The sequence below is a fragment of the Actinospica sp. genome (assembly GCF_035552695.1).
Classification (GTDB): Bacteria; Actinomycetota; Actinomycetes; order Streptomycetales; family Catenulisporaceae; genus Actinospica.
The window spans coordinates 1-56930 of the sequence record NZ_DASZKT010000044.1 but is presented as its reverse complement, the minus strand read 5'-3'; the positions used below and the strand labels follow the sequence as shown (position 1 = coordinate 56930).

The 56930-nt window shown below is 69.2% G+C and carries 49 protein-coding genes and 1 pseudogene; 24 read left to right on the top strand and 26 right to left on the bottom strand.

Annotated elements, in window-relative coordinates:
* Positions 1 to 44 precede the first annotated feature (44 nt).
* Positions 45 to 713, top strand: a complete 669-nt coding sequence (locus VG296_RS07420) for a DUF4232 domain-containing protein (RefSeq protein ID WP_325564465.1) — start codon at positions 45 to 47, stop codon at positions 711 to 713.
* A gap of 16 nt (positions 714 to 729) precedes the next feature.
* Here the strand turns inward: VG296_RS07420 and VG296_RS07415 are convergent, their stop codons facing one another.
* Entirely contained in the window at positions 730 to 1218 is a 489-nt protein-coding gene (locus tag VG296_RS07415) for a MarR family winged helix-turn-helix transcriptional regulator (RefSeq protein WP_325564463.1), read from the bottom strand.
* Between the two features lie 146 nt (positions 1219 to 1364).
* Between VG296_RS07415 and VG296_RS07410 the strand changes: the two genes are divergently transcribed.
* Both VG296_RS07410 and VG296_RS07405 read left to right on the top strand, forming a co-directional pair.
* A complete protein-coding gene (locus VG296_RS07410; protein ID WP_325564461.1) occupies positions 1365 to 2633 on the top strand; it encodes a multidrug effflux MFS transporter in 1269 nt (422 codons plus the stop codon).
* A 14-nt stretch (positions 2634 to 2647) separates the two neighbouring features.
* Positions 2648 to 4258, top strand: a complete 1611-nt coding sequence (locus tag VG296_RS07405; RefSeq protein WP_325564459.1) for a PucR family transcriptional regulator — start codon at positions 2648 to 2650, stop codon at positions 4256 to 4258.
* A 4-nt stretch (positions 4259 to 4262) separates the two neighbouring features.
* Here the strand turns inward: VG296_RS07405 and VG296_RS07400 are convergent, their stop codons facing one another.
* The 4 genes from VG296_RS07400 to VG296_RS07385 are packed head-to-tail and all read right to left on the bottom strand — an operon-like array spanning position 4263 to position 9139.
* Positions 4263 to 5804: an NCS1 family nucleobase:cation symporter-1 gene (locus VG296_RS07400; protein WP_325564457.1), complete on the bottom strand. Its 1542-nt coding sequence runs from the start codon at positions 5802 to 5804 to the stop codon at positions 4263 to 4265.
* A gap of 33 nt (positions 5805 to 5837) precedes the next feature.
* A complete protein-coding gene (locus VG296_RS07395) occupies positions 5838 to 6848 on the bottom strand; it encodes a TIGR03842 family LLM class F420-dependent oxidoreductase (RefSeq protein WP_325564455.1) in 1011 nt (336 codons plus the stop codon).
* Between the two features lie 43 nt (positions 6849 to 6891).
* Positions 6892 to 8289 carry a dihydropyrimidinase gene (hydA, locus tag VG296_RS07390; RefSeq protein ID WP_325564454.1) on the bottom strand — a complete coding sequence of 466 codons (1398 nt, stop codon included), beginning with the start codon at positions 8287 to 8289 and terminating at the stop codon, positions 6892 to 6894.
* Between the two features lie 7 nt (positions 8290 to 8296).
* Complete coding sequence (locus VG296_RS07385) at positions 8297 to 9139, bottom strand: nitrilase-related carbon-nitrogen hydrolase (protein ID WP_325564452.1); 843 nt, start codon at positions 9137 to 9139, stop codon at positions 8297 to 8299.
* Between the two features lie 1117 nt (positions 9140 to 10256).
* Here VG296_RS07385 and VG296_RS07380 point away from each other — a divergent pair.
* Positions 10257 to 10775, top strand: a complete 519-nt coding sequence (locus VG296_RS07380; RefSeq protein WP_325564450.1) for an HIT family protein — start codon at positions 10257 to 10259, stop codon at positions 10773 to 10775.
* Between the two features lie 42 nt (positions 10776 to 10817).
* Here VG296_RS07380 and VG296_RS07375 read toward each other — a convergent pair whose 3' ends face one another.
* Complete coding sequence (locus VG296_RS07375) at positions 10818 to 11399, bottom strand: IS30 family transposase (RefSeq protein WP_325564448.1); 582 nt, start codon at positions 11397 to 11399, stop codon at positions 10818 to 10820.
* A 1117-nt stretch (positions 11400 to 12516) separates the two neighbouring features.
* Between VG296_RS07375 and VG296_RS07370 the strand changes: the two genes are divergently transcribed.
* Together VG296_RS07370 and VG296_RS07365 are read left to right on the top strand one after the other, a co-directional pair.
* On the top strand, positions 12517 to 13314 hold the full coding sequence (locus tag VG296_RS07370; protein WP_325564446.1) for a gamma-glutamylcyclotransferase family protein: 798 nt from the start codon (positions 12517 to 12519) through the stop codon (positions 13312 to 13314).
* Positions 13315 to 13792: 478 nt separating this feature from the next.
* Complete coding sequence (locus VG296_RS07365) at positions 13793 to 14077, top strand: hypothetical protein (protein WP_325564444.1); 285 nt, start codon at positions 13793 to 13795, stop codon at positions 14075 to 14077.
* A gap of 61 nt (positions 14078 to 14138) precedes the next feature.
* On the opposite strand, the gene VG296_RS07360 is transcribed toward VG296_RS07365, so the two are convergent.
* Entirely contained in the window at positions 14139 to 14495 is a 357-nt protein-coding gene (locus VG296_RS07360; RefSeq protein WP_325564442.1) for a VOC family protein, read from the bottom strand.
* Between the two features lie 113 nt (positions 14496 to 14608).
* On the opposite strand from VG296_RS07360, the gene VG296_RS07355 reads away from it, so the two are divergent.
* Complete coding sequence (locus tag VG296_RS07355; protein WP_325564440.1) at positions 14609 to 15082, top strand: MarR family transcriptional regulator; 474 nt, start codon at positions 14609 to 14611, stop codon at positions 15080 to 15082.
* A 167-nt stretch (positions 15083 to 15249) separates the two neighbouring features.
* Here the strand turns inward: VG296_RS07355 and VG296_RS07350 are convergent, their stop codons facing one another.
* Together VG296_RS07350 and VG296_RS07345 are read right to left on the bottom strand one after the other, a co-directional pair.
* Positions 15250 to 16332 (bottom strand): enoyl-CoA hydratase/isomerase family protein, encoded by a 1083-nt coding sequence (locus VG296_RS07350; RefSeq protein WP_325564438.1) that lies wholly within the window; start codon positions 16330 to 16332, stop codon positions 15250 to 15252.
* Positions 16333 to 16422: 90 nt separating this feature from the next.
* Positions 16423 to 20118, bottom strand: coding sequence for a choice-of-anchor D domain-containing protein (locus VG296_RS07345; protein ID WP_325564436.1), 3696 nt, complete (start codon positions 20116 to 20118; stop codon positions 16423 to 16425).
* Positions 20119 to 20614: 496 nt separating this feature from the next.
* Between VG296_RS07345 and VG296_RS07340 the strand changes: the two genes are divergently transcribed.
* Genes VG296_RS07340 through VG296_RS07330 form a run of 3 tightly spaced genes read left to right on the top strand, consistent with a single transcriptional unit; the run spans position 20615 to position 24815 of the window.
* Positions 20615 to 22213 (top strand): ArnT family glycosyltransferase, encoded by a 1599-nt coding sequence (locus VG296_RS07340; protein WP_325564434.1) that lies wholly within the window; start codon positions 20615 to 20617, stop codon positions 22211 to 22213.
* Positions 22213 to 23850 (top strand): glycosyltransferase family 2 protein, encoded by a 1638-nt coding sequence (locus tag VG296_RS07335; RefSeq protein ID WP_325564432.1) that lies wholly within the window; start codon positions 22213 to 22215, stop codon positions 23848 to 23850. Before VG296_RS07340 ends, VG296_RS07335 begins: the two co-directional genes overlap by 1 nt.
* Positions 23851 to 23897: 47 nt before the next feature.
* Entirely contained in the window at positions 23898 to 24815 is a 918-nt protein-coding gene (locus tag VG296_RS07330) for a glycoside hydrolase family 26 protein (protein ID WP_325564430.1), read from the top strand.
* Here the strand turns inward: VG296_RS07330 and VG296_RS07325 are convergent.
* Both VG296_RS07325 and VG296_RS07320 read right to left on the bottom strand, forming a co-directional pair.
* Positions 24812 to 25843: an SIS domain-containing protein gene (locus VG296_RS07325; RefSeq protein ID WP_325564428.1), complete on the bottom strand. Its 1032-nt coding sequence runs from the start codon at positions 25841 to 25843 to the stop codon at positions 24812 to 24814. The two genes, VG296_RS07330 and VG296_RS07325, sit on opposite strands and share 4 nt — an antisense overlap.
* On the bottom strand, positions 25840 to 26793 hold the full coding sequence (locus tag VG296_RS07320; RefSeq protein WP_325564426.1) for an ROK family protein: 954 nt from the start codon (positions 26791 to 26793) through the stop codon (positions 25840 to 25842). The genes VG296_RS07325 and VG296_RS07320 overlap by 4 nt, the downstream gene beginning before the upstream one ends.
* A gap of 73 nt (positions 26794 to 26866) precedes the next feature.
* On the opposite strand from VG296_RS07320, the gene VG296_RS07315 reads away from it, so the two are divergent.
* Together VG296_RS07315 and VG296_RS07310 are read left to right on the top strand one after the other, a co-directional pair.
* Positions 26867 to 28042 carry an ROK family transcriptional regulator gene (locus tag VG296_RS07315; RefSeq protein WP_325564424.1) on the top strand — a complete coding sequence of 392 codons (1176 nt, stop codon included), beginning with the start codon at positions 26867 to 26869 and terminating at the stop codon, positions 28040 to 28042.
* Positions 28043 to 28152: 110 nt separating this feature from the next.
* Entirely contained in the window at positions 28153 to 29184 is a 1032-nt protein-coding gene (locus VG296_RS07310; RefSeq protein WP_325564422.1) for a GGDEF domain-containing protein, read from the top strand.
* 16 nt (positions 29185 to 29200) lie between these two features.
* On the opposite strand, the gene VG296_RS07305 is transcribed toward VG296_RS07310, so the two are convergent.
* Genes VG296_RS07305 through VG296_RS07290 form a run of 4 tightly spaced genes read right to left on the bottom strand, consistent with a single transcriptional unit; the run spans position 29201 to position 32309 of the window.
* On the bottom strand, positions 29201 to 30445 hold the full coding sequence (locus VG296_RS07305; RefSeq protein WP_325564420.1) for a Dyp-type peroxidase: 1245 nt from the start codon (positions 30443 to 30445) through the stop codon (positions 29201 to 29203).
* The gene (locus VG296_RS07300; protein ID WP_325564418.1) at positions 30438 to 31091 is read right to left on the bottom strand and encodes an SCO family protein; all 654 of its coding nucleotides are present in this window, start codon (positions 31089 to 31091) and stop codon (positions 30438 to 30440) included. Before VG296_RS07300 ends, VG296_RS07305 begins: the two co-directional genes overlap by 8 nt.
* 8 nt (positions 31092 to 31099) lie before the next feature.
* Positions 31100 to 31642 carry a copper chaperone PCu(A)C gene (locus tag VG296_RS07295; protein ID WP_325564416.1) on the bottom strand — a complete coding sequence of 181 codons (543 nt, stop codon included), beginning with the start codon at positions 31640 to 31642 and terminating at the stop codon, positions 31100 to 31102.
* A gap of 40 nt (positions 31643 to 31682) precedes the next feature.
* Positions 31683 to 32309 (bottom strand): hypothetical protein, encoded by a 627-nt coding sequence (locus tag VG296_RS07290; RefSeq protein WP_325564412.1) that lies wholly within the window; start codon positions 32307 to 32309, stop codon positions 31683 to 31685.
* Between the two features lie 161 nt (positions 32310 to 32470).
* On the opposite strand from VG296_RS07290, the gene VG296_RS07285 reads away from it, so the two are divergent.
* Positions 32471 to 32887, top strand: a complete 417-nt coding sequence (locus VG296_RS07285; RefSeq protein WP_325564411.1) for an MmcQ/YjbR family DNA-binding protein — start codon at positions 32471 to 32473, stop codon at positions 32885 to 32887.
* A gap of 286 nt (positions 32888 to 33173) precedes the next feature.
* Here VG296_RS07285 and VG296_RS07280 read toward each other — a convergent pair whose 3' ends face one another.
* The 4 genes from VG296_RS07280 to VG296_RS07265 are packed head-to-tail and all read right to left on the bottom strand — an operon-like array spanning position 33174 to position 37640.
* Complete coding sequence (locus VG296_RS07280; RefSeq protein WP_325564409.1) at positions 33174 to 34064, bottom strand: endonuclease/exonuclease/phosphatase family protein; 891 nt, start codon at positions 34062 to 34064, stop codon at positions 33174 to 33176.
* A gap of 18 nt (positions 34065 to 34082) precedes the next feature.
* Positions 34083 to 34712, bottom strand: a complete 630-nt coding sequence (locus tag VG296_RS07275; RefSeq protein WP_325564407.1) for a bifunctional 4-hydroxy-2-oxoglutarate aldolase/2-dehydro-3-deoxy-phosphogluconate aldolase — start codon at positions 34710 to 34712, stop codon at positions 34083 to 34085.
* A 1-nt stretch (position 34713) separates the two neighbouring features.
* A complete protein-coding gene (locus VG296_RS07270; protein WP_325564405.1) occupies positions 34714 to 36342 on the bottom strand; it encodes a D-aminoacylase in 1629 nt (542 codons plus the stop codon).
* Positions 36342 to 37640, bottom strand: coding sequence for an alanine racemase (locus VG296_RS07265; protein WP_325564403.1), 1299 nt, complete (start codon positions 37638 to 37640; stop codon positions 36342 to 36344). The genes VG296_RS07270 and VG296_RS07265 overlap by 1 nt, the downstream gene beginning before the upstream one ends.
* 113 nt (positions 37641 to 37753) lie before the next feature.
* Here VG296_RS07265 and VG296_RS07260 point away from each other — a divergent pair, with 113 nt between their 5' ends.
* The 7 genes and pseudogenes from VG296_RS07260 to VG296_RS07225 all read left to right on the top strand — a co-directional run bounded on the left by VG296_RS07260 (position 37754) and on the right by VG296_RS07225 (position 43497).
* Positions 37754 to 38818, top strand: a complete 1065-nt coding sequence (locus VG296_RS07260) for a sugar kinase (RefSeq protein WP_325564401.1) — start codon at positions 37754 to 37756, stop codon at positions 38816 to 38818.
* Positions 38815 to 39588, top strand: coding sequence for an IclR family transcriptional regulator (locus VG296_RS07255; RefSeq protein WP_325564399.1), 774 nt, complete (start codon positions 38815 to 38817; stop codon positions 39586 to 39588). The genes VG296_RS07260 and VG296_RS07255 overlap by 4 nt, the downstream gene beginning before the upstream one ends.
* Positions 39588 to 40004, top strand: a complete 417-nt coding sequence (locus VG296_RS07250) for a RidA family protein (RefSeq protein WP_325564397.1) — start codon at positions 39588 to 39590, stop codon at positions 40002 to 40004. Before VG296_RS07255 ends, VG296_RS07250 begins: the two co-directional genes overlap by 1 nt.
* Before the next feature lie 2 nt (positions 40005 to 40006).
* The gene (locus VG296_RS07245; protein ID WP_325564395.1) at positions 40007 to 41062 is read left to right on the top strand and encodes a lactonase family protein; all 1056 of its coding nucleotides are present in this window, start codon (positions 40007 to 40009) and stop codon (positions 41060 to 41062) included.
* Positions 41063 to 41147: 85 nt separating this feature from the next.
* On the top strand, positions 41148 to 41639 hold the full coding sequence (locus VG296_RS07240) for a DUF1877 family protein (RefSeq protein WP_325564394.1): 492 nt from the start codon (positions 41148 to 41150) through the stop codon (positions 41637 to 41639).
* Between the two features lie 182 nt (positions 41640 to 41821).
* Positions 41822 to 42531: pseudogene (locus VG296_RS32745) on the top strand (polyphosphate kinase 2).
* A 168-nt stretch (positions 42532 to 42699) separates the two neighbouring features.
* Positions 42700 to 43497, top strand: a complete 798-nt coding sequence (locus tag VG296_RS07225; RefSeq protein WP_325564388.1) for a hypothetical protein — start codon at positions 42700 to 42702, stop codon at positions 43495 to 43497.
* 49 nt (positions 43498 to 43546) lie between these two features.
* Here VG296_RS07225 and VG296_RS07220 read toward each other — a convergent pair whose 3' ends face one another.
* From VG296_RS07220 to VG296_RS07210, 3 genes are all read right to left on the bottom strand, one after another.
* Complete coding sequence (locus tag VG296_RS07220) at positions 43547 to 44650, bottom strand: patatin-like phospholipase family protein (protein ID WP_325564386.1); 1104 nt, start codon at positions 44648 to 44650, stop codon at positions 43547 to 43549.
* Between the two features lie 286 nt (positions 44651 to 44936).
* On the bottom strand, positions 44937 to 46454 hold the full coding sequence (glpK, locus tag VG296_RS07215; protein ID WP_325564384.1) for a glycerol kinase GlpK: 1518 nt from the start codon (positions 46452 to 46454) through the stop codon (positions 44937 to 44939).
* Positions 46455 to 46530: 76 nt separating this feature from the next.
* Positions 46531 to 47298: an IclR family transcriptional regulator gene (locus VG296_RS07210; protein ID WP_325564382.1), complete on the bottom strand. Its 768-nt coding sequence runs from the start codon at positions 47296 to 47298 to the stop codon at positions 46531 to 46533.
* Positions 47299 to 47577: 279 nt separating this feature from the next.
* On the opposite strand from VG296_RS07210, the gene VG296_RS07205 reads away from it, so the two are divergent.
* From VG296_RS07205 to VG296_RS07190, 4 genes are all read left to right on the top strand, one after another.
* Positions 47578 to 48420, top strand: coding sequence for an MIP/aquaporin family protein (locus tag VG296_RS07205; protein WP_325564380.1), 843 nt, complete (start codon positions 47578 to 47580; stop codon positions 48418 to 48420).
* A gap of 58 nt (positions 48421 to 48478) precedes the next feature.
* Positions 48479 to 49999 carry a glycerol kinase GlpK gene (gene glpK / locus VG296_RS07200; RefSeq protein WP_325564378.1) on the top strand — a complete coding sequence of 507 codons (1521 nt, stop codon included), beginning with the start codon at positions 48479 to 48481 and terminating at the stop codon, positions 49997 to 49999.
* Positions 50000 to 50093: 94 nt separating this feature from the next.
* Positions 50094 to 51806 carry a glycerol-3-phosphate dehydrogenase/oxidase gene (locus VG296_RS07195; RefSeq protein ID WP_325564376.1) on the top strand — a complete coding sequence of 571 codons (1713 nt, stop codon included), beginning with the start codon at positions 50094 to 50096 and terminating at the stop codon, positions 51804 to 51806.
* A gap of 59 nt (positions 51807 to 51865) precedes the next feature.
* A complete protein-coding gene (locus VG296_RS07190) occupies positions 51866 to 51997 on the top strand; it encodes a hypothetical protein (protein ID WP_325564374.1) in 132 nt (43 codons plus the stop codon).
* On the opposite strand, the gene VG296_RS07185 is transcribed toward VG296_RS07190, so the two are convergent.
* The 4 genes from VG296_RS07185 to VG296_RS07170 all read right to left on the bottom strand — a co-directional run.
* Positions 51981 to 53183 carry a glycosyltransferase gene (locus VG296_RS07185; RefSeq protein ID WP_325564372.1) on the bottom strand — a complete coding sequence of 401 codons (1203 nt, stop codon included), beginning with the start codon at positions 53181 to 53183 and terminating at the stop codon, positions 51981 to 51983. The genes VG296_RS07190 and VG296_RS07185 overlap by 17 nt on opposite strands.
* Positions 53184 to 53228: 45 nt before the next feature.
* Positions 53229 to 54032 carry an alpha/beta hydrolase gene (locus VG296_RS07180; RefSeq protein WP_325564371.1) on the bottom strand — a complete coding sequence of 268 codons (804 nt, stop codon included), beginning with the start codon at positions 54030 to 54032 and terminating at the stop codon, positions 53229 to 53231.
* Between the two features lie 5 nt (positions 54033 to 54037).
* Positions 54038 to 54352, bottom strand: coding sequence for an acyl carrier protein (locus VG296_RS07175; RefSeq protein ID WP_325564369.1), 315 nt, complete (start codon positions 54350 to 54352; stop codon positions 54038 to 54040).
* Between the two features lie 3 nt (positions 54353 to 54355).
* Positions 54356 to 56930, bottom strand: a 2575-nt coding sequence (locus tag VG296_RS07170; protein WP_325564367.1) for a 4'-phosphopantetheinyl transferase superfamily protein, incomplete at its 5' end; no start/stop codon positions are given.

Genomic DNA, 56930 nt, shown 5'->3' with positions numbered 1-56930 from the left:
CGGCAGAAGGAGTCGTTTCGATCGAGCCGGGGGAGACTTTGACCATGGTGAGAAAGCTGGCGGCCGCCTGCGTCCTGTCGACGGTGGCACTGGGCGTGGCGGCATGCGGCGGAAAGTCCGAGGTCGCGCCCGCCACGGTCGACGGCGCGACGCACAGCGGCGGCAGCACGAGCGGCGCCGCCTCCGCGGCGGCGGCGACCGGGACTGCCTCCGCGTCCCAAACGGCGGCGGGAGGCACGGGCGCGGCTTCGGCGAGCTCCGTCCCCGCGTGCGGCAATGACGATCTTGAGATCAGCTGGGGATACGGCACCCAGAGCCAGCCCCTTCAGGCGAACGCCGTCGTCTTCAAGAACATCAGCAGCCACCCGTGCACGCTTCGCGGTTACCCGGGAGCGACGATCAAGGACGCGGGTACGACGATCGACGCGGCCCGCGTGCTCAACGGATTCCGCGGAGATCTCCCGCCGCTGAGCAGCCCGCCGCTGGTCACGCTGAGCCCGGGCGGCAGCTCGTACGCCGTCCTCCAATGGCTCCTGCACACCGATCAGCCCTGCTACCCGACCGGCACCGGGACGATCGAGATCACCGCACCCAACACCACGAAGACCGTCGCCATCAGCACGGCCGCGCACATGGGCGCACAGGGCATCTGCTCGGCCTTCGAGACCAACCCCGTCGTGCCCGGCACGTTCGGCGCCTCGGCCGGCGGCTGACCGCGCCGAGATCGGCTCAGCCCGCCCGCGCCTCCATCGCTTCGACCAATCGGCCCAACGCCTTGATCACCCATTCGCGGTCATCGCCGAGTTCTGTGAACAGGTCCACCTCGGCGGCCAACTGACGGGGGAACAGTTCGTCCACCGCCTTGGCGCCGGCCTCGGTGATGGTCACGAACGCGATGCGACGGTCGGCGGGACTGGGTGTCCTTGCGATGAGGCCGCGGCGTTCGAGTTTGGCGAGCGTTTTGCTGACGCCGGCGCGGGACATGCCGTGCCGCTCGGCGATGCGGCGGGCGATGAGCGGCTCGGTGGCGTGGCGCAGCGGGATGAGCATGTCGACTTCGGGGGCGGTGAGCACCGCCCCCTCGTACAGCGGCTCGACGGCGCCGCCCAGCAGGCCGGTGGCGCGCTTGAGCAGACCCACGAGCTCCATCGGCGAGGTGTCGAGTCCGGGATTGTGCGCGGCCCACTGATTGCGGACGTCCTCGGGAGACGGATGCATGCGGCTCGCCTTTTCGTTCTCGGGGGCGTGGTTCTCAGCGCGTTGTCGTCACAGCGTTCCCGGCCGGATCGCCGGCGACCGAGCTCGGTCAGAGCGTACCGCCCGGCCAATTGTTAACTAGTAAACCATAGGCTATCGTTCAGCCCATGGCAGCCGCACCCTCGCACCAGAACGCCCCCACGTCGGCCCCCGCCCCGCCGACCGGGCACACGCCCTCCCCCGCCTCCGCACGCGCCCTGGTCCTCGTGCTCAGTGCTCTGACCGCCGTCGCGCCGCTTGCGACGGACATGTACGTGCCCGGATTCCCCGCGCTCGGTCGCACGCTGCACGCCGGCAGCTCGGCCGTACAGCTCACCATGACCGCCTTCCTCGCCGGGCTCGTCATCGGCCAGCTCGTCTTCGGACCGATCAGCGACGGAATCGGCCGACGACGCCTGCTGATCGGCGGCACGGCGGGATTCACCGTGTTCTCCCTCGCATCCGCGATAGCACCCAACATCGCCGCCCTCACCGCCACCCGCTTCCTCCAGGGCGTCGCGGGAGCGGCCGGGATGGTGCTCGCGCGCGCCGTGCTCACCGACCGCTTCCACGGCGCCGAACTACCGCGTTATTTCGCCGCGCTCGCGCAGATCATGGGCATCGCGCCGATCGCAGCACCCGTACTCGGCGGCCTCGTGCTGTCCATCTCCACGTGGCGCGCGGTGTTCGTCGTGCTCGCCGCGCTGGGCATCGTGCTGCTCCTCGGCGTGCTGCGCGCGGTGCCGGAGTCACTTCCGCCGGAGCGCCGACACGGCGGCGGCATCGGCAGCACCTTCCGCGCGATGGGCTCGCTGGTCCGCTTCCGCGCGTTCATGGGGTACGTGCTGACCCTCGGCTTCGCGGCCGCCGCGCTCTTCTCGTACATCGCCGGGTCCAGCTTCGTCTTCGAGGACATCCACGGGGTTTCAGCGAGTGTCTACTCATTGATCTTCGCGACGAACGCGGTCGGCATGCTCGTCGGCGGGTTCTGCTTCTCTCGCCTGGCGCACCGCGTCCGGCTGAACAAGCTGCTGACGGCGGGCGTCGTGATCGCCACGATCGGGACGTCGGCTCAGGTCGCGCTGCGGCTGCTGGTCGGCGAGACGCTGGCCTGGACGTGGATCACGCTGTTCGTCTCGATCGGCGCCATCGGCCTGATCTTCCCGTCCACGATGAGCATCGGCCAGGGCCTCGGCCGGCGGGCTCCGGGCGCCGCCTCCGCGCTGCTCGGCGGGTTCCAGTTCCTGCTCGGCGCGCTCGCCTCGCCGCTCGTCGGCGTGTTCGGCACGACGAGTTCGTTGCCGATGGCGGCGATCATGCTGATCTCGATGGCCTGCGCCTGCCTCGCGCTGTTCGGACTCGCTCGTCCTTGGGAGGGCAACGGCGAGCCCGAGTAGGCTACTCTCCAGCCATGTTGACGGTGCGTGACGTGCTCGGGCTCGACCTCGTCGCGTCCTTCGGCCCCGAGGTGGTCGCCGGAGCGGCGGGCCTGGACCGGCCGGTGCGCTGGGTACACGTGGCCGAGGCGCTGGACGTCGGCGTGATGCTCTCCGGGGGCGAGATCGTGCTGACCACGGGCCTGCTGCTGGCGGACGACCCGAAGGCGCAGACCGCCTACATGGAGGCGATGCACGCGGCCGACGTCGCCGCCGTGGTCGTCGGCCTCGGCCGGGCCTTCTCCACCACGCCGCCCGCGATGCGCCGGGCCGCCGAGCAGCGCGGCGTGCCGCTGATCGTGCTGCACCGGCCCGCGCCCTTCGCGAAGTTCACCGAGGAGGTGCACGCGCGGCTGCTCAACGAGCGCTTCGCCGCCGTGGACCTGTCCGACCGGCTGCGTTCCGCGCTGGCCGCGCTGAACCTCTCCGGCGCCTCGCTGCAGCGGCTGCTCGACGAGGTCGCGGCGTTCGCGGGCTGCCCGGTGATGCTGGTGAACCTCGCGCAGCGGGTGCTGGCCACGGCCGGGGACCGCGGCGCGCTCGGCGAACTGATGCGCGACTGGGGACGGGTCTCCCGGCAGGTCGCGGCCCTCGCCACGCCGTCGAAGGCCGCCGGGTCGACCACGGCCGGCCCGGACGGCTGGATCATCGCGCCGCTGCAGGCGCGCGGCACGCAGTGGGCCAGGCTCCTGCTGTTCGGATATCAGGGCACGGAGGCCGAGGGCCGGATGATCGCGGACCGGGCGGCCGAGGCGCTGGCCGTGCACCGGCTCGTCGGCGGCGGCGTGCAGTTCGCGCACGACGGACTGGAGGGCGAGGCCGCGCAGGCGATGCTCGCCGACCTGGCATCCGGCTCCGTACGCCCGGACCAGCTGCTGCCCCGCGTCCGCGCGCTGGGCCTGCCGGTCAGCCGGCGCACGTTCGTTCCGCTGATCATCAGGCCGCTGACCGGCAGCGGCGAGGGCCTGGACCTGCTCTTCCGCCGCGCGCTCAACGAGGAAGGCCTCGCCGGACTCGCCGGTGAGACCGGCGCCACGGGGATCGCCGTGCTGGTCAGCCTGCCTCGGGATCAGGACACTGCCACGGCCGTCAACCGCCTGGTGCTCAAGGCCTGTGAGCATGCCACGGAACGCGTCCGGAAGATCGTGGTCGGCGCCGGCTCCGACTGCGCCACGCTCGACGAACTGCCGCGTTCGTTCGCCGAGGCGGTGCACGTGGCCGACGCGGCAATGGCCGATCCGCCGGAAGGGCCGGTCGCCCGGCTCCGCGACGTACGCCTGCGCGGCCTCGTCCGGCTGCTGCGCGACGAGCCCGAACTCCAGGCCTTCATCGAACGCGAACTCGGCCCGCTCTTCGCCGAGCAGGACCTGATGGACGTGCTGCGCTCGTACCTGCGCACCGGCCGCAACAAGTCCCTCGCCGCGCAGGAGCACCACTTCTCGCGCCCCGCGCTCTACCGCAGGCTTCACAGCATCGAGACGCTGCTCGACGTGGACCTGGACGACTGGGACCAGCTCGTGTCGCTGTACGTCGCGCTACTCGCCTACGACGCGCAGCAGACGTCCGGAGCCGGTCCCAGCGACTAGATCGTCAGGCGACCGACTCGTCCGTCTTGACGGGAAACAGCTTCATCAGCGCGATGTAGAGCACGAATGCAGAGCCGAGGCCGACCGCCCAGCCGTAGTCGGCCAGCGGCTGCAGGAACGGGATCAGGCCCTTGGCCGGGAACGGGCCCTGCTTCACCCCGCCGACCACCGACGAGTACGAGCCGCCGATCGCCAGCAGGCCGCCTACCAGGAATGACAGGACCGCGCGCCAGTTCCAGCCGCCGTTGTACCAGTAGCGTCCTTCCGGCTTGTACAGCTCGTCGAGCGCCAACTTCGTGCGCCGCAGCACCCAGTAGTCCGCGATCAGGATGCCCGCGACCGTCCCCAGCAGTCCGCCCACCGTGTCGAGCCAAGTGAAGATGTAGACGTTCGGGTTCGAATACAGTTTCCACGGCAGGATCGCCACGCCGATCACGCCGGTGATCAGCGCGCCGGTGCGGAAGTTGACCAGCTTCGGCAGCAGGTTGGAGAAGTCGTACGCCGGGCTGACGACGTTCGCCGCGATGTTCACCGAGAGCGTGGCGATCAGCACGACGAACAGGCCGACGAGCGTGCCCGCGACGTTGTTCAGCTTGGTCAGCAGCTCGACCGGGTCCCAGATCGGCGCGCCGAACAGAGCCTGCGAACCGGAGGTGACCAGCACGGCGATCAGCGCGAAAGCAGTCATCGTAGTCGGCAGCCCGAGCGCCTGACCACGCGCCTGCGCCTTCTGGCTGCCACCGAAGCGGGTGAAGTCCGGGATGTTCAGCGACAGCGTGGACCAGAACCCGATCATGCCCATCAGCGAGGGGAAGAAGAGCTTCCAGAAATGCGAGCCCCAGCCGAGCTTGGAGGGTTGGCTGACCAGCGGCCCGAGGCCGCCGGCCTCGACCGAGACCCAGATCAGCAGGCCGATCGCGCCGACTAGCACGAGTGGGGCGGCCCAGTTCTCGAAGCGCCGCAGCGTGTCCATGCCGCGTACGATCACGACGACCTGGATGACCCAGAACACCGCGAACGAGAGCCACTCGGTCCACGGCTCGCCGCCCACCGCGCTCGCGTTGGCCCACCAGGAACCGAAGGCCTTGCCGCCCAGCGCGAAGATGGCGCCGCCGCCGATCCAGGTCTGGATGCCGAACCACACGCACGCGACCAGCGCGCGGATCACGGCCGGCAGGTTGGCTCCGCGCAGGCCGAACGAGGCGCGTGCGAAGACCGGGAAGGGAATGCCGTAACGGGTGCCCGCGTGTCCGTTCAGGATGACGGGCGCGAGCACGATGAGGTTGGCGAGGGCGATGGTGAGCACGGACTGCTTCCAGTCCATGCCGAGCGCGACCAGCCCGGAGGCGAGGGTCCAGGTGGCGATGTTGTGCGACATGCCGACCCAGAGCGCGAGGAAGTTGTACGTGTTCCAGCGGCGCTTGGCGACGGGTACCGGGATCAGGTCAGGATTGGCGAAGCGGGCGTCGTCGAGTACGACTCCCTCGGCCAGTTCTATTCGGCCGTCTTCACTTGTCGTAACGGAGGGCGGGGCGGTTGTGGACATCGGGGTAGGCCACCTCGTCAATAAGAGCTCTTACTAGCTCACCGTTGGGATCACTTCGGTTGCGTAGCGTTCGATAACCTCATCGATCGCGTCGTGCATGGCGTAGATCGCGAACTGGTCCACACCGAGCGCCTTGAGCTGCTCGAGCTTCGCGACGTGCGCCTCGACCGGCCCGACGAGACAGAACCGCTCGACGATCTCATCGGGCACGAATTCAGTATCCGGATTCCCCGCACGACCGTGGTGACTGTAGTCGTACTTCTCCCGCGCCTTGATATACGTCGTCAGATCCCCCGGAACCATCCCGGAAGACTCTCCATAGCGCGAGACGAGATCGGCCACGTGGTTGCCGACCATCCCACCGAACCAGCGACACTGATCAAGCGCATGCGCATTCCGCGCAGCACTGCCATCGGTCACATACGCCGGCGCCGCGACACAGATCTTCACACTCCCCGGATCACGACCCGCGTCCGCAGCGGCCTGACGCACCGCCTTGATCATCCATTCGGTCAGGAAGGGATCGGCCAACTGCAGGATGTACCCGTCAGCCTGGCGACCCGTCAGTTCGAGTGCCTTCGGACCGTAGGCGGCCATCCAGATCGGAAGACTGCCGTCCTTGACCCACGGAATCCGCATACTGGTACCGCCGAACTCCGCCTCACGGCCCTCGGCGAGGTCCTTGATCACACCCATCGCCTCACCGAGCACCCCCAACGTGGCCGGCTTGCGACCGGCGACGCGCATCGCCGAGTCGCCGCGCCCGATCCCGCAGATCGTCCGATTGCCGTACATGTCGTTCAGCGTCGCGAACGTCGACGCGGTGACCTCCCACGTCCGCGTACCCGGGTTGGTGACCATCGGCCCGACGATCAGCCGCTCGGTGTGCTCGAGAATGCGGCTGTAGATGACGAACGGCTCCTGCCAGAGCACGGCCGAATCGAAGGTCCAGCCGTGCGTGAACCCCAACCGCTCGGCCCGCACCATCCGGTCCACGAGCACCTTCGCCGGCGGGTCGTTCTGCAACACCAGACCGAAATCCATAGTCGTTCCCTTCGTTCCCTTAGTTCCCTTGGGTGACGCGGGGTCAGGTCAGGTACTGGCAGGTCGAGCGCGGCGTGAAGCGGCCGTGGCCGGTCTGCCCGAGGTACTGGCCGCCGTCGATGATCACCCGGCCGCGGGACAGGACGGTCTTCGAGTGCCCGGCGACGGTCTTCCCCTCGTACGCGGAGTAGTCCACGTTCATGTGGTGCGTGGCGGCGGACATCGTGTACGAACCCTGCGGGTCGTACAGCACGATGTCGGCGTCCGCTCCGGGCGCGATGGTGCCCTTCTTCGGGTAGAGCCCGAACATCCGGGCCGGCGTCGCGCAGGCCAGCTCGATCCAGCGGCGACGGCTGATGTGCCCGTCGACGACCGCCTGATGCAGCAGGTCCATCCGGTTCTCGACGCCGGGCATCCCGTTGGGGATCTTGGAGAAGTCGCCGCGGCCGAGCTCCTTCTGGCCGACGAAGCAGAACGGGCAGTGATCGGTGGAGATGACGGACAGGTCGTCACCTCGTAGCGCCCGCCACAGCGCCTCCTGGTGTTCGACCGGTCGCAGCGGCGTGGAACAGACGTACTTCGCGCCCTCGAAGTCGGGCTTGGCCAAATCGTCCGTCGAACAGAACAGGTACTGCGGACACGTCTCCCCGAACACGTTCAGCCCCAGGTCACGGGCCCGAGTCAGCTCCGCGACCGCCTCGGCCGCCGACACGTGCACCACGTAGAGCGGCGCCTCGGCGACCCGCGCCAACTGAATCGCCCGATAGGTCGCCTCCGACTCGAGCAGGGCCTTGCGCACCTCGCCGTGATAGCGCGGATCCGTCTTGCCCTGCGCGAGCGCCTGCTCGACGAGCACGTCGATCGCGATGCCGTTCTCCGCGTGCATCATGATCAGCCCGCCGTTCTCGGCGCCGCGCTGCATCGCCCGGAGGATCTTGCCGTCGTCGCTGTAGAAGACGCCGGGGTACGCCATGAACAGCTTGAAGCTAGTCACCCCCTCGTCGACGAGGCCGTCCATCTCCTTCAACGACTCGTCGGTCACATCCGCGAGGATCATGTGGAAGGCGTAGTCGATCGCGCACTGGCCCTCGGCCTTCGCATGCCAGGTGTCGAGCCCTTCGCGCAGCGACTTGCCGACCGACTGGACCGCGAAGTCCACGATCGTGGTGGTGCCGCCCCACGCAGCCGCACGCGATCCGGTCTCGAACGTGTCGGACGCGGCCGTGCCGCCGAACGGCAGCTCCATGTGCGTGTGCGCGTCGACCCCGCCCGGAATGACGTAGAGGCCGGCGGCATCGAGCACGGTGTCCGCGGACCAGCCCTCCGCCACCGAACTCCCCGTCGCCGCCACCGCCGCGACCGTCTCGCCCTCAATCAGCACGTCCGCGTTCAGCTCGTCCGACGCGGTGATGACCAGGCCGTTCTTAATCAGCGTCCTCATGGTTGAATCACGCCTCCGTCAGCGGACCGTAGGCCTCCGGGCGGCGGTCGCGGTAGAACGCCCACTGCTGGCGCACCTCTTCGAGCCGGCCCATGTCCAGGTCGCGCACGACGAGTTCCTCGGCCTTGTCCGACGCCACGTCGCCGACGAACTGCCCGCGCGGGTCCACGAAGTAGCTCGTGCCGTAGAAGTCGTTGTCGCCGTACTCCTCGACGCCCACGCGGTTGATCGCGGCAATGAAGTACTCGTTGGCGACCGCCGCCGCGGGCTGCTCCAGCTGCCACAGATACGCCGACAGCCCCCGGCTCGTCGCGGACGGGTTGTAGACGATCTCCGCGCCGTGCAGCCCGAGCGCGCGCCAGCCCTCGGGGAAGTGCCGGTCGTAGCAGATGTACACGCCGACCCGGCCGACCGCCGTGTCGAACACCGGGAACCCGATGTTCCCCGGCTTGAAGTAGTACTTCTCCCAGAAGCCCTTGACCTGCGGAATGTGGTGCTTGCGGTACTTGCCGAGGTAGCTGCCGTCCGCGTCGATCACCGCGGCCGTGTTGTAGTAGAACCCCGCCGACTCGAGCTCGTACAGCGGCAGCACGATCACGATACCGAGCTCCTTCGCCAGCGCCTGGAAGCGCCTGGTCGTCGGCCCGTCCGGGATCGCCTCGGCCCACTTGTAGTGCTCCGGCTCCTGCACCTGGCAGAAGTAGGGGGCGTTGAACACCTCCTGGAAGCCGATGATCTGCGCCCCCTGCGCCGCGGCCTCCCGCGCCGCCTTCTCGTGCGCCGAGATCATCGTCTCGACGTCTCCGGTCCACGCCGTCTGGAACAGGGCTGCTCGAACCACTCGGCTCATCGCGTCGTCACTCCTTGGAACTCGGGGAGCGGGCTTTGGAATGCTTGAACAGTAGGAGACCGCCGAGGCCGCATCGAGTGCCGCGCTGTAACGCCCTGCCCTCTCCGCCGTTCCACCATGTCACGCCCGGTACTCACATGATTACACGTGTCACCGCCACGAGAACCGCCCGTGAATTCATTGTTTCGTTCCCTCGCCGAAATGCTGGGAGGACACGCCCTGACAAGCGCGGGCACGCTGGACTTGAGCTTTGGAAAATCGCCGCTTCGCGACTGTGGTGATGAGGCGCGCCTCGGTTTCGCTCGGTTCGAGGCGTTGGCGTTCGTGCGGTCCGTGTTCGGCCGCTACCTACGGCCTGATGCTCCGCTGCGCTCCGCATCGGGCCTACGGCCGGGCCGATTACCACTACTTATCCCGCCCACCCACCCTGGCCTCCGGCCCTACGCTACGCGGCCGCCCACGTCGCTCCGCGCCTCCGGGCGGCCACTACGCTCCGGGCCTACGGCGATACAAGCCGCCCGCACCCACCGACGTGATAACGCCTGGTCCAGATGCCGCGGTCGATGGCGTAACACCTGCCGAAGTGCGAGGGCGTCTCCTCACACGAGACGGCCGGAGTGTCGGGTCGGGCGTTGTATGCGGCACGGGCCGCATCGACGTGTGCGAGGTGCGTGGCACTCCACTCCAGGAGGGGCAAGCTCGATCACCCGGTGTCCGCCGACGTCCGTGGTCGCCCACTCATACAGGTCAGCCTTATCAATGTACGTCGGCGCACACTGGTGCGTCTTGGCGTGTCAAGGTCCGTGATGAGACCACAATTGAGACCACGACGACTCTCCGTGCGCCGCGGCGCACGCGGGCTAGAACTCTACAAGGATCAAGGCGCACCGTTCCGGCGCGCAGCGCCAGAACGGCCCCGCGCCTTTGCGCCAGACTTCGCCGCGCGTGTCTCGGGCCACGCCGCGCTGCCGACGAACGCGCGAAGTGATCCAGTAGAAGAGCAACGGGCGGATTCAAGCGGTCGTTGCAACGACGGCTATTGATTCGCGTCGAGGAGTCTAGCGCGGTCTGCGGGCGGTGGGCGCCTAGAGTTTCGATCACGGCTACGGTGGCCGGCATGGATACCGGGATGATCGACACTGACGCGTACGCAGCGAAGCTCCTGGCGGACAACGCCGTCGGCCGGTGCTTCATCTGTGGTCTGGCCGACGAGGCAACCACGCCCGATCATGAGATCGTGGCCTACCGGGACGAGTCCTGCGTGGTCTTCTTCCCGCCCTGGCAGCGTCTCTACGGCTACTGCCTGCTCGCGCCCAGGCAGCACGTGACCGAGGTGGTCTCAAGCTTCACCGAAGACGACTATCTGGCACTGCAGCGGCGCGTGCATCGCCTCGGTCGGGTTCTGGCGGAGATCACGCCCACGGAACGGCTCTACGTGTTCAGCTTCGGCAGTATGCAGGGGGTCGCCCACGTTCACTGGCATCTCGCGCCGCTGCCTCCGGGCGTGCCGTTTCGCGAGCAGCAGTTCGCCGCCGTCGACAAGACCGAATATCTCGAGGTCCCCAGGCCCGAACTCCAAGCCATGGCGCGCAGGATCGGTGATGGAATGGCTGCTCTGGCCGCGGCCGAGGCGTGATGCGCGTGCAACCCGCCAAAAGGCGGGGGATGCAGTCAAAACTCATCGAGACGAGGGGACATCAACCGCCATGGCATTCGCGAGTCGTTCGGCGGGTGTGTCCCAGCCGAGCGTCTTGCGGGGGCGGCGGTTGAGCTGGTTGGCGACGGCGTCGAGGTCGTCAGGGGTGTGGACGGACAGGTCTGTGCCCTTGGGGAAGTACTGGCGCAGTAGGCCGTTGGTGTTCTCGTTCGACCCGCGCTGCCATGGCGCGTGCGGGTCGCAGAAGTAGACCTGCACGGCGGTGGCCAGGGTGAACTCACGGTGTTTGGCCATCTCGGTGCCCTGGTCCCAGGTCAGCGAGCGGCGCAGGTGCGCCGGGAGGGTCGAGATCGTGCGGATCAAGCCGTAGCACACTGCCTCTGCACCGTGGTCGCCGGGCAGGTACACCAGCTCACGTAGCGGGTGGCGCGCTCGACCAGTGTGCCGATCGCGGAGCGCGCGTAGGCACCGAGGATCAGGTCCCCTTCCCTGCCCGGGCACCGCCCGATCCTCGACCTCGGCGGGACGCTCGCTGATCATCATCAATGGTTTGGGTAGCCCCGAGCGCCTTGTCGGATGCGGCCGAATCCTGGGCCGGCGCACAGCGCACCCGGTACGCAGTGCCCGGCCAGTTCCCGGCCCAGTTCACCTCGGTCCTGGTAGAGCGCCCGGTAGATCGTCTCGTGAGACACGCTGTACTCCGGATTGAGGTGACCCCCGGGGCATAGACACCGGGTTTCATGCGGCTATGGATATGAGTGTAGCAGGACCGTCAGAGCGCTGAGCGTCACGGAGCTGCTGCTCGTAGTCGGCGGGCGAGAGCAGCCCGGCGCAGAACGTTCTTAACTGCCGCCGCACGATAAGCATCTTCAGCTTCTGAAAGCGATGCTGGCGAATGTGGCACCCGAGCAGCATGCCTGACGCGTTGTTGCGGCAGCTGTCTATCCCCCCACGCACTCAGATGGGAGCGCCGCATGTGATGGGCACTTGAAGCAGACATCACAACGCCGCGGCACAGGAGAGGCCGATGACGACCGCCGGACCCGCGGTGCGGTTGATCCAGGCAGCGATGAGCAAGGCTGCTGCGAGTACGCCCCACCACTTGCCAGCCCACCGAGCAGCCTGTTCTTGGACTTCGGCACAAATTCGTATTCTGCTTTGCGCTCTTGGCATTGGCTAGCGATTCCGTGGGGCGCGCAGGGGTGCACTGAAGTACATGGAGCGCTCGTAGCGCCGCGCGTGGGCGGGACCGGCTGCCGCTTCGTCAGCATCTCGAAAGTCAGCGAAAAGTCGGCGAAACGCCGGGCAGCAGCCGACAACATACGATAACGCGTGACAGCCGACCTGCACGGGAACGAACAGCCGGGAGCCGGCGACAGCGCCAGGGATGCCCGTACGGCTCTTACAAGGAAGTGCCCGGGTTCGGCGACTTCCGGTTGTCTTGAGAAGCGGGACCATTGAGCAGAATGAATCGTGGGCCTTTGGGCGCCCCGGTGTTCCATATCTCGTATCCGTACCGCTGTGGGCCATTGCTAGCGAAGACGGCAGTCCCAATCACATCGGCGTTGCTGCCGATAATGACTTTGCATCGTACGATAGACTGATCGACTCTGAAGATATTTACATACCGCCGTATGGTGAGCCTACTGCTAAGGCCAATGTCTCATTCATGGTGCTTGCGTCCGGTGTTAGCCTTGACACGGGCCAGCCATTTGTGAGCATGACCGAGTACCTCGCTAGCGATTCGCTTTTATTTGGCCACTACCAGGAGATAGGGGTAAACTATGAAGAAGCTCCTCGCGAATGGTCAGGCTGGATTAATTTTGATGGGAATGGCACAATGTACGTTTTCGGGTATGGCTCGCTGACCAAGCCGGGGTCAGTTGCCGCGGAACTCAACCGCGCAGTCAATCGTGACGAAATGATCCCGGCCGAACTACGAGGCTGGCGACGGGCCTGGAATGTCGGTTCTGACAAGTATTCGCATCCAGAGCGGACTATTTACAAGCCCGATGGTTCCGTCTTCGACGGTGTTGTGGCTGTTCTGGGCCTTGTTCAGGGAGCCGCGAATGCGCATTGCAACGGAGCGGTGTTTTCGGTGTCTAGTGAGGACCTGGCCAAGCTTGATGCGCGCGAGCGTAACTACCGTCGAATCGATGTCACCCAGGCCGTAACATTTAGGGGTAAGCCGGACGACTGCGTTGTGTTCGTCTACGTGCCTCGCGTCGAGGCGATGGAGCGGCTTGAGCGTGCGCTCAGAGGGCCCAACCGCCGACCGACCGCAATCCGCAAGGCTTACGTGGATCAGACCCGGGCGGGATTCTCGCTGATGGGTGAACGAGAGCTTCGCCAATTTGATGCTGACCCCATCCCGAATATCGACATTCACGACCTTAGATTCGAGTACAAGGCCAGCGGCATCCGCGATGTAGATGACCGGACAGATGGACCAGAGCCGCAGGCGGCAGTCGCAGTGACAGCGCCGCATCCGGGTCCAGGTCGTAATGGAGCCACCTGACGGGCTTGGCCTAACCGATTGGCGAGGGCTGGAACGCGCCGCTTTGGGCGTAGTTGGCCGCAGCAAGTACAGCAACGCCAGTACGTGCACTGATCCGGCCCGATGCTTGGAGCTTGGTGATGTGGGGCGTCGGCGGGTGCGGGCGGCTTGTATCGCCGTAGGCCCGGAGCGTAGTGGCCGCCCGGAGGCGCGAAGCGACGTGGGCGGCCGCGTAGCGTAGGGCCGGAGGCCAGGGTGGATGCTCTCCTGGATGTCAAGCGGGGGTGTGTCGTGGTTCGGGGTGGTCGTGGTCGTGTTTGATCAGGTAGTAGGCCCGGTGCGGAGCGCAGCGGAGCATCGGGCCGTAGGTAGCGGCCGAATACGGACCGCACGAACGCCAACGCGCCTTACACCGAGCGGTACCGAGGCGCGCCTCATCATCACAGTCGCGAAGCGGCGACATTCCGAGCCCCGGGCAGGTGGCGCTCCGCCGAAGGCGATGGCCACGAAGAAGGAGCAGCAGTCGCCGCTGGGCGAGCGATACGCGCGGCGTGAGGCCCGGCGCCGCCGGGCCTCCTCGCGGATACGCGTCGAGCACTCCAACGCCGAATACAAGCAGTGGCGGCCGCTGATGCGCTGGACCGGACGGCGCGAAGACTTCGCCGATACTCAGGCCGCGATCGCCGGGCTGGTTTCCGACCGCTCAGCCCGCCGTGCCACTCGCCGTGCCACGCACCGCGCGACCGGTGCCGAACCGGCCCTCGCCCGCACCGCAGCCTGCTGATCGCGCCAGAGGCCCAAACCATTGGGCTGACAATTGCCGACCGCGATCGCTGCCTGATACGTCAGCCGTGCAGGGTGACGACGTACCCGTCGGGGTCGGCGAACGCGAAGGTGCGGCCGAACGGGCCGTCGAACGGTGCGGTCACGATGCGCACGCCGTGGTCAGCCAGGTCGTCGTGGATCTTCTCGACGTCCTCGGCCTTGAGCCACAGTGCCACGCCCCAGCCGAGCTTGTCGACGGCGTCCAGGTCGACCGCGGGATCGCGCACCGCGAACGGGACGGGCTGAGTATCGAAAACCACGGCGTGGGGCGGGGAGACGGCGGCGCGGGTGAGCCCGAGCCTTTCTTCGTAGAAGCGTGCGGAGGCCTCCAGGTCGTGTACCTGAAGCGCGATGAACGACGGTCCGACGACAGCCATGGTGAGAACACCTTCCAGTATCAGGAAACCTGATACTAAGCGTAGGCTCGCACCCCGAACAATGCAAGGTAACCTGATACACGTCGAGTAGCACCAAGGGCGAAGGAGGGGCCATGAGCGGTCCACGCCGAGCGCAGAGCACCGCTGACCGGCCCGGATACCTGATCAAACTGGCCCAGGCCGCGCTCCACGCCCAGATGGCCCGGGCCCTGCACGAGCACGGCGTCACACTCGCCCAGTTCGCCGTGCTCACGGCGCTGGCCGAGGAGCCGGGCCTGTCCAACGCCGAGCTGGCACGACGCGCGTTCATCACCCCGCAGAGCATGAACGAGAACCTGCGCGAGCTCGAACAGCGCGCCTGGATTAGCCGCAGCCACCACCCCACGCACGGACGGATCCGGCAGACCGCGCTCACCGACCAGGGGCGCGCAATCCTGCAGGCCTGCGACGCCGCAGTCACGGCCATCGAACAGCGCATGCTCGCCGAACTCGACCCCGACCAGCGCCACCAGCTCGCCGCGGCGCTGCGCACCTGCATCGCCGCCCTGGCCCTGAACCCCACACAGCCAGAAGCAGGTCGTAAGTAACGTAAGTAATCGGCCCGGACGTAGGCCCGACGGAGCGCAGCGGAGCATCGGGCCGCAGGTAGGGCCGACTACGGACCGCACGATCGCCAACGCGCCTCAAACCGAGCGGAACCGAGGCGCGCCTCATCATCACAGTCGCGAAGCGGCGATTTCGAGAACCTCAGGCCCTACGAGAAAAGTCGTCCCAGGTAGGCGTGGTCGTCGCCGACTCGCGGCGGGGTGAAGTAGCGGGCGACTACGGTATCGGGGACCTCGGCGAGGGTGGCGGGGCGCCAGTGGGGGTTGCGGTCCTTGTCGACGACTTGGGCGCGGATGCCTTCGGCTAGGTCGGGCTCGGCGAGGCCGGAGCAGGAGACGAGGAATTCCTGTTCGAGCACGTGCTGGAGGTCGGGGAGGTCTCGGGCGCGGCGGACGGCGGCGAGGGTGACCTTGAGGGCGGTCGGGGACTTGGTGAGGATCGTGGCGGCGGCCTGGTTGGCCGCGGGGCTGGCGTGGCGCTGGAGGCGGTCGACGATCTCTTCGACGGTGTCGGCGGCGTAGCACTCGTCGATCCAGGTGCGGTGTACCGCGAATTCCGCGTCGGGGACGGGGGCGGCGAAGGTCTTGAGGGCGGCGCTCGCGTCTTCGGTGGCGAGGGCGGCGGTGAAGGTGAAGTCCCGGAGCGCGGCGGAGGGGACGAAGTGATCAGCCAGGCCGCACAGCACGGCGTCGCCCGCGCCGACCGCGGTGCCGGTGAGGGCGAGGTGGGTGCCGAGTTCGCCGGGGGCTCGGGAGAGCAGGTAGGTGCCGCCGACGTCGGGGATGAAGCCGATGCCGGTCTCGGGCATGGCTACGCGGGAGCGCTCGGTGACGATGCGGACGGAGCCGTGGGCGGAGATGCCGACGCCGCCGCCCATCACGATGCCGTCCATGATCGCGACGTACGGCTTGGGGTAGCGCGCGATGGCGAGGTTGAGCCGGTACTCGTCGCGCCAGAACTCGGCCGCCTCGCGCGGGCGACCGGTGATCACCGACTCGCGCACGGCACGGATGTCCCCGCCGGCACACAGGCCGCGCTCCCCCGCGCCTGTGATGACCACGGACTCGATCGACGGGTCCGCCTGCCACCCATCGAGCGCCGCGGCGATCCGCTGCACCATGCCGCGGGTGAGGGCGTTGATGGCCTTGGGTCGGTTCAGCGTCAGGAAAGCCGCGCGGCCCTCGGTGCGCAGCAGGACGTCGTCGGCGGAGGGGTCTTCGATGATCGGCACGGTTTCGAGCGTACCGGTGCCCACCCCTGAGCCGAGGCGGGCACCGGTTCACTCGCGAGCGATCAGTACTGCGCGGGCAGTTTTCCGCGATCAGTACTGCATCGTGACTCCGCTCACCGTCTGCGTGTCCGTCGTCGCGCCGGTGCCGGCGGTGAACGCCGGGAGCACGGAGCTGGGCAGCGTGACCGCGCCTTGCAGCACCTGTGTCCCGTCGACCGCTACCGTGAGCACGCCGTTGTAGACGGTCACCCACACCTGGTGTGAGCCGAGCAGGCTGGGCACGCTCGTCGTGGTGTAGAGCAGTTTCGGTGCCGTGCCCGAGGTGGGATTGGTCCCGATGGACACGCTGGAGGCCACCTTGCCGCCGGTGTAGGTGTTGAGGATCACGTAGATCCCGGCGAGCCCGGTCGCGCCGACGCCGTTGCCGTGGTTGCCCACCGAGCTCGGACTCACCGACGAGGCGTCGAACAGGCTCACGGTGAGTCCGTCTCCGCCGGTGCCGCCGGTGATGACCGAGGTGAATCCGGCCTCGAAGTTCGCCGCGGAGATCGCCGTCGGATCGACCGCCGCTCCGGCCTGGTTGGCGGTCGCGGGCGTCAGCAGACTGCCACTGCCGCTCATCGTGGCGACGCCGTTGTACGACCAGCTGCCGCCGGGCGCCGGGAGCGCTGCGCCGTTCGCCGAGATCGACACGCCGCTGACGATGTGGTTGTCCGTGGTGCCGCCGGTCGCCCCGGTGAAGGCCGGGAGCACGTTGGCCGGCAGGGTCACGGTCGGTGAGAGGACCAGCGTGCCGTCCACCGAGACGTCGAGCTGTCCGCCCATGGTGACCTGGACAGTGACCGTGTGCGTTCCGGTGCGCAGGGCGCCGATGTTCGTCGAGGTGGCCAGATAGGTCAAGGTGCCGCCGCTGCCGCCGGTCGCGATGCCGACGAAGTTGTTCGACGGGGCCCCGGACTGTTGATAGGTGCTCAGCACGACGGCCACCCCGCTCAACCCGGAGAAGCCCATTCCGCCGCCGTTGCCGCCGACCGACGTCGCGGTCGACTTCGTCGCGTCGAGCAGGCTGAAGGTCAGGCCCGTGCCGCCGGTGCCTCCGTTCAGCTGCGCGGTGAAGCTCGCGGTCAGACCGGCGCTCGGCACGGGCGTGCCGTAGACCGCGGAGGCCGCCTTATTCGTGTTCAGCTTGGTCAGCACCAGATTCTTGCCCGAGGTCGTGGCCGCGCCGTTGACCGTCCAGCCGCCACCCGGCGCGGTGATCGCGGTGCCGCCGGTCGCGGGCGTGCCGCCGCCGGTCACGGAGATGTCCATCGCGCCCTGGCCGGTATCGGTGGTGACCTCGTAGGTTCCCGAGTAACTCGCCACCGCGGTCGGTGTGAACGTCACCGACACCGTGTAGCTCTCGCCGGGAGCGAGTTGCTGGCCCTCAGGGATCGGGTTGACGGCGCCGAACGGGGCGGTCGGTGGAGCGGCCTTGGTCACCGTCAGGTTGATATTGCCGGTGTTCGACACGGTGAAGGTCTGCGTCGCGCTCGCGCCGACGGCGACATTGCCGAAGGACAGGCTCGTCGGACTGATCGTCACCTGCGGATCGGAGTTGATCGCGATACCCGTCAGCGGGATCGTCACCGAACCCTGATCACTGGTGAGCACGATCGACGAGCTGTCACTCTCGGCGAGAGTCGGCGTGTATGTGACGCTGATGGTGTCGGAGACTCCGGCGGCCAACGTGTCGCCGACGTTGGGTAGCCCGCTCGTGGAGAACGGTGAGCCGGGCCCGGTCACCCCGGTGAAGGTCTCACTGCTCGTGCCGGTGTTCGTCACGCCCACGGTCAGTGTTTCAGAGCTGCCCACGGCCATGGTCCCCCAGTCGAGGGCCGTCGGCGCCGCGCCCAAGCCCGGTTGGGTCCCGGTGCCGCTCAGCCCGACGTTGATGGTGCCCGCGTCCGTGGTCAGCGACAGCGCGCCGGTATCCGCGCCCCAGGTGGTCGGCGAGTAGCCCACGGGCACGCTGATCGTCTGACCGGCCGTCAGCGTCACCGGCAGCGACGGGGTGGTCGCGCCTGCCGAGAACGGCGAAGCCGCGCTCACTGCCGAGACCGTGACCGTCTTGGCCGCCGTCAGTGTGGCCGTGGCCGTGCCGCTGGAGCCGACGGCCACCTGCCCGAGGCCGACCGAGGTGCCCTGCAGCGCCTGCGTCGTCGGGGCGCCGAACGCGATCAGGTTGCCGTCGCGGGTGCCGACGTACACGCGGCCGTTGTTGGTCGCGGGCACCGAGAACTTGGAGACCTTGCCGAGCGGCCAGGAGCGCAGCAGGGTCATCACGCCGCTTGAGGGCACGGCGTTGTACACCATCAGCTGGCCGCTCGCGCCGGTGGCGTCGGCGGACTGGATGATCCACACCAGCGCGGAACCCGACGTCGTTCCGCTCGAGGTCACCACGGGCGAGCCGGAGGTGTAGCCGAAGGTCTCCTGGCTGTTTCCGGCCACGTGCAGCGCGGGTTTTCCGGTGCCGGTCAGGCCGTAGCTGAGCGCGACGAGGTTGCTCTTGGACTCGTCGACGTAGACGTAGCCGCCGTCCCCGCCCCAGACCGCGGGATGCCCCCACACTCCGGACAGCGTGCTCTGACCGAGGATCAGGTCGCCGCCGTTCGTTCCCTGGCCGCGGCCGCCGAGGGAATCCCGGTTGAGCAGGAACAGCCGGCCCTCCTTGCCGATCACCGCCATCAGGTGCGGATACGTCGCGGTGCCGAACTCCGCGTCCGGGAGCGCGACCGGGCCGCCGGACGCGAGGTCCTGGTCGTTCGCGTCGAGCGTGGCCGCGTCGGCCGGGGCGAAGAAGTCCGATGCGGAGATGGTGCCGCCGGAGCCGACGGTCAGGTGGACCACGGACTCGGAGAGCGTCGCCGGAGGCGAGGTGCCGACGCCGACAGGAGGAGTGACGCCGTTTCCGGTGGCGATGAACATTCCGTTCGAACCGTCCGAGACGATGCCGCCGCCGGACTGCCAGATGCCCGCACCCGACGCGTCGGGTCCGGCCTCGGTGGTCCACATGTGCGGCGACTGCGTGCTCGTGTTCACCCCGACCACGTAGCCGCGGTACGGCTTGTGGTCGCAGTGGCCGCCGAAGGCCATGTAAATGCTGCCGTTCTGCAGCAGCATTCCAGGGCGCTGCAGCTCGTCCTCCGTGTCGAAGGTGTTAGTGGAATCGTTCGACGGCGAGCCCGCGATCGTCACCGGCCAGCCGGTGCGCACCGCGCCGGTCGTCGCGCTGAGGGCGTAAAGGTAGTAATGCGGCACCGACGCGTTCGCACCGTCGTTCACCTTCGCCGTGAGGTAGATGTAGCCGGAGGACGGGTCGTAGACCGGGGTCGAGGTGATTCCGATGTCTGGTACGAGGTCGCCACACCCGATCGTCGAGGCGGGCCAGGACGGGCCTAAGTACGTCGACCAAAGGATCGCGCCGGTCTCGCTGTTGAGGCCGTAGACGTAGTTCTCCTCGGTCCCGACGATCACCGTCGAACCCACCACCAGCGGCTGCGCATAGATCTGACCGGTGAGCGCGGTCGAGAAGAGCTGTCCGAAGTCGCTGCCGGTCACCGCTCCCGGAGAGAGCGTCGACTCGTTCGGATCCCAGCCCGTGCGCTGGTTGTCGCTGGAAACGGTCACGTTGTCGGCGTGCGCCGGGCTCGCAGCCGGCACGATCGCGACCAGCAGGCCGACGAGTAGGGCGAGCACGGTCAGCCACACCCTGACGGCGGCATGGGGCGACGAAGAACGCAGCATGAAACGGTCCCTCCCACAGCCCGGCGTACCGGGCACCGGCCTCGTCGGCTCCGCCCGTCCGCGGCCCACCAGCCGCCGGGCTTTACCGAGCCTTGACTACGCCGTGAACATAAGGGGACTTCCATGATCAGATCGGCAAGTTCACCAAAGCGTTATAGAGAACGCCTCTACATTCCACCCAATAAGAAATCCAGGTAAACGCAACGTTGTACGGATGTTTCCTGCATCCCCCGTCCGACGTCGCGCGGGGGCGCGCGAATGGAGCGCGCTGACCTTAGGTTTGTAACAGTACGGAACCGCGAGTGGACTTGGTGAAATCGACCACGCTACGCTCGCGCCGTTGAATGGAGCCGGAGGATTGCCGGTCATCGAAGACCTTTGAGTGCCCCTCCTTTTCGCTCCAACTCAGAGAACTAATCGAATTGTCACGTCGCGGACCCGGGCTGTTCACGACGCGCGCGTATAAGGCGCGCCACATTAAACCCAAGGGGGGGTCATGCGGTCTTTACCCGAGGCTGCGCCCGTACCGGCTACCGGTCGGGCCGAGGATCCACCGACGAGCGCGCGGCACGGCCTGCTCGGCCGTCTCGCCGCGGTGCCCTGGCCGCTGTTCGCGCTGCTCGGCGTGCAAGCCGCGCTGTCCGTCCGGCTGCTGCGCCTCAACACGGCGTTCGTCGACGAGGCCACCTATCTCTACGCCGGTCACCAGGAGCTGGACCACTGGATCCACGGCTGGCCCATTCCGGCGTACTCGACCTACTTCTCCGGCGCCCCGACGATCTATCCGCCGATCGCCGCCGTGGCGGACAACCTCGGCGGGCTGGTCGGAGCGCGGCTGCTCTCGCTGGCGTTCATGCTCTGGGCCACGGCGATGCTCTGGGCCTGCGCCCGCATGCTGTTCGGCCGGATCGCCGCCGTCGCGGCCTGCGCGATCTTCATGTCGCTCGGCCCGACCCAGGCGCTCGGCGCGTTCGCCACCTACGATCCGATGGCGTTCGCGCTGATGGTGACCGCCGTGTACTGCGCGTTGCGCGCGGGAGACGCGTCGGAGGAGGCCGGGTGGTGGCCGCTGTGCGCGGTGCTGCTCGCCCTCGCCGACGCCACGAAGTACACGATGGCGCTGTGGGACCCGTTCGTGCTGGCCATTCTCGTGATCAGGGCCCATCCGCAGGTCGGCCACGGCGCGAAGATCCGCCGCGCGGCCGGGGTCGCGGCGCTCGCCGTCTCGCTGCTCGCCCTCGGCCTCGCCGCCGGCGGCGCCTTCTACATCGACGGCATCACCTCGACCACGCTGACCAGGGCCGCGGGCCTCACCCACCGCACGGTGATCGTGCACGAAGTCCTGCGCTGGGTGGGCTGGCCACTCGCGTTCGGGGCGCTCGGACTGCTCGTCGCCCTGCTCCTGCGCCGGTCCAGGCTGCAAAGCGCCCTGCTGGCCACGCTCGTACTCGCCTCGGTCGTCGCGCCGCTCAACCAGCTGCGGATAACCACGGACACGTCGCTGGAGAAACACGTCGACTTCGGGGCCTGGTTCGCCTGCCTGGCCGCCGGCTACGTCGTGACCGAAGTCTCCCGCGCCCTGCCCGGCCTGCTACGCAGCACGCCCTTCCGCCTGGTCACCGCCTCGCTGATCACGGCCGCCGCCCTGCTGACGACGGTGAGCACCGGTGCCGCGCAGGCCGACGCGTACTTCCACACCTGGCCCAACGCCCAGCCGGTCGCCGAGGCGATGAAACGCCACGTCACCTCCGGCACGGCGCAGTATCTCGTCGAGGACTACGACGTCGAGGCGTACTACCTGCTCACGGACACCACCTGGCACCAGTGGAACAACACCTGGGCCTTCAGCTACTTCAGCCATGCGGACCACAAGGAGATCAGCGGGGTGCCCGCGTACGTGGCCGCGGTGAAGAACCACTACTTCGACCTCATCGTGCTCGACTTCGGAGATACCTCGAGCACCGATCACGCGATCGCCGCGGCGATGGCCGGCTGCGCGAACAAGTGCGGCTACCACATCGTCGCCGAGGTCCCGTACAGCGGCGCCACATGGCGCGGTCAGTTCACCATCTGGCAGTACCAGGGAGCGCGCTGATGTCCATCCTGGAAGACGAACGCGACGAAACCGCGACCACGCTCGTCGCCATACCGGGCTCGGACGACACCGGAGCGTTCACGACGCCGTCGGTGCCGTCGCGGCTCCCGCATCCGCCGACCGACGCCGAGACGAAGCTCTACGACGGCCGCAACCGCCAACTGCTCATGCGCGTGTCGGTGGCCTCGTTCCTCGTGCTGACGATCTCGCAGTTCCGCTTCGTCATCACCGAGAAACCGCTGCTGGTCCTCGCGCCCTTCTTCCTGTTCACCGTGCTCTACTACGTGATCTCGCTCTGGGTGAACATCGGCACGAAGGACTTCGACATGGCCGCCCACGAGCGGCTGGTCGCGGAGTGGATGCCGCGGGACCATCCGTCACTCGACGTGTTCCTGCCGATCTGCCGCGAGGACCTCGAAGTCCTGAGCAACACGTGGACCGGTGTGTCCGCGCTGATGCGGCGGTATCCGGGCCTGTGCACCGTCTACGTGCTCGATGACGGCGCGGACCCCGAGGCTGCCGAACTGGCGGCCGACTTCGGCTTCAGGTACCTGACCCGCCCGCTCGACGGCGAGAACCCGCGCGGGTGGTTCAAGAAGGCCGGAAACCTCCGCTACGGCTTCTCGAACTCGGAGGGCGAGTTCGTCCTCGTCCTCGACGCCGACTTCAACCCGCGCGCGGATCTGCCCCGGCATCTGCTGCCGTACATGGCGGCCGAGCCCAGGCTCGGCATAGTCCAGTCCCCGCAGTTCTTCCGCACGCACAGCGGCCAGACCAGGATGGAGCGGGGCGCAGGAGCGGTCCAGGAGCTCTTCTACCGGCTCGTCCAGGTGTCCCGGGACCAGCGCAACGGCGCCATCTGCGTGGGCAGCTGCGCGATCTACCGCCGCGAGGCACTGCGGGAGAACGGCGGCTCCACGCTCATCGGCCACTCCGAGGACGTGCACACCGGATTCGACCTGCGTCGCCAGGGCTGGGATCTGCGCTACGTGCCGGTCCCGCTGGCGGCCGGCCTGTGCCCGGAGACACCCGACGCCTTCTTCGTGCAGCAGTACCGCTGGTGCATGGGATCGATGGACCTGCTCAAGCACGAGAAGTTCTGGAAGCACAAGCTCAAGCTGCGCACCCGCTGCTGCTACTTCTCCGGGTTCTGCTACTACCTGCACACCGCCCTGTTCACCGTCATCACTCCGCTGATCCCGTTGACGATGCTGTTGTTCCTCCCGGATCGGGTGCGGCTGATCAACTACGTCTTCATCGCACCTTCGCTCATCTACAATATCCTGATATTCCCGCTGTGGCACCGCTGCCGCTTCGGCCCCTCGGCCTACATGGCCAAGCTGCTCTACGGCTGGGCCCACCTGTTCGCCATCTGGGATCTGCTGCGCGGCCGTCCGATGGGCTGGAAGCCGACCGGCGGCCGGGGCGCCGGGCGCAAGAACCGGCGGCTCTGGATCGGGATCTGGGCCTGGTCCGGCGGCACGTGCGCGGTGTGGGTCGCCGTGGCCGCCCTGCGCACCGCGACCTCCGGGCTCCAGTTCGCCCCGATGTTCCTCCTCGGCCTGCTGAATGGCTGGATAGTGGTGCTCGCGCTGATGGCGCGTCGGGAACAAGCACCGGGGAGCGTTGCGAGCTGAAGCTCAGCAGTCGAATCCACGCGAGGAACGCGGCGATCGCGGCGACGGTGGTGGTCGTCGCCGCGCTCGGCCGCTTCTTCCTGCCCGGGCCGTGGCATCACGAGCCCCTGGCCGCGCCCGCGATCCCCGCGAGCGGCCGCTTCTACCTCGGCGTCGACACTTCGCACGCGGGGATCGCGGGCTTCGACTCGGCCCTGGGGCTCTCCCGACCGGCCGTCCTCGGCGGCTACACCAAGGGCGACGACGGCAGCGTCGCGGACGTCCTCAGCACCGTGCGCGGTCTGCCCGGCACGATCCCAATGGTGTCCTGGGGCGTGGATTTCACCGGCGGCAAGGTGGCCGACGGGTCGCAGGACACGTACCTGCGCGCCCAGGCCAAGGCGGTCGCCGCGTACGGCAAGCCGGTCTTCCTCAGGCTCGACTGGGAGATGAACGGGTCCTGGTACCCCGAGTGGGACAGCACCGCGGTGAGTGCGAGCGCCTACGTCGCCGCCTGGCGGCACATCTGGGAGATCTTCCAGCAGCAGGGCGCCACGAATGCCGCGTTCGTCTGGTGCCCGAACGTCGGCGACCTCGGCGGACGGCCCTGGACGGACTGGTATCCCGGCGGCGAATACGTGGACTGGATCGGCATGGACGCCTACCTGGAGCCCTCCGACGCGACCTCGTACATCTCCGGCCCGGGCGGCCTCAATGCGCTCGCCGCCTATGCCGTGGGCGAGGGCGAACCGGCGATGCTGGCCGAGTGGGCCCCCGGCGCTCCCAAGCAGGATCCGGTGCAGGCCTTCAACCTCGTCTTCGCCTGGGCCGACCGATACCGGGCGACCGTCAAAGCCCTGGTGTACTTCAACTACACGGGAACGCAGCGCGACGACCTGCTCGTCGACAATCCGAGCGGTGCCGCGCTCTTCCGCCGGCTCGTTGAGCAACGCAGCGACCGGTTGTTCCCGTCCGCCTCCGGCTAGTGCGTCAGTGTGACCTTGTTGAGACCGGTCGGCTGGTCCGGGTCGACGCCGAGGTGCGCGGCCGTGGCGAGGGCGAGTTGCTGGCCGCGCACGGTGGCGAGGATGCACTCCGCCATGGTGCCTAGGGCGGGCCAGGCGGCGTCCGCGTTCGGGCCGGTGCCGAGTTCGGCGACATGGGCCGAGCGGGCGGCGAGATCGGAGCGCAGGGCGCGCGTGTCGTCGTCGGCGGGGCCGGAGCCGGCGAGCAGGACGGCGGGGGCGTCCGGGCCGCAGACCGCGATCGGACCGTGCCGGAAGTCGGCGCTGGAGAAGCCGTGCGCCATCACGCCGAGGGTTTCCTGCAGCTTGAGCGCCGTCTCCAACGCCGCCGGGTAGCAGGCGCCGCGGCCGACGATCGCCATTCCGCGGTGTTCGGCCAGCGCTGCCACGACGCGTTCGACGGGCGCGAAATCGGCCAGAATCGTCGCCGCGGCATCGGGGATCCGCGCCACGTCGGCCTCCGAGAGCCCGGCGTCCGCATCCCCGAGGCCGGCCGCGATCGCGAGGATGGCGAGCATCTGAGAGGTGACGGTCTTCGTCGCGGGCACGGCGAGTTCGGGCCCCGCGTCGAGGGCGACGTGCAGCCGGGCGGCCCGAGCGAGAGCGGAATCAGGGTTATTCGTCACGGCCACGACCGACGCGCCGCATTCGGCGTAGCGTCCGGCGATGTCGACGATCTCGGGTGTACGGCCGGACTGGGAGAGCGCGACGAGCAGCCAGCCGCGGTAGAGCTCGGGACGCTGCTTATAGACGGTGACGATGCTCGGTGCGACGAGGCTCGTGGGCAGCCCGGTCTGCTGCTCGATGGCGTAGCGGCCGAGCAGCGCGGAGTTGTCCGAGGAGCCCCGCGCGAGGAACGCCACACCCTTGACGGCACCTGACTCCGCGGCGACTTCGCGCACCTGCTCGGCAATCGCGCCGAAACGCTCGGCGAGGCGCCCGAGAACCTGCGGCTGCTCGGTCATCTCGGAGCTCATCTTGGTGTTCATGCGCAACTTCCTACGGTCGTGAGCTGGGATTCCTCGGGCTGGGCAATCTCGAACAGGGCCAGGGCGACGGCGCCGTGCAACGAGGCGTCACGAGTGAAATGCGCTGCCGCGACGCGCGGCGGGAAGGGCAACGCCGCGGCCAGATGCGTGTCCAGCGCTGCGAGGATCACGTCGGCCGACGCCATCATGCCCCCGCCGATGACGATGAGCTCGGGGTCGATCAGAGCGGAGATATTGGCGATCGACCTCGCGAGCACGTCGAGCGTCTCCTGCACGATCGCGCGCGCGGCCTCATCCGTCGCCGCGCGGGCGAAGACCTCGGCGGCGGTCACCTGCTCCCCCAGCAGAGCACTGGCACGCTCGCCGATCGAGCGGCCGCCGACGATCTCCTCGAGCGGCGCCGAGCCCGGACCCCGAACCGCGCTGCCGCCGGGATCGACGTACGCGATCTCCCCAGCGGCCTGATTCGCCCCGGCCAGCACTCGTCCGCCGATCGTGACGGCCGCGGAGATTCCCGTGCCGAGGCTGATATAGAGGCCGGGATCCGCGCCGCGCAACGCGCCGAAGCGCAGTTCGGCCATCGCTCCGGCGCGCACGTCGTTGCCGACCGCGGGCGGATGCTCCAGGCCGAGCACGTCTTGCAGCGCGCAGCCCAGCGCCACGTCCTCCCAGCCCGGCAGGTTCGGCGTGAGCAGGATCCGCTCGCGCTGCACGATGCCCGGCGCCACGGCGGCGTACCCGGTCACCGTCACGCCGTACTCAGCACGGGCCCGCGTTTGCAGCCGTCGCACGGCATCGGCCGCACGCTCCAACGCCTGGCGCGGACCGCGCTCCGCGTGCGTCTCCAACCGCTCCCGCTCCAGCAGCGTGCCGTCGACGCCGGCGAGGGCGGCCTCGATCTTCGTGCCGCCGAAATCTATGCCGATGACCGTCTGGCTTGCGTGCTGCATAGTTAGGAGCATTTACTAAAGATACTTTAGTGTCAACCCGACACCGCCCCTACACTTGGCCGCGGGAGGTGCGATGGAGCGGACGGCGGCCGCGGCGGCCCCCTCGCTGCTGCGCCGGATGAACCAGCGACTGCTGCTGGACCGGCTCTTCGCGCACGGGCCCGCGACCCGGCCGCGGCTCGCCCGGGAGACCGGCCTTTCGCTGCCGACGGTCATCGCGGCACTGCGTGATCTCGAGCACGCCGGCCTGGTGCGCCCGGCCGGACGGCACGAGCCGGAGCACGGCAGGCCGGCCGCGGCATACGAGGCGAACCCGGCGGCCGGGCGCGTGCTCGGCGTCGACATCGGCCGGGAGAAGCTGCGCGTGCTCGTCACGGACCTGGCGGGAGATCCGCTCGGCCCGCCGCTCGAGGTGCGCAACCGCGCGCGGACCGCGGACGCGCTCGTGGACCAGGTCGATTCCGTCGTCGCGCAGGCCACGCTGCAGGTGGGCATCGGTGCGGCGGACGTGACGCACACCGTGGTCGGCTCCCCCGGCGTGTTCTCGGCCGCCCAGTCGACGATCCGCTACGCGCCGAATCTGCCCGGCTGGCAACGCCCCGGCCTCGCGGAGACCCTGGCCGACCGCCTGGGCGCGGCGCTGACGATCGACAACGACGCCAATCTCGCGGCGCTCGGCGAGCATGCGTACGGTGCCGCACTCGGCCTGCGCAACTTCGTCTACCTGCAACTCGGCACGGGTGTGGGTCTCGGCCTCGTGCTCGGCGGGCAGCTCTACCGGGGACGCGGCGCGGCCGGCGAGATCGGCTTCCTGCCGCTGGGCGACTGCCGCTCGACGAACGCGCGGCGCGGCATGCTGGAGGAGTCGGTCGCCGCCGACGGGATCGTCCGGCGCGCCGAGGAGGAAGGGATGACGGGCCGTCTGACCGCCGAGAGGATCTTCGCCGCGGCACGCGCGGGCGACGAGCCGGCCCTGCGCACGGTCGGCGGCGTCGGCGGCTACATCGGCAGCCTCGTCGCCGGGATCCTCGCGTTCCTCGATCCCGAGCTGATCGTCTTCGGCGGCGGCATCGGCCAGAACCTCGATCTGCTGGAACCGCACGTCACCGACGCCCTCGCCGCGATCACCCCGTTGCGCCCGCAGCTCGCCGTGAGCGCCCTCGGCGCCGAAGCCGTGCTGCGCGGCGCCATCGCCACCGGCGTCACCGCGGCCCGCGAATCCGTCTTCGCGGCCTGCGCGAAGGAGTGAAATCGCGTCAACATCGTGACGGGTGTCGGCGGGCGATTCTCAGTTGCGTGTGATTTGCTCGGATCATGAACGCCGGGTCGGCTGGGCGGGCAGATCGGCACGGCACGCCCATGGAGGGGCGCGATCGCGGGACCGAGCAGTGGGCCGCGCGCGCCGTCGGCGGGCGGCTGATGATCGCGGCCGGGGTACTGGTCAGCGGCATCACGGCGCTCTCCGACCTGCGGCACGAGTCCTTCGAGCCGACAACTCGGCTGCTCAACTACGTGCTGAGCGCTCTCGCCGTCCTCTTCGGGTTGCTGCTGCTGCGCTCGCCAGGCCGGGTGCCATACTGGCTGATCAACGTATTGCCGTCGATCTCGGCGATCATGGTGTGCATCCCGACGGCCGTGGACAAGTCGCCGAGCCCGCTCGGGCCGCTGCTGCTCACCTGGCCGGTGACGTTCGCCGCCGCCGTGCTCTCCGCGCGCACCGCGTGGATCACGATGGGCGTCGTGGCGAGCGCGTTCGCGGTACTGGCGTCGGTCAGCCGGGGCGTGGACGGCGTCGTGCTGTGGGTAGAGGTCTGCGCCTCGCTGACCGTGATCTGCTGGATGGTCACCCGGCTGCAGGCCCAGTCGAACCGGCTGCGCACGATGCTCGCGAACCTCGCCCGCACCGATGAGCTCACCGAGTTGATCAACCGGCGCGGCTTCGACGAGTCGCTCGCCCGCGAACACTCGCGGCACGTGCGCGGCGGCCCGCCGATGGGCTTGCTGCTCATCGACATCGACCACTTCAAGCGGGTCAACGACTCGTGGGGCCACCAGGCGGGCGATCAGGCGCTGCGTCAGCTCGGCGCGCTGCTCAGCGAAATGTTCCGCACGATGGACGTCGTCGGCCGGATCGGCGGCGAGGAGTTCGGCGTGCTGATCCCCGACTGCGCCCCCGGCCAGGCGGCCCGGCGGGCGCAAGAGCTCTGCGACGCCGTGCGCACGCGGACCCGCGACTGGCCGCATCCGATCACGGTGAGCGTGGGCGTGGCGACGAGCCAGGACACCAAGGCCTCGCCCGACGAGCTGTTCGCCCTCGCTGACGCGGGCCTGTACGCGGCGAAGGCGATGGGCCGGGACCGCGTGGGCACCGTGGCCACGCCGTCCCGGTGACGACTCGGGCGGTGACTCAGACGCCTTCGAGCAACGCCCGCCCGAGGTAGTCGCCCTCCTTCGCGCAGCCGGGCAGCATCGCGAACAGTCCGCTCGCTTCATGGCGGATGAACGTGCTGAGCGTGTCGGCGCCCGCCAGCCGCTGCTGGATGATCGTGAATCCCTTCGCCGGATTCTGTTGGAAGGCGAGGAACATCAGGCCCGCATCAGGGCTGCCGTCGCCGCGGACGCCGTTGTAGTAGCTGAACGGGCGCCGGTAGATCGTCGCACCGGAGTTGAATTCCGCGCTGGCCTGCCGGATGTGCGAGCCCGGTGGGATCAGCAGCTGACCCGATGAGTCGAACTTCTCGTAGTCGGGCGCGGTGAACTCCGTGCCGCCAGACAACGGCGCACCGGTCACCTTGTCGCGACCGATCACCACCTCTTGCTGCCGGCGATCGAGTGCGTCCCACGTGTTCAGCAGCATCCTGATCCGCCGATAGACCATATAGCTGCCGCCGCGCATCCAGTCCGGCATGCCGGTTGAGGGCACGTATACGGTCTGGTCGAACGCGGCCGTCCCGGGCTTCGGGTTGCCGGTGCCGTCGAGTTGCCCCATGAGGTTGCGCGAGGTCGCCGTCGGGCTCGGCATCACGCCGCCGGCCTCGCCGAAGCCGTTGGTCTGCCACCGCTGCGTGGTCGTCGCCGCGGCGCGGCGCTGCATGGCCCGCAGCGCGTGCACGGCGACGAGGCCGTCGTTCGCGGCGACGAGCAGCGCGAGATCTCCGTCCGACGACGCGGAGTCGATCTCGTCGCCGAGGAAGATCGGGAGCGGTGCCAGCGCCGCCGGGATCTGGTGGCCGAGCCCGAGCTTCGTGAGCAGCGACGCGCCGACGCCCACGGTCACGGTCAGCGCGCCGGGGCCACGTCCGTACGCCATCGCATCGTCGGCCGACGGCAGCGGCCGGCCTGCCATCGTCGTCGCGGCGATCGACGTCCAGTCGCGCAGCAGGGTGCGTACTCGGGTTCGCAGTTGGGCGACGGTCGAACCGGGCTTGAGATCGAACGCCGTGAGCCAGCCCTGGGCCTGGACGGGCGCCGCGATCCCCGGCTGATGCGCGCCGTAGAACGGAAGCCGTTGGTTCGCGATGGAGGTGGCTGACCCGGCGGGCTCGGAGGTCTGGGCGGACGACGCGCGCGGCAGGACGGCACCGGCGGCTACACCGCCCGCGCCGACGGCGCCGCTGTACGCGAACAGCTTGCGGCGCGAGATTTCAGCCATCACGGCCCGCCAGCAGCAGCGGAATGTCGTGCTGGAACTGCGGGACGCTCGTACCCGACGTGTAGACGAGGTCGCCCTTGCCCTCGGCGTCGAACGCGATGACCTCGGCGCCGTGCGTCACGGTGTACTGGCCGTTCGTGTCGGTCGGCGGCTCGATCGTGATGCCCAGCGACGAAGCGGCGCTCTGGATCGTGCCGAAAGCGCCGGTCAGGCCGATGAACTTCGGGTCGTACTGGCCGAGCCAGGCGTGCAGCACGGCGGGAGTGTCGCGCTTCGGGTCGGAGGAGATGAAGACCACGTCGACCTGAGCGGCCTGGGCTGATGTCAGTGTGCGCATGGTCGCGGCGAGGGTGGCCATCGTGGTCGGGCACACGTCCGGGCAGTGCGTGTAGCCGAAGTAGACGAGCGTCAGCTTGCCTTTCGTCCCTTGGACCAGGTTGAACTGCTTGCCGGAGGTGTCGGTCAGCGTGACGTTCGGCTTGGCGAACGGCTGGGTGAGCTGGTCGCCGTCGAAGAGCGAACTCGGCGCCGAGTCGACGACGAAGCCGGAGGACGCGGAGCTCGAGGAGGACGAGCCGCACGCGCCGACGGTGCCGATCAACCCGATGGCGAGCACGCCGGCGAGAATCGTACGAGTCTTGATCATTCTGGGGCTCACATTCCGGGCATGGAGGACGTCTGGGCGTCGGAGAGCAGCGAGGTGACCGGGACCTTGAGCGTCACGGTGCCGGTCGTCTTGAAGCGGAGCCTCAAGACGACGGTCTCGCCGGCGGTGAGCGTCGCGGCGGGGTTGGTGAGCATCAGGTGGTAGCCGCCGGGCCCGAGCTCCACGGCTCCGTCGGCCGGGATGGACAGGCCGCCGCTGATGTTCGCCATCGTCCCCGCGTCGGCTCCGGTCTCCGACTCCTGCATGAGCGAGGCCTGCGACGAGGGGTCGGAGGTCGCGGAGAGCAGCACGTCGCCCTTGGCACCGACGTCGGTCACCGTGAAGTACGCGGCCGCGACGTCGGGCGAGGCGGGCTGGGGGATGTAGGCGTTGGAGATCTTGATGTCGCCGACGGATACCGAGCCGCGCGGGCCGGTCGCCGTGGTCGAGGTGGTGGCTGTGGCTATAGGTGACGCCGCAGTGGACGTCGACGTACACGCCGTGGCGGTGGCCAATACCGCCAGCGCGCATACGGGCAGGAAAAACCGCATGGCGAAGTGCTCCCGCAATCAGGGCATTGAGAACGTTGGGTCAGACGATGCGGATGCGGGGGCACGGCGGGCCGCGGCGAGCGACGACCGTGGAGAACAGCCGGTTGTAGCGGCCGAGAAGGTGCGCGTCGTCGAACACGGACGTCGGCGGGGTGCGCAGGAAGTCGGGGACGGCGAGCGTCGCGGGCCAGTCCGGCAACAGCAGCAGGGGCGCGGCCAAGGCAGCGCGGACGCGCAGCATCTGGAAGAGCGCCGCGTCACCGCATCGCAGCCACCACGCGCACAGAAGTCCGGCCCCGGCGTGCGCCGCGACCATCCCGACGCCGCCGCGACTCATGGCGGAATGCGCCGGCATGCCGCAGAACCACGCCGACGTGGGCACGACGCGCCCAGAGACGAACGTGGGCAGCGCGGGGACAGAAGTGGATGCCATGAGCGCCGGACTCTGCGCTGCCGTGAACAGGAAGTGCTGGGCGAGTTCACCGAGCAGCATCAGCGCCGAGATCGACAGGAACCCGAACTGGCGGCGGGCGAGGACGTAGCCCGACGCGGTGAGGGCGGCGAAGGCGAACACGACGGCCCACAGCGGGATCACGTCGCCGGACATCCAGATGTGGCCGGCCGCGGAAAGGCCCACGCACATCGCGGCGAAGATCGCCGCTCGCACGCACCGCAGGTTCCGGCCAGCCGTGGTCGCCATAGTGCGGGCCATCTTTTCAGAGCGCCGATCACGGGTCGGCGGCGGGGTGCGCGCGGAACCGCTGGTGACCGCCTAAGCTGGGATCGGCGGCGCACGGACTAGCCTGTCGACCGGACGGAGTGGTGCACATGGCCACGTGGAACGACGTACGGCGCATCGCCAACTCCCTGCCCGAGGTCACGGAGGGTGAGCACTGGGGCTTGATGGCCTGGCGCGTGCGCAAATCCCTGTTCGTCTGGGAGCGCCCGCTACGCCGCGCGGACCTCGAGATGCTGGGCGACGCCGCGCCGCAGGGCCCGATTCTCGGCGCGCGGGTGGCCGAGCTCGGCGTGAAGCAGGCGCTGGTCGCGTCCGACCCCGAGGTCTACTTCACCATCCCGCATTTCGACGGCTACCCGGCGATCCTGGCGCTCCTCGACAAGATCGACCGCACCGAGCTCGAGGAGCTCATCATCGAGGCCTGGCTCTGCCGCGCGCCCAAGCGCCTGGTCAAGCAGTGGGAGGCCTCGAACGGCGCCGCGGACGAGCCGGAGCCGGCGTCATAGTCGAGGCAGCCGGACGGGATGGGGCACGGACGCGCTCTGAACGCCCGTGTCCCATCACCGGTTAAGATCATACGCTGACAGAACATGACATAACTGAACGCCCGTATCGTGGACACTAGCGATCGAACATGCCGAAGCCGGCCAGTGATCCCACTGCCCCGCTACCTTCGGCCCCCCGAACGCTCACGCCCGGCATACCCTTCGCCCAGCGTTCGGCAACCTCGGCGAGCCCGCGTCGCCCCAGCGGCGTGCGACCTGCAAGCCCCGACCGGGCCTCGGTCGGGCCTCAGTCGTCCAGTTCGACGATCAGCGGGCGGTGGTCCGAGATCGAGGCCTGCGGGGCGTGGACGGCGCGTACCGCCGAACGGGGGATGCCGGAGGCGAGGATGCGGTCGAACTGGACGCGGGGATGGTTCGCGGGATAGGTCGCGGTTCGGGCCAGGTCGTGCCAGTGGTGCTCTGGGCGCGTGCCGTTCGTCAGGCCGGCGAACAGTTCGCCGCCGGCGAGTACGGCGCGCGGTACGGGGCCGACGAGGTTGAGGTCGCCGAGGAGCAGATGGGGGCGCGGCAGGTCGGCGATCCATCTGGTGAGAGAGGCGAGCTGCCACACGTTCCAGCCGGGGACGAACGACAGGTGCGTCGCGACGACCGTGAGCGGGCCGCGCGGGGATTCGAGCACTGCCGCGATGGCGACGCGCGCGTGGTCGCGGACCGGTAGCAGGCCTTTGCGTCCGACGACGCGCAGCGGCATGCCGCCGGGCGCGCCGGCGAACCTGCGCACTCGCCACAGCCTGACCGGCAGACGCGTGAGCAGCGCCGTTCCGTGGGACGGGAGCGTGTTCTGCGTCTCGGCGTCCTCGGGTCCGCAGACGGTAAGCTCCGGGGCGCTGTGATCGCGGACCCAGCCCACGTCCGGTATGGCCCGGCCGTGGAACGCGGAGGCATAACGCCAGTCGGTCGCGCTCATCGCCGTCGCTGCGACCGAGGCCTGGTCCACCTCGCCCGAACGCTCCTGGAATCGGTCGAGTTCCTGGAGCGCGAGGACGTCGGCGTCCAGGGCCGCCACGGCGTCGGCGAGGGGCGATCCCTGCTGGCCGTCGCGTCCATCTGGTCGCGCTTGCCGGGCGTCGTCGTGCAGGAGGCGGCCGTGAAGCACGTTGAACGTCGCGATGCGCATCGCGGCGATCGTATCCGACTATCCAGCCAGCGAGGCGACGAAGCGGGCGGCGCGTTCGGCGATCTCGGCGTGGCCGCCCGCCGCGACGACGGCGGGCGGGACCACCTCCGTACCGCAGCACACTGCGAAGGCTCCGTGGTCGAGGAAGTCGCGGGCGTTGCTGGAACTGACGCCGCCGGAGGGGACGAGCTTGGCGTCCGGGAAGGGTCCGTGCAGATCCTTGAGATAGCGCGCACCGAGGGCTGAGGCGGGGAAGATCTTCACGGCGGCGGCGCCGAGGTCCATGGCCTGGAGCACCTCGGTCGGGGTGAGGGCACCGAGGAAGACCGGCACGTCGTGGCGCGCGGCGACGGCGGCGACCTCGGGCCGGACGGCCGGGGTGACCAGGAACTCGGCGCCCGCGTCGATCGCGGCGTGGGCCTGCTCGGCGGTCATGACCGTCCCGGCACCGATGTGCTGGCCGGGCTTCCGGGCCTTCGCCGCCGCGGCGAGGACCGCGGGCAGGTCGGGCGTCGTGTACGTGAACTCGACCGTACGGATGCCGCCGGAGGCGAGGGCCGCGCACAGCTCTCCCGGATCGGGGACACTCGGCGCGCGGACCACGGCGAGGATCCGGTCCGCGGCTATCGTGTTGAGAGCAGACGTCAATTTACATTCCCATCTGTGCGACGAGGCCGTTTGCGGAGCGGCGGAGTGCGCGGCCGGCGAGGGCTCCGGTGGGTCGGCCCTCCGCGAGGGTCGCGACGCCGTTGACGAACACGTGCTCGATGCCGGTGGCTTGCTGCCGCGGCTCGTCGTACGTGGCGGTGTCGCGGACCGTCTCCGCTTCGAAGAGCACCAGGTCGGCCGCGTAGCCCGGGCGGATCAGCCCTCGGTCATGCAGCCGCAGCCTGCGTGCCGCGTTGCCGGTCAGGTGCGCGACGCACTCCTCCAGGCCGAGCACGCCGAGTTCGCGCGTGTAGTGGCCGAGGTAGCGCGGGAAGGTGCCCCAGGCGCGCGGGTGCGGGCGCGTGCCGACGAGCAGGCCGTCGCTGCCGCCGGTGTGCGCGGGGTGCCGCATGATCGCGCGGACGTTCTCCTCGTGGCCGACGAGGTGCAGGATCGTGGTTGCGAGGCGGTCGGCGATAAGCAGTTCGCGGAAGACGTCGAAGGGCGGCCGGGCCACCGCGCGCGCCAGTTCCTCGATCGTTCGGCCGACGTTCGCGGTGAGCTCGGGGTCCCCGACGCCGGAGATCTGGATCGTGTTCCAGTCCATCGGGACGCGGTGACAGCCGTCTGATCCGCGCACCTCGATGTCCTGTTGGATGCGCGCGCACGCGGCCGGGTCCTTGAGCAGCCGGAGCACGCCGTCCGGGCCGTCCGCCGAGGTCCAGCTCGGCAGCAGCGCGGCGAGCGTGGTCGATCCGGGCAGATACGGGTACGTGTCGAGGCTGATGTCGCAGCCGTCTGCGATAGCCGCGTCGAGGAGCGCGAGCAGTTCGCCGGCGCGGCCCCGGTTGACGTTGAAGTTCATGGTCGCGTGCGAGAGGTGCAGCGGGCAGCCGGAGGCTCGCGACACGTCGATCATCTCGGCGTACGCGTCGAGGGCGCCCGCGCCGTACGAGCGGTGATGCGGCGCGAAGAAGCCGCCGAGTTCCGCGACGACGCGGCAGAGTTCGGTCAGCTCGGCGGTCGTGGCGTACATGCCGGGCGTGTAGCCGAGACCGAAGGAGATGCCGACCGCGCCTTCGGTCATTCCGGTGTGAATCAGGGCTTGCATACGCGTGAGTTCGTCCGCTGAAGGGACGCGGGCGTCGTATCCGAGCACGAGCATGCGGACCGTGCCGTGCGGCACGAGGTAGCAGGCGTTCGTCGCGATGCCGGACGAGTCGAGGCGGTCGAGGTACTCCCCCACGCTGCGCCAGTTCCAGTCGAGGCCTGCGGGATCGCCGTTCCAGCCGGCGATCTGGCGACGGATGTTCGCGAGCGTCACCTCGTCGACCGGGGCGTACGCGAGACCGTCCTGGCCGAGGACTTCCAGCGTCACGCCCTGGCTGATCTTGGCCAGGTGCTCCGGTTCGGCGAGCAGTGCGAGGTCGGAGTGGGCGTGCATGTCGATGAAGCCCGGCGCGAGTACGAGCCCTGTGACATCGATGGACCGATCGGCGACGATCGGCTCGCCGTCGCGAGCGATGTCGGCGATCTGGCCGTCTGCGATCACGACGTCGGCACGGTAGCGGGGAGCACCGGTTCCGTCGATGACCGTGGCGCCGCGCAGGGCGAGGCGGGTGCCAGGCATCAGAAGTACGTCCTCACCAGGCCGACGACGCGCGGGTCGGCGGCCGAGGCGTCGTCCACGACCGGGATCATCGACCACTTGTCGAAGGCGGTACACGGGTGCGACAGGCCGAAGCGGACGACGTCGCCGACGGCCGGTTCCGGTTCCCCGTGCGGATCGAACTCGAGCGGATCGAACTTGAGGAACGTGTGCTGGTCGGCGATCGCGGTCACCGACGCCGCCCGGTGAAGGCGCTGCGGCGTCGGCAGTCCCTCGTCGAACGGGAAGTCGCGCTTGCCGCCGTCGAGCAGCGCCAGGCCCGATTCCGGGCGCGAGAGCACGCGGGCCCAGCCGTGCATCGCCGAAGTCAGCGGTTTGCCGATTCCGCGCGAGAACGGGGAGATCCCGGCGTAGAAGCCGTCGTCGTGGATGAGGTACGCGCCGGAGCGGAGCAGAACCTTGACCCCGGGACCCGCCAGCGGGCCGAGCACGTCGACGACCTGATCGAAGAATGCGCTGCCGCCAGCCGTGAGCCACACCGTGTCGACGTCGCTGCTGTAAAGGCCCGAGGCCAGAAGCCTGCTGTGCAGTTCGGCCAGGCGGTGCAGGTAGCCGCGCACAGCCTCCAGGCTCCCCGGCGACGCGTCGTGCCCGAGCACGCCCTCGTACCCTGCGACGCCGACAAGCCGCAGCATCGGCAGGGTGGCGATGGCCTGCGCGATCTCGACGGCCTCATCGACCGTCCGGACGCCGGTGCGCCGGCCGGGCGCGCCGAGCTCGATGAACACATTCATCGGCCAATAGGCCTCACGATGGCGCAGAACGTTGTAGATCGTCTCGGCCCCGCGCTTCGAGTCGACCCAGCAGCTGAACTCGAAGCTGGGGTCGGCGTCGAGCTCGGCGGAGATCCAGCGCAGTGCGTCCGCGTCCACCAAGGCGTTGGCGAGGTAGATCCGTCGCACGCCGAACGCTCGGGCGACTCGGACCTGCGGTACGTTCGCGACGGTGATCCCGCGCGCGCCCGCCGCGAGCTGCCGGGACCAGAGCTCGGGCGCCATCGTCGTCTTGCCGTGCGGCGCGAGTTCGACCCCTGCTTCGGCGCAGTACGCGGCCATCGCGGCGAGGTTGGCCTCGAGCGCCGGAGCGTCGAGGGTGAGCAGCGGGGTGCCGAGGTCGGCCAGCCGCGGGCGCTCGGCCAGGAACCCGCCGGCGGTCTTTCCCCACGCGGAGACCGGGATCGCCTTGAACCGCCAGTCGAGCGGCTCGTCGGCGAGGGCGGCCACCGCCTCGTGGTCGATCGCGGCTTGCGTGGCTGACATCCGGACGACCCCTTCGACGCGTTGCAAATTACGCAACGGATATTGCGCAGTGTGACACGCAACTTGTAGCATCGCGGCTCGACGAAGGTCAATGGACCGCCGAAGGAGGGCCCGTGCCGGATACGGTGGTCGACGCCGTGTGCATCGGCGAGACGATGGCGGTTCTGGTGCCCGAGCAGCCGGGTCCGCTGGAGCGGGCCGAGGTCTTCCGGCGCGGCGTGGGCGGCGCGGAGTCGAACGTGGCCTGCGGGCTCGCGGCGCTCGGCGTGTCGACGGCGTGGATCAGCCGGGTCGGTGCGGACGGCTTCGGTCGGCTCATAATCACCCAGTTGGCGGAACGTGGCGTGGAATCCTCGGGCGTGGCCGTCGATCCGCATCGTCCGACCGGGTTGTACGTCAAGGAGATCGGCAGGTCCGCCGATTCGGCCTTCGACCTCGGTCCCGGTAGCAGCAAGCTGCATTACTACCGGAGTGATTCGGCCGCATCCGCGCTCGATCCGAAGTCGCTCGACGAGCCGCGGGCTGCGGCGTTGCTGAACGAGGCGCGGCTCGTGCACCTGACCGGGATCACGGCCGCACTCGGATACCGCGCCGGGCGCGACGGCGGCCGTCGGCTGGTCGAGGCCGTGCTCGATCGGCGTCGGCCGGGACAGCTGGTCAGCTTCGATCTGAACTGGCGGCCGGGGCTGTGGACTCGTCTCGGCTCTGATCTCGACCACAAGCCCGCTGCCATCCTCGCCGAGCTCGCGAACCGGGCCGACGTGGTGCTGCTCGGCGCGGACGAGGCCGAGGCGGTGTTCGGTACCGACGACCCGCAGCGTCTGCGTGCTCTGCTACCGGGCCCGCGCGTTCTCGTGGTGAAGGACTCAGGTCACCACGTGACAGCGTTCGATGACGAGGGCGTGGTCACCGAGCCCGCGCTCGCCGTCGACGTGGTCGAACCGATCGGAGCCGGGGACGCGTTCGCCGCCGGCTATCTGACCGGGCTGCTGCGCGGCTACGACCAGCGGCGACGACTCCGCCTCGGTCACGTGTGCGCCGCGTCCGTCCTGATGGTCGACGGCGACCACTGCTCGCCGCCGTCGCCCGATCTGCTCAGCGCGCTACTGGACTCATCCGCGTCGCAGTGGTCTGCCGTCCGAGCCGCTCGGGGCATATTCGCCGGGGCCGCTCCGTGAGCCAGAGCCTGAGCCGCGCACTGCGCCTGCTGACCGAACTCGCCGAGGGCCCGCGCTCACTCGACGACCTCGCCGCTCTGCTCGACGTGCACAAGACCACGGTGCTGCGGCTGCTGCGCACGCTCGAAGAAGACCGGCTCGTCTTCCGGGACGCCGCGTACCGCTACCACCTCGGCGCGGGCCTGTTCGCGCTCTCCAGCCGGGCACTCGAGCAGCGCCCGGTGCGGGCAGTCGCCGCGCCGCATCTCGCCGCGCTCAACCGCGAGACCGGCCACACCGTGCATCTCGCCGCGTACGAGGGCGGCGAAGTCGTCTACATCGACAAATACGACTCGCGGCACCCGGTCCGGATGTACTCGCGGATCGGCCTGGGCGCGAGGCTGCACTGCACGGCCGTCGCGAAGGTGCTGCTGGCCGGTCTCTCGCTGCCCGAGCGCCGCGCCGTGGCCGAATCGATCGAGTACGAAGCGATGACGCCGAACACGCTGACCAGCCCGGATGCCCTGCTGTCCGAGCTCGTCCGGGTCGCCGAGCAGGGCTACGCGGTGGATCATGGCGAGCACGAGACCTTCATCAACTGCGTCGGCGCACCGATCCGGGACGCCAGCGGCCAGGTGGTGGCCGCGGCGTCGATCTCGGTGCCCGACGTGCTGCTCGACTTCGACCAGGTGATGGCGATCCTGCCGGACCTGCTCAAGACGGCGGCGGCGATCTCCGCCGACTGCGGCTGGCCGGACCCGGACCACTCAAGAAAGAAAGCAGAGCACTGATGTCATATCAGAAGTCGGCGATTCTCACCGACGCCGCCCCGGCCCCCGCGCACACCTTCTCGCAGGGCGTGCGCAAGGGTCCGATGCTTCAGGTGGCCGGGCAGGGGCCGATGGACGCGCGGCTTGGCCGCTACGTCGCCCTCGGGGACGTCAAGGCGCAGACGCTGGTGACACTCGAGAACGTGCGCGCCATCCTGGAGGCGGGCGGCGCGGGCGTCGAGGACGTGATCATGTTCCGCGTCTACCTGACCCAGCGGGAGGACTTCGCCGCGATGAACGAGGCGTACGGCGAGTTCGTCGCCAAGCACGTTCCGTCGGGGATCCTGCCCGCGCGCACGACCGTTTTCACCGGCCTGCCGCACGCCGAGATGCTCGTCGAGATCGACGCGCTGGCCGTGGTCTCGGAGGAGGCGTGAGCATGAGCACGAACATTGAACTGCTCATCGGCAGCTACACCGAAGGGCCGAGCCCGGAGCGCGGGATCTTCCGGGCCACGGTCACGCCCGACGGCTCGCGGATCGAGCTTCGCGGCGTCACCCCCATCGCGCCGAACGTGGACCCGACGTGGCTCACCGCCGGCGCGGACGGCCGGTTCGTATACGCGGCCTGCGAAGGCGAGCGGGGCGCCGTGCTGGCGCTGGCCTTGGACGAGACCGGCGATCTCAGCGTGCTGAACGCGCAGCCGACCGGCGGATCAGGGACCTGCCACCTTGCGGTCGTCAACGGTGGCACGCATCTCGTGGCGGCGGACTACGTCTCGGGCTCGGTCTCCGCGCACCCGATCGCGGCGGACGGCACGGTCGGCGAGCAGACCACGCTCGTCCAGCACGTCGGCTCGGGCCCGTACATCGAGCGCCAGGCCGGGCCGCACGCCCACATGATCGCCGAAGACCCGGACGGCCGCTTCGTCCACGCGATCGACCTCGGCACCGACACCGTGTACGCGTACGCACTCGACGCCGAGAACGGCGCGCTCATCGAAGCGTCGCGCACGACGTTGCGTCCCGCGTTCGGACCGCGCCATGTGGCGTTCCACCCGAACGGCGAACTGGCGTACATCATCGGCGAACTCGGCTTCGAGGTCGCGGTGTGCGAATACGACGCGGCGACCGGCCGGCTGCACCCGCTCGCGTACGTGCCGATCGTCGAGGACGGCGTGCTCGGCGAGGATTTCCCCTCCGGTATCCGGGTGAGCCCGGACGGCCGCTTCCTCCATTTGGCGGTACGCGGCCCGGACACCATCCGTACATACGCGCTTGTCGATCCCCGCAAGCCCGAACTCGTCTCCGTGGTCCCGACCGGTGGCAAATGGCCGCGCGACATCGTGCTCTCCCCCGACGGCACGCTGCTGTTCTGTTCGAACCAGCTGTCCGACGAGGTGACGGTGTTCGCTCTCGACCCGGCTACCGGCACCCCGAGCGCGACCGGCGCGGCCTTGGACGTCCCCGCGCCGTCCTGCGTCATCATGCGCTGACGCACGCAGCCGTACGGCCCGGCCTTGCCGCTGGTACGCTCCCTGCGAAGCGACGGGAGTCCGACCGGGGAGAGGACGCGGCGCAATGTCCGGCTTGGGGATGCACTTCGCCATAGGCGACGACGTCGTGGCTCGGCTGCTCGGCGCCGAGGACGACGCGGCCGTGATCGCGATCGTCGAGGAGATCGAGGAGGATTCGGAGGCGGATTTCGCCTTCGGCACGGACAGGGCCTGGGACGCCCTGCACCGCTGCCTGACCGACGGCACGCTCGACGCCGGCGCCGGCTCCTTCCCCCTTTCGCACGTCGTACTCGGCGGCGCGCAACTGTGTGAGGACTCGGACTACCTCGTCGCACTGGTGCGCGCCGACCAGGTCTCCACCGTCGCCGACGCGCTGACGCCGATCGACCAGGCCTGGCTGCGCCGCCGCTACGACGCGCTCGCCTTCCCGGGCTACGAGCGCGGCCGCGGCGAGGAGGACTTCGCCCACACCTGGGGGAACGTCGAAGGCATCGCAGCGTTCTTCCAGGCCGCGGCGCAGGACGGCCGCGCGGTGATCTTCAGCGTCGAGCTGTAGCGCCGGGTCAGTCGAGCCGCGGCGCCGGGCCCGGTAAAGCCGCGGTTCCGGACCCCCGTCGAGCCGCGGTTGGCTCCCTCCTGTTCGCCCAGTGTTCGGCGTATGGCCGGACGACGAGATCACGGATTAGGCATATTGCCTCTGTGAGCACAGAAGCGGACGCCGACGCGCGGCGATGGGACCTGGCAGACGTCACCCGCACGGAAGGGTTGCGGGTGCAGGACGCGGACGACGACGATCCGGTCCTCGTCGACGCCGACGGCAACGCGGTGGACACCTGGCGCGAGAACTACCCGTACGCCGAGCGGATCTCCCGCGCCGAGTACGAGCACGACAAGCGACTGCTGCAGATCGAACTGCTGAAGCTGCAGAACTGGATCAAGGAAACCGGCGGCCGGCTGGTGATCCTGTTCGAGGGGCGTGACGCGGCGGGCGAGGGCGGCACGATCAAGCGGTTCACCGAGCACCTGAACCCGCGCGGAGCGCACGTGGTCGCGCTGGAGAAGCCGACCGAGCGCGAGCGCACCCAGTGGTACTTCCAGCGTTACAGTTCCTGATCCGCCAGGTGGACCCCGTGCGCCAGTGGAAGCTCAGCCCCATGGACCTCGCATCGCTGGAGCGCTGGCACCAGTACACCGACGCGAAGGAGGCGATGTTCTTCTACACCGACACCGCCGACGCCCCGTGGACGGTGATCAAGAGCAACGACAAGAAGCGCGCCCGCCTCGCCGCGATGCAGCACGTGCTCTCCCTTTTCCCGTATGCGAACAAGGACCCTGAGGTCGCCAGGACGCCGGACCCGCAGATCCTCGGCTCCGCCGCCCTGCTGGTCGAGCGCAGCCTCGAGAACGGCGACGCGCAGCACATCCTGCCGAGGCTGTCGGGGCAGTAGGGGCGGTCTCACCGACTACATATCCCGATATTCCGCGCCCGAGCGGCACTGTCTGTATCGTCGACTTCACGCGCCTTCACTCAGGTCGTTGACAGCGGCTTGCGGGACCGGGACGGAGCGCTTGAGGGGAGGGTGCTGATGCCCAGGGCAAGGGGCGAGACTCGTCAAATGAATGCTGCCATCGGCGCCTACGACGGCGGAAAGCGCGGCCGTGAGCGCGGGAGCCTCATCGAGGCCCGTCAGCCAGAATGGCTGGAGGTGGCGCTTCGTATGCTCGGGCCGATGCGTCCGATGCAGGCGCGGCGATCCGAGCGCGCCAGGGAACTGATCGAACTACTGGGGCGAGCCGCTGCTCAGCACGCGCGATGGCAGAACGGCCCGAGCAGGGCCGAGGGTGCGCCCGGCGGCCAGATCGACGAGGCCGACGCCGTATCGGGGGCGTTGGAGGGCTTCGACCCGGAGCGCGGCGCCTCGGGCCGGCCCAGATCGCTCGGCGACTACGTGCCTGGAAAGACGAAGATATCCGGCTCCCGGAAGCTGCTGCGCCACGGGCCACCCGGCAAGACATTCGGCTCCTGGGTGCGCCTCGACCGCCGCGACCTCGAACTCGGCGATTCGCAGGACTGGACCGTACACCGGATCCCGATCGCCACACCCGACCAGCCCACGCGCGACCGTCGAGCGAAGAAGAGCGTAGCCGAACTGGTCTGGTTCGAAGCGGTCGTGCCACTCAGCCCGCAGTACCACACCCGCATCTTCCGCGAACGCGTTCTACTCCTGCTGGACAATCAGGGATTGCGCCTCGCCATCGTCGAGAACCTCCCCTTCTCACCGGACGAGGTGTTCCAGTTGGCTCGAGCCGCCGGCTTGCCAGCCGTCGCATACCGGGTGCGCTGCCTGGATGAACAGGTCGAAGACATCCTAGACCTCACGTTCCCACGTCGAGGTCGCGTGAAAAGGGTGTGACCCTGAGCAGCTTTCATCACGCTTATCGATTCGACTGGTTTCGCAGACGTCAGCGCCAGAATTCGGTCAGCTGCTCGGCAAGGGCTCTGCCTTGGTTGTAACCGGCTCGGGCGGCAGGCGTACGCGTCGACAGATCCATCAGATTGCTGCCGAATGCATTGCGGGATTCGCTATCCGGGAGGATGGTTTCAACTTTGCTTCCGCGTGCGCGTAATTCGTCGGCCTGTGCCGCAAGATGCATGCCCCACTCGAGCGGCATCCGTGTTCTGCCGCCGAGCGGTGACAGCACCAGCACACGCTCGTATCCGGCTGCCAGATCGACATTCTCGTTGGATCGGTAGCCGCCGTCGATGTAACGATTGTCGCCGATGCCGTGGGCAGGGGCGCCGGGCCCGGCAGTGCTGGCGGTGACGGCGTCCACCAGGTCGACTCCGCTGTCGCGGTCGAACACGACCGGCTCGCCGGTGTGGGCATCAACGGCGACGATGCGCATCGGCCGCTGCGGCCAGTGCCGATCGGTCAGCCGAGCGGCGACGACAGCGCGCCGCTGCGTTTGCCCAGCGGTGCCCAACACCGCATCCATTTCCAGCGCCGCCGCACCCAATCTGCGGCGCATGTCGGCCGCATCCTCCGCGGCCGCGATGATTCGGCTCGTCTTCTCCAGATGGTCCGTCACCGGCACATTCGGGCCACGCCCACCGCCTGATCCGACCGGACGAGCCCGCGGCTGCGGGTGCGGCTGCGGCGCAGCGGCAAGGATGCCGGCAAACAGTTCCGCCGGTTTGGCCGCGCCGCTGATCTGGGCCGCAGCCGTCGACCCGGCCGACGTCCCGATAATCAGATCGGCCTCGGTCACTTCCAACCCGGCATCACACAGGCCGGCGACGACGCCGATCAGCCACGCATTGCCCGCCGCTCCACCACCACCAAGAACCAACGCCCGCTCGCTCACGAGCGGGCACTCTACGCAACCACAACACCGACAGCAACGGAATATCGACGGATCGACGGCGTGCCGCATGCGGCGGCGATGCTGCCTGACGACCGCGGATCGGTCGATGTCCTCGATGTCGCTGTCGACCGCGCCGCCGACCGCTCCACCCTCATCTGTGATGCGCCGCAAACCGCAATCCGCCGACGCCACATCGGCCACCACCCAAGCCGTGCGTGTCGCCGTAGGCCCGGAGCGTAGTGGCCGCCCGGAGGAGCGAAGCGACGTGGGCGGCCGCGTAGCGTAGGGCCGGAGGCTGGGGCGGGTGGGCGGGATAGGTAGTAGGTAATCGGCCCGAACGTAGGCCCGATGCGGAGCGCAGCGGAGCATCGGACCGTAGGTAGCGGCCGAACACGGACCGCACGAACGCCAACGCCTCGAACCGAGCGAAACCGAGGCGCGCCTCATCACCACAGTCGCAAAGCGGCGACTTCGTGAACCTCAGCTCCTACGCCCCCGTGTGCGTCGACCGGACCCAGCCGAACGTCCGCTCTACCGCGCGCTTCCAGTTGGCGTATTCGCTCTCGCGGCGGTCGGCGTCCATGGTGGGCAGCCATTGGGCGGCGCGGTGCCAGTTGCGGCGGAGGCCTTCGAGGTCGGGCCAGTAGCCGACGGCAAGGCCCGCTGCGTAGGCGGCGCCGAGTGAGACGGTCTCGGCGACCATGGGCCTTACCACGGGGGCCGGGAGGACGTCGGCGATGAACTGCATCAGCAGATTGTCGGCGGTCATTCCGCCATCCACCTTCAGGGTACTGAGTTCCAGCCCTGAGTCGGCGTTCATCGCGTCGACCACCTCGCGGGTCTGCCAGCCGGTCGCCTCAAGCACCGCTCTGGCGAGGTGGCCCTTGGTGATGTACGAGGTCAGGCCGACGATGATGCCGCGGGCGTCGGCGCGCCAGTGCGGGGCGAACAGGCCGGAGAACGCGGGGACGATGTAGCAGCCGCCGTTGTCCTCGACCGTGCGGGCGAGGGTCTCGATCTCGGGGGCCGTCGAAATCAACCCGAGGCTGTCGCGGAACCACTGGACCAGCGAGCCGGTCACGGCGATCGAACCTTCGAGTGCGTAGACGGCCGGTTCGTCGCCGATCCGGTAACCGACGGTCGTCAGCAGGCCGTGGCTGGAGCGGACCGGCACGGTACCCGTGTTGAGCAGCAGGAAGCTGCCGGTGCCGTACGTGCACTTGGCCTCGCCTTGAGCGAAACAGGTCTGGCCGAACAGCGCAGCCTGCTGGTCACCGAGCGCCGCGCTGATCCGCACGCCCGGGACCGCCTTGGTCGCCGTGCCGTAGAGTTCCGCGTTCGAACGGATCTCCGGGAGCATCGCGGCCGGAATGTCGAAGAACGCCATCAGGTCCTTGTCCCACTGCAGCGTCTCGATGTTCATCAGCAGCGTGCGGCTGGCGTTGGTCACGTCCGTCACGTGCACTCCGCCGTTCACGCCGCCGGTGAGGTTCCACACCAGCCAGCTCTCCATCGTGCCGAACAGCACGTCGCCGCGCTCGGCCCGTTCGTGCAGGCCCGGGGTGTGGTCGAGCAGCCAGCGCAGCCGGGGCGCGGAGAAGTAGCTGGCCAGCGGGAGCCCGGAACGCTCGAGGACGATCTCCGCGCCGGGCCGGCTCGCGAAGGCCTCGACCACTTCGTCGGTGCGGGTGTCCTGCCAGACCACGGCGCGGCCGACCGGGTTACCGGTGTGCCGGTCCCAGAGCACGGTCGTCTCACGCTGGTTCGCGATGCCGAGCGCGACGACCTGGCTCGCGTCCACGCCGGCGCGGGCCAGCGCCTCCGGGGCCATGTGCTCCAGGTTCCGCCAGATCTCGGTTGCGTCGTGCTCGACCCAGCCGGGCTTCGGGTAGCGCTGCCGGTGCTCCCGCTGCGTCACCGAGACCATGCGCCCGCCCTGGTCGAACAGGATGCAACGGGTGGATGTCGTGCCCTGATCAACGGACATTACGTAGCGCGCGACCATCTGGAAGCCTTTCGCAGCGTCGTTGCGGCGGAGTGCGGGAGCTGCCGGGGACCAGCGCCGTTCCCGGTCTCGGTGGTCACCAGCGGCCGGCGCCGAGATCGCGGGAGATGGCCCGCGCGGCGTTCTGCACGAACGTCACCTGGCTCTGGTCCACGCGGCCAGAGGCGGGGAAGAGCCGGTCCACCGACCCGCCGATGCTGATCGCGCCGACCACGTAGCCACCGTACCCGCGGATGGGTGCGGCGATCGAGGCCTGACCGGTGGTGTACTCCTCGGCCTCCGCGGCCCAGCCCAGCTCGCGCACCTCGGCGACCGCCTTGCGCAGCGCGGCCGGGGTGACCAGCGTGCGCCGGGTGTACTGGTCCAGCTGCGCGCCGGCCACCTCGGCCGCCACGCCCGAGTCGTAGGCGAGCAGGATCTTGCCGAGCGCGGTGGCGTGCACCGGCAGCAGGGTGCCGGTGTCGAGGGTCTGCAGCGAGTCGTCCGGACGGAAGACGTGGTGCACGACCAGCACCTTGCCGTCCAGCGGGGTGCCGATCCGCACCGCCTCCCCGCTGCGCGAGGCGAGCGCGTCGGCCCAGTTGATCGCCCGCGAGCGCAGCTCGTTGACGTCGAGGTAGCTGGTGCCCAGATGGAGCAGCGTGGCACCGAGCTGGTACTTGCCGCTGGCCTTGTCCTGCTCGACGAATCCGACGTCCTGAAGCGTCTTCAGGATGCCGTGCGTCGTGCCCTTGGCCAGGCCCAGCGAGGTGGAGATCTCCCCCACTCCGAGGCGTCCCGAACCGCGTGCGAGCAGGCGCAGGATCGCCGCGGCGCGTTCGATCGACTGGACGGGTCCGGGCATGCGACCGATGGTAGCTGGCCGACGTGCGTTCGACTATGTCGAATGGCCGGGCTTGCGTGGACGAGAACAGGCCCCAGTGTTGGGAGTGGGCCGCGCCGCCTTCTCGTCCGGACATGGCCCGTGATGGTAGACCAGGGCAACCGATCCGGCCAGTGTTCGACATTGTCGAATGGCGTTCGTTGACTGAATGTTTCCGAAGAGGAACCTTGGAAACCGTCGGCGCCCCGCGTTCCCGCGGACTCAGGCGCCTGTTCCACCCACTCGTCTCGAGGAGGAGACATGGTGGCAAGACTCAAGGCCCACGGGCTCTTGGGAGAGCTGGCGGCCGAGTTCGCCGGCACCTTCATCCTGATCGCCATCGGCGTCGGCGTGGTCGCCCAGGTGGTGGCGGGGGGCATCGGCAGCCACGACAGCATCGCCTGGGCCTGGGGCTTCGGCGTGATCCTGGGCATCTACGTGGCCGGCAAGGTCACCGGCGGGCATCTGAACCCAGCCGTGACCTTCGCCAACGCGGTCTTCAGCGGCTTCCCCTGGCGCAAGGTGCTGCCCTACTCGCTGGCCCAGACCGCGGGCGCGTTCGCCGCCGCGCTGGTCGTGCGCTGGAACTACACCGAGGTCATCGCGCGCTTCGACCCGGGCCACACGGTCAAGAGCCAGGGCATCTTCTCCACCCTGCCGGGCAACGGCAGCCTCACCGCCGGAGTGAGCGAGTGGGGCGCCTTCCGCGACCAGATCATCGGCACCGCGCTGCTGCTCTTCCTGGTCTACGCGGTGACCGACTCGCGCAACACCGCGCCGATCGGAAATCTCGCCCCCGTCGTCGTCGGCTTCATCGTCGTGGCGATCGGCATGGCCTGGGGCACCGACGCCGGCTACGCGATCAACCCGGCCCGTGACTTCGGCCCGCGGCTCGCGTCCTACTTCACCGGCTACGGCTCAGCCTTCCGTGATCAATACGGAGACCTCTACTTCTGGGTGCCCATAGTGGCGCCGCTGATCGGCGCCGTGCTCGGTGCGTGGCTCTACAAGGTGCTGGTCGGACGCTTCCTGCCCGCCGTCGAGCCCGAACTGGCCGGCACCCCGTCCGCCGAGCCGACGCTCGAGTCCGCCGCCGACCGCTGAGTGCGGCATCCTTCCCCCGTCTTCACCAGAGCATTGCGAGAGTTGAGAGGCACGCGCGATGGCAGACTTCGTAGGCGCAGTCGACCAGGGCACGACCAGCACCCGCTTCATGATCTTCGACCACGGCGGCAACGAGGTGGCCCGGCACCAGCTGGAGCACACCCAGATCCTGCCCCAGGCCGGCTGGGTCGAGCACGACCCCACCGAGATCTGGGAGCGCACCCGCTCGGTCATCGAGACCGCGATGCGCACCGCCGGCATCACGGCGGCCGATCTGGCCGCGGTGGGCATCACCAACCAGCGTGAGACCGCCGTGGTGTGGGACAAGCGCACCGGCCGCCCGTACTACAACGCGATCGTCTGGCAGGACACCCGCACCGACCGGATCGCCGCCGCCCTGGACAAGGACGAGCGCGGCCAGGTGATCCGGCGCAAGGCGGGCCTGCCCCCGGCGACGTACTTCTCCGGCGGCAAGATCCAGTGGCTGCTGGAGAACGTCGAGGGCCTGCGCGCGGACGCCGAGGCCGGGCACGCCGTCTTCGGCAACACCGACTCCTGGCTGCTGTGGAACCTCACCGGCGGGGTGGACGGCGGCGTGCACGTCACCGACCCGACGAACGCCAGCCGCACCATGCTGATGAACCTCGAGACCCTCGACTGGGACGACGAGCTGCTCGGCTTCTTCGGCGTGCCGCGGGCGATGCTCCCGACGATCAAGCCCTCCTCGGACCCGGCGGGCTACGGCAAGACCCGCGCCGACGGCCCGTTCCACGGCGAGATCCCGCTCACCGGCGACCTCGGCGACCAGCAGGCGGCGACCGTCGGCCAGGTCTGCTTCACCCCCGGCACGGCCAAGAACACCTACGGCACCGGCAACTTCCTGCTGCTGAACACCGGCACCGAGATCGTGCACTCGGAGAACGGCCTGCTGACCACGGTCTGCTACAAGTTCGGCGACGACGCCCCGGTCTACGCGCTGGAGGGCTCGATCGCGGTGACCGGCTCGGCGGTGCAGTGGCTGCGCGACCAGCTCGGCATCATCTCGGGCGCGGCGGAGAGCGAGTCGCTGGCGCGGCAGGTCGAGGACAACGGCGGGGTCTACTTCGTCCCGGCGTTCTCCGGCCTGTTCGCCCCGTACTGGCGCTCGGACGCGCGCGGCGCGATCGTCGGCCTGTCCCGCTACAACACCAACGCGCACCTGGCCAGGGCGACCCTCGAGTCGATCAGCTACCAGACCCGCGACGTGGTCGAGGCGATGGAGCAGGACTCGGGCGTGCACCTGGACGTGCTGCGGGTGGACGGCGGCATCACGGCGAACAACCTGGCCATGCAGATCCAGGCGGACGTGCTCGGCGTGCCGGTCTCCAAGCCGGTCGTCGCCGAGACCACCGCGCTCGGTGCCGCGTACGCCGCGGGCCTGGCGGTGGGCTTCTGGAAGTCCACCGACGAACTGGTCAGCAACTGGAACGAGGACAAGCGCTGGCAGCCCGAGCAGGACGAGGCCTCCCGGGCCAAGGGCTACCGCAACTGGAAGAAGGCCGTGGACCGCACCCTGAACTGGGTCGAGTTCGAGGACTGATAACCGCTCGGGCCGGGCTCCCGCACCCCGCGGGGCCCGGCCGGAGCTGCTCACCCGTGGATGTTCGCGAAGAAGGAAGAGGCTGGAGGGCATCGTGAAATCCGTCCCCCTCGGCGCGCAGTACCGGCTCGCCGCGCTCGGCAGGATGGCCGAGGAAGAGTTCGACGTCCTGATCGTGGGCGGCGGCGTGACCGGCGCCGGCGCAGCGCTGGACGCGGTCACCCGCGGCCTTTCGGTCGCCGTGGTCGAGGCGCGCGACTGGGCGGCCGGCACGTCCAGCCGTTCCAGCAAGCTGATCCACGGAGGGCTGCGCTACCTGGAGCAGCTGGACTTCGGATTGGTCCGCGAGGCGCTCAAGGAGCGCGGCGTGCTGCTGCGACAAATCGCGCCGCATCTGGTGAATCCGGTGCCGTTCCTGCTGCCGTTGCAGCACCGCGTGTGGGAACGCGCGTACATCGGCGCCGGCGTGCTGCTGTACGACACGATGGGCGGCGCCCGGGCGCTGCCGATGCACAAGCACCTGTCGAAGAAGGCTGCGCTGCGCAAGGCGCCCGGCCTCAAGCAGGACGCGCTGATCGGCGCGATCCAGTACTACGACGCCCAGGTCGACGACGCGCGCTACGTGATGACGCTCGCGCGCACCGCTGCTCAGTACGGCGCGGCCGTGGCGACGCGTAGCCGGGTGACCGGCTTCCTGCGCGAGGGCGAGCGGGTGACCGGCGCGGTGGTTCGCGACCTGGAGAACGACCGCGAGATCAGGGTCCGGGCGAAGCGCGTGATCGCCGCCACCGGCGTGTGGACCGACGACCTGCACGAGCTGGCGAACGCGCACGGCGGCGTGAAGGTGCGTGCCTCGAAGGGCGTGCACATCGTCGTTCCGCGCAACCGGATCGACCTGGACACGGGCCTGATTTCGCGTACTGAGAAGAGCGTGCTGTTCATCATCCCGTGGGGCAACCACTGGATCGTCGGCACCACGGACACCGACTGGAGCCTGGACCGCAGGCACCCGGCGGCGAGTGCGGCAGACATCGAATATCTGCTCAAGCACGCGAACGCGCTGCTGGCCAACCCGCTCACGCACGACGACATCGAGGGCGTATACGCGGGCCTCAGGCCGCTGGTGTCCGCGGGCGAGAACGTGCAGACGACGAAGCTGTCCCGCGAGCACGTGGTGACCGAGCCCGCCCCCGGCCTGTTCGTGATCGCCGGCGGCAAGTACACGACGTACCGCGTGATGGCGAAGGACGTCATCGACTCGGCGGCCAAGAACCTCGGCACCCACGTGCCCGAGTCGGTCACCGAGAACGTCGGCCTGCTCGGCGCGGACGGCTACGCGGCGCTGTGGAACGAGCGTGCGCGGCTCGCGAAGAAGTACGGTCTGGGCCAGCACCGCATCGAGCACCTGCTGCGTAGGTACGGTTCGTGCATCGACGAGCTGTTCGAGCTCATCGACGCCGACCCGGACCTGGCGAAGCCGCTCGGCGGCGCGGGCGACTACCTGAGAGTCGAGGCGGTCTACGCCGCGTCGCACGAGGGCGCGCTGCACCTCGACGACATCCTCACCCGCCGCACCCGCGCCTCCATCGAGCAGCGGGACCGCGGCGTCGCCGCGGCTCGCGACGCCGCGACCCTGGTCGCGCCCGTCCTCGGCTGGGACGCCGCGACCACGGAGTCCGAGCTCGACCGGTACCTCGAGCGTGTGAAGGCCGAACTCGACGCCAACTCGCAGCCCGACGACCTCACCGCGGACGAGGCCCGCCTCGCCGCCGAAGACCTTTCCGACGCGATCGCTCCGCTGGCGTAGCGCCGGAGAGTCGGCCGGCCCGTCGAGGTGGTACGTCACCTCTGCGGGCCGGCCTTTGCGTGAACCGCGCATATGCCAACAGCGCATGCAACGCCGCGCTCGGCAGCATGGACTCGGAGAACAACCAGCCGCCGTCGCTGCCGGCGAGCTGTCAGATCGAGAGTCAGGTGGAGGTCATCGAGACGTACTGAGCTCGACGAGATGGCGGGCCGCGGCGTCCGCTCCCCCGGCGGCCTTGAACGAGGCGGCGACGCGTTCGGCGGCGGCGCGGTAGCCGGGTTGTGTCAGGATCCTGTCGAGCGCGGTGCCGATCTGCTCGGCGCGGGCGCGGCCGAAACGGATGCGTTCGGCCACGCCCGCGTCGACGGCTTGCTGGGCGACGATCGGCTGGTCGTCGCGGATCGGCGCGAGCACGAGCGGGATGCCGTGGTACAGCGCTTCGCACACGGTGTTCTGGCCAGAGTGGCAGACCACAGCACTGACTCGTGGCAGTAGTTCGAGCTGGGGAACGTGTACCGAGGTGAGCACGTTGGCGGAGGGTTCGGCGACGGCCCCGGACGGGTCGGCGATGACGGCGAAGATGTCAGGGCGCGCGGCGACGGCCTCGGCGCAGCTGCGCAGGAAGTCGCCGCCGGCGTCGACGTTGGCCGTGCCGACGGAGATCAGCACGATCGGCTTCTCGCCGCGCTCCGGCAGCGCGTGCCAGGGGAATTCGGGGTCTGCCGGACGCTCGGCGATGGACGGTCCGACGTAGCGCAGAGTGTCCGCGAGCTCGGGGTGGCGGCCGGACAGTTCCTCGGTGCTGTAGGCGATGACCAGGTGCGGTGAGAAGCGCAGATCACCGTACGTGCGCTGATACCGGCCCGACTCCGCCGCGTTCGGGTCGCCGTACTTTATCTCGAGGCCGAGTAGCATTTCGCGCAGCCAGGCCGCGACCTTCGGCATGCCGCCGAGCGGGTCGGCGAGTTCGGCGGCGGCGGTCGCGGACGTCGCCCACGGGATGCCGAGGCGTTCGGCCACGACCGAGCCCGCGACGGTTTGCTGGTCGACGACGAGCGCGTCCGGCTGGAACTCGTGCACGGCCGCGTCCACGCCGGGAATCATCGCCTCGGCGAGCGGGATGAGGAAGGACTCCCAGAGGAACTTCAGCGCCGCCGGGCCTCGCAGTTCGGCGGCTCGGCCTGCCACGGCGCCGTCGCCGGTTCCGGGCACCGCGCACGCGAACACCGTGGCCCGTGGTCCGGCGAGGCGCTCGATCAACTCGGCGTGTCCGGCCCAGGCGACCTCGTGCCCCTGCTCGGCGAGGCGGGCGCCGAGGCCGACGGTCGGATTGACGTGGCCGATCAGGGGTGGGACGACGAACAGGAATCTGCTCACGCCGCCACCTCGCTCATTCCGCTGCCCCTCGCGCCGCCGCCTCGCTCACGCTGCCACCCCGCCGAGGCGGTGCTCGGCGAGCCAGCCGATCAGCAGGTCGAGCACCGTGCTCGGCGCGTCGACCAGCACGGAGTGGTCGAGGCCCGGGAGCACGACGCTGCTGTAGCGCGGCATGTGCTTCTCCAGCGTCGGCGCCTGCACGGCCAGGTCGCACTCGGCGCCGTATATCGCCAGCACCGGGCAGGTGATCTCAGAGAGCTGCTCGGTCTCCAGCACGCGGCTCGCCGGGATGTCGCGCTGGAAGGTGGTCGCGTCGAGCATCTTCTTCGCCCGTCTGGCCCGCCGCGCCAGGTTGGTGCCGTAGCGCGCGATGATCCAGGCGGTCGCGTCCACGCGGCCGAGTCCGGTGACCGCGCGGTGCAGGTTCCCGACCATCTTCTCCGACCACTCGGCGGTGGCCGGCTCGGATTCGATCGTGGAGAATCCGGCGACGCGGTCGGGGTGGCGCTCGGCGAAGCCGTAGACGATCGTGCCGCCGAAGGAATTGCCGATCAGGTATACGGGTTCTGCGATATCGAGGGCGTCGAGCAGCGCGGCGAGGTCGTCGACGAAGGCGTCCACGGTGTATCCGCTCGTCGGCCGGTCGCTGTGGCCGTGTCCGCGCAGGTCGTACATCAGGACCCGGTACCCGGCGTCGCGCAGCGGCTTCGCCATCGTGAAGTAGTAGCTGGCGAGGCTGTCGACCAGCATGCCGTGCACGCACACGATGGTCGGGGCGTTCGGGTCGCCGTTGGTCGGCGGGGCGAGCTCGTAGTGCTGCTCTAAGCCGTTGGCGATGACGGAAGGCATCCGGATCAGTCCTCCTGCTCGCTGTTCAGGGCGGCGACCACGTACTCGACCAGCTTGCCGACGGTCAGGGCGATGATTTCGTCGAGCTCGAGCTCCGCGATGAACTCGGCGAAGTTCACCTTGCTGCCGTAGCGCGCCTCGAGTTTTCCGCCGAGGGTGACGAGGTCGATGGACTCGAGTTCGAGGTCGTCGTGGAACGTCGTGTCCAGGGTGATCTCGGCGTCATCGAGCCCGTATTGATCGAGGATGGACCGCAGCATCGTGTCGATCTCGCGGAGAACGGTCTCGGCGAGTGTGGCGTCCGTGGTGGTCTCGGTCATAGGTCAGTTCTCCTCGTGCTGGGTGCGGGTGTGCGCGCCTTCGGTCCATCCGACCTCGTACCGGCGCGCGGGCAGATCGTCCGGGTTGGCGAGCGCTGCGGTGCGTACGCGGTGGCGGGTCGGTGTGTCCGAGAGGCGCCGGGACTCGACGGTGAGTTCCGCGGTGTCCGACGACGCGGCTGAGGTTGCGTCGATGACGACGAATGCCTTGGGGTTGCCCCGGAAACCGGTGCCCTCGGCCTTGGCCGCGGACTCTTTGGCGACCCAGAAGCGGGTGAACCACACTGCCTCCGCCTCGTCTCGCGGCGTTGAATCGGCGGCGACGAGCCTTCGTAGCAGGTCCTGCTCCGGGTCGGTGAATGCGAAGTCGTAGGTGGCCTTGTCGCGTGGCATGACCTGCTCGACGTCGATGCCGAGACCAATCCCGCTGCCAGCGCCCACGCCGGCGCCGTCCGCGGGCCGGGCCAGCGCGACGCCGACTTCGCCTGAGTGGGCCAGGGATACGTCGTGCGGCGGGAGTTCGGTGCCGTGCAGGCCCTCGACGTAGGGGCGTCCGCTCTCCGCGTTGCGCACGCGGATCTGCCCGGTGAATACGCGTCCTGTCACACTGTGGTCGTTGTCCCAGAGCTGTCGTCGCACGGCGTCCTTGGCCGCCATCCGGCCGAGCAGCCACTGCGCGCGCTGCCGCAAAGGATGTGATTCGTACTCCGCGCGCTCGGCCGCGCTCAGGTAGCTGCGCATCCGCAGGTCACGTGATGCCGGGTCGCTCCAACGATCGAACACTGCGACCCAGCCGCCGGGCCGCGCGTGCGACAGCGCGGCGGCGCCGGGGGTGCGTTCGAAGTCCCAGGTGTCGGGGTGGCTGCCGAAGCGACGGTTGGCCCAGCCGGTGAACTCTGCCCACACCCGGCCGCCGATGACGAGTTGTGCGTCGGCCACGAGCTGCACGTCGTCGATGATCTGGATCCTGACATGGCACTGGAGCTTGGTTCCGGGGGTCGGCGGCGCGCCGTGGAACGCGATCCGCTGCGCGCCCACCGGGAAGATCCAGTTCCGGTATTCGTGGTTTGCCATGATCCAGTAGCCGAGGAGCTGGCCGACGTTGTCGAGCAGCGCTCCCGGTGCCGCGGGCGCGGTGATCACGGCGCGCACGTGCTTCGCGCCGAGAGCCGTCAGTTCCGTGATGCCCCGAAAGCCCGGGCCGTGGAACATCCAACGGTCCGCGTAGAGGACCTCGGCGGTGATGGACGCGGCGCGCTCGGACGCCGTATCCACCGGCCACGGAGCAGGCGGGGCCGGATACGCGGGCGCCAGTTCGATCGTCGAGCGGGCGTAGGAGCCGAAGGCGACCTTGATCCGTCCGGGCTCACCGGGCTCGGCGGCGGTGGTGATCTCCACGGTGTGGGCCGGGAGGACGGCGCTCCAGCGGTCGAAGCGCGCTCCGTGCACGGCGATGGCACGCTGGCCGGACCCGCGCGACTCGGCGGCGTCCATCATGTGCTGGACGACGGTCGTCGCCGGGACGACCGGGAAGAGGTCTGAGATGTCCGGCCAGCCGGCGCGCTGGGCGAAGAAGCAGTGGTCGATCAGGTAGGGCATCTCGTCTATGTCGACGCGGACGGCGGTGTGGCCTGTTTCCTCCCCGGCGCGGACGGGCGCGGCGGGCGCCGCGACAGGCTGCCGGCCTCGGGCCGCGAGGACGGCGGTCGCGGACTCGGCGGTCTCGCGGAGCAGCGCGGCCAGTTCGGCGGCCACGGGCTGAGCTGGGGCGAAGGCGTCGAGGGCGGCCAGCTCGCCGGTCGCACTCGGCGGCACCGCGGACAGCCGGGGAGCCCGGTCACCCAGCGAGACGAGCGGGCTGCCGAGCGCGAGCTTCCTCGGCGTGCGGCGGACACGACGGCTCGACCGCGGCTGCGAGGTGACGGCTGCGGCCGCGGCTCCGCCGAGCTCGGCCGGCTCCATGCCCTCGACCCACAGCGCGGCGGCCACGCGGCGCAACTGCTCAAGCCCGCTGCGCTGCGGGGCGTTGGCCGGGATGGACAGGTGGTCGCGGCCGGCGAGCACGTCGCTGATCACCGTTGCCAGCGCGCCGGTGCCGGTCTGCAGGAAGACTCGATATCCGGCCTCGTACATGGCCTCGATCATCTGCCGGAACCGCACCGGCTCGACGAGGTGCCGCACGAACAGCTCGCGGACCTGCGCGGCGTCCTCCGGGAAGGGCGCGGCAATCGTTGCCGACCAGACCGGAACGCTCGGCTCGTGCAACTCGAAGCGGTCGGCCCACTCAAGGATCGGGCCGAGGTAGGGTTCGAGCATCGGCGTGTGGAAGCCCGAGCGGAACGGCAGCGCCTGGCACAGCACGTTCTGCTTGCGCAGCCGCTTCATCAGCAGGTCGATCTGCTCTTCCGGGCCGCAGACAATGCACTGATTCGGCGCATTGTCGTGCGAGAGGACGACGTCGGGGAACTCCTCGCCGAGCACCGACGACACGCGCTCCGCACCCGCGCCGACGGCACCGAATACGAGGCCTGGCACGCGCAGCGAGTCGGGGTCGAACTCGGCGATGAACCGGTCGACC

What these genes read in the sequence shown, in the direction of transcription:
- VG296_RS07420 (WP_325564465.1), top strand. Translation starts at nt 45, where the DNA reads ATGGTGAGAAAGCTGGCGGCCGCCTGCGTCCTGTCGACGGTGGCACTG.
- VG296_RS07415 (WP_325564463.1), bottom strand. Translation starts at nt 1,218, where the DNA reads ATGCATCCGTCTCCCGAGGACGTCCGCAATCAGTGGGCCGCGCACAAT.
- VG296_RS07410 (WP_325564461.1), top strand. Translation starts at nt 1,365, where the DNA reads ATGGCAGCCGCACCCTCGCACCAGAACGCCCCCACGTCGGCCCCCGCC.
- VG296_RS07405 (WP_325564459.1), top strand. Translation starts at nt 2,648, where the DNA reads ATGTTGACGGTGCGTGACGTGCTCGGGCTCGACCTCGTCGCGTCCTTC.
- VG296_RS07400 (WP_325564457.1), bottom strand. Translation starts at nt 5,804, where the DNA reads ATGTCCACAACCGCCCCGCCCTCCGTTACGACAAGTGAAGACGGCCGA.
- VG296_RS07395 (WP_325564455.1), bottom strand. Translation starts at nt 6,848, where the DNA reads ATGGATTTCGGTCTGGTGTTGCAGAACGACCCGCCGGCGAAGGTGCTC.
- hydA (WP_325564454.1), bottom strand. Translation starts at nt 8,289, where the DNA reads ATGAGGACGCTGATTAAGAACGGCCTGGTCATCACCGCGTCGGACGAG.
- VG296_RS07385 (WP_325564452.1), bottom strand. Translation starts at nt 9,139, where the DNA reads ATGAGCCGAGTGGTTCGAGCAGCCCTGTTCCAGACGGCGTGGACCGGA.
- VG296_RS07380 (WP_325564450.1), top strand. Translation starts at nt 10,257, where the DNA reads ATGGATACCGGGATGATCGACACTGACGCGTACGCAGCGAAGCTCCTG.
- VG296_RS07370 (WP_325564446.1), top strand. Translation starts at nt 12,517, where the DNA reads ATGACCGAGTACCTCGCTAGCGATTCGCTTTTATTTGGCCACTACCAG.
- VG296_RS07365 (WP_325564444.1), top strand. Translation starts at nt 13,793, where the DNA reads ATGGCCACGAAGAAGGAGCAGCAGTCGCCGCTGGGCGAGCGATACGCG.
- VG296_RS07360 (WP_325564442.1), bottom strand. Translation starts at nt 14,495, where the DNA reads ATGGCTGTCGTCGGACCGTCGTTCATCGCGCTTCAGGTACACGACCTG.
- VG296_RS07355 (WP_325564440.1), top strand. Translation starts at nt 14,609, where the DNA reads ATGAGCGGTCCACGCCGAGCGCAGAGCACCGCTGACCGGCCCGGATAC.
- VG296_RS07345 (WP_325564436.1), bottom strand. Translation starts at nt 20,118, where the DNA reads ATGCTGCGTTCTTCGTCGCCCCATGCCGCCGTCAGGGTGTGGCTGACC.
- VG296_RS07340 (WP_325564434.1), top strand. Translation starts at nt 20,615, where the DNA reads ATGCGGTCTTTACCCGAGGCTGCGCCCGTACCGGCTACCGGTCGGGCC.
- VG296_RS07335 (WP_325564432.1), top strand. Translation starts at nt 22,213, where the DNA reads ATGTCCATCCTGGAAGACGAACGCGACGAAACCGCGACCACGCTCGTC.
- VG296_RS07325 (WP_325564428.1), bottom strand. Translation starts at nt 25,843, where the DNA reads ATGAACACCAAGATGAGCTCCGAGATGACCGAGCAGCCGCAGGTTCTC.
- VG296_RS07320 (WP_325564426.1), bottom strand. Translation starts at nt 26,793, where the DNA reads ATGCAGCACGCAAGCCAGACGGTCATCGGCATAGATTTCGGCGGCACG.
- VG296_RS07315 (WP_325564424.1), top strand. Translation starts at nt 26,867, where the DNA reads ATGGAGCGGACGGCGGCCGCGGCGGCCCCCTCGCTGCTGCGCCGGATG.
- VG296_RS07310 (WP_325564422.1), top strand. Translation starts at nt 28,153, where the DNA reads ATGGAGGGGCGCGATCGCGGGACCGAGCAGTGGGCCGCGCGCGCCGTC.
- VG296_RS07305 (WP_325564420.1), bottom strand. Translation starts at nt 30,445, where the DNA reads ATGGCTGAAATCTCGCGCCGCAAGCTGTTCGCGTACAGCGGCGCCGTC.
- VG296_RS07300 (WP_325564418.1), bottom strand. Translation starts at nt 31,091, where the DNA reads ATGATCAAGACTCGTACGATTCTCGCCGGCGTGCTCGCCATCGGGTTG.
- VG296_RS07295 (WP_325564416.1), bottom strand. Translation starts at nt 31,642, where the DNA reads ATGCGGTTTTTCCTGCCCGTATGCGCGCTGGCGGTATTGGCCACCGCC.
- VG296_RS07285 (WP_325564411.1), top strand. Translation starts at nt 32,471, where the DNA reads ATGGCCACGTGGAACGACGTACGGCGCATCGCCAACTCCCTGCCCGAG.
- VG296_RS07280 (WP_325564409.1), bottom strand. Translation starts at nt 34,064, where the DNA reads ATGCGCATCGCGACGTTCAACGTGCTTCACGGCCGCCTCCTGCACGAC.
- VG296_RS07270 (WP_325564405.1), bottom strand. Translation starts at nt 36,342, where the DNA reads ATGCCTGGCACCCGCCTCGCCCTGCGCGGCGCCACGGTCATCGACGGA.
- VG296_RS07265 (WP_325564403.1), bottom strand. Translation starts at nt 37,640, where the DNA reads ATGTCAGCCACGCAAGCCGCGATCGACCACGAGGCGGTGGCCGCCCTC.
- VG296_RS07250 (WP_325564397.1), top strand. Translation starts at nt 39,588, where the DNA reads ATGTCATATCAGAAGTCGGCGATTCTCACCGACGCCGCCCCGGCCCCC.
- VG296_RS07245 (WP_325564395.1), top strand. Translation starts at nt 40,007, where the DNA reads ATGAGCACGAACATTGAACTGCTCATCGGCAGCTACACCGAAGGGCCG.
- VG296_RS07240 (WP_325564394.1), top strand. Translation starts at nt 41,148, where the DNA reads ATGTCCGGCTTGGGGATGCACTTCGCCATAGGCGACGACGTCGTGGCT.
- VG296_RS07225 (WP_325564388.1), top strand. Translation starts at nt 42,700, where the DNA reads ATGAATGCTGCCATCGGCGCCTACGACGGCGGAAAGCGCGGCCGTGAG.
- glpK (WP_325564384.1), bottom strand. Translation starts at nt 46,454, where the DNA reads ATGGTCGCGCGCTACGTAATGTCCGTTGATCAGGGCACGACATCCACC.
- VG296_RS07210 (WP_325564382.1), bottom strand. Translation starts at nt 47,298, where the DNA reads ATGCCCGGACCCGTCCAGTCGATCGAACGCGCCGCGGCGATCCTGCGC.
- VG296_RS07205 (WP_325564380.1), top strand. Translation starts at nt 47,578, where the DNA reads ATGGTGGCAAGACTCAAGGCCCACGGGCTCTTGGGAGAGCTGGCGGCC.
- glpK (WP_325564378.1), top strand. Translation starts at nt 48,479, where the DNA reads ATGGCAGACTTCGTAGGCGCAGTCGACCAGGGCACGACCAGCACCCGC.
- VG296_RS07180 (WP_325564371.1), bottom strand. Translation starts at nt 54,032, where the DNA reads ATGCCTTCCGTCATCGCCAACGGCTTAGAGCAGCACTACGAGCTCGCC.
- VG296_RS07175 (WP_325564369.1), bottom strand. Translation starts at nt 54,352, where the DNA reads ATGACCGAGACCACCACGGACGCCACACTCGCCGAGACCGTTCTCCGC.